Here is a 57,671-nt window from a genome sequence, read left to right on the forward strand (position 1 = left end):
CCAGGCATGGGTGCTTACAGCTTCCTGTCACGCATGGTCGATGGCCGTGTTGCAGAAAAAATGCTTATGAGTGGACGCCTCTACTCAGCTGAAGAACTTCATGAAATGGAAATTGTTCATGAAGTTGTTGAAGAAGGTGAAGCACCGTTTGCGGTTCAGCAGTACATCACCAAGAACGCACGCAAGCACACCGCTCACTCTGCCATTTATCGCGCAGGCCGCACGGTTCAGCCAGTCGCTTATGAAGAACTGATTGACGTCGTCGAGATTTGGGTCGACGCCGCTCTGTCTTTGTCCGACCAGGACTTGAAAAAGATGGAGCGCCTGACAAAAGCTCAGGATCGTCTCGGTGCTCCATCTGTACGTAAACAAGCTTTCTAGAGTTGTACTGGCTCTAAGAAAAATCCAGTGTGCTCAAGCGGTTGATAGGATTACTTCCTTCCTGCTTGAGCTGCTGTAGATATCTGGTCAGGTTTTCATGATCACGCTTTATCTTGCCTGACAGCTTACGCAGCATGTCTTCACCTAAGATCGGCATTTGAGGCGCAGGCAAGTTCTCCATGTCATCACTCAGTTTCGCAACTTCCGTCGCCCCAAGGTTGACTGAAGCAGAACGAAGCGCATGCGCACTTGCCCGAAATAGCTCTGCATCCCGAGCTTCAAATGCAGCTTTAATATCGCGATGTAGCTGTGTGGTGTCTTTCAGATAATCTTCAATCACAGCAATAACGAAATCCAGACCACCAAGTGTTCTCAGTTGTGACAGGCTTGCATAGTCGATCCCAGAGGAAACTTCAGAGGAAAACCGAGGATGCTCGGAAATTGACGTTACCTGACTATTAGCAATTTTCTTGCGGGTGATGTTTTCGTAAACGCCACTTTCTGCGATCACATCATCAACCAATGTCAGAAGCTTTTGCGGCTCGATCGGTTTGGTGGCACATGCATCCGCTCCAGCTTCCTGCGCATTTCGTGCAGCCGCGCGACTTGCATCTGCTGTGAGCGCTATGATCGGAAGGCGATCCTGTCCAAGTTCCGTAATACGATGCAGCTTGATGGTCTCAATACCGTTAAGCACCGGCATATTGATATCCATGATCGCCAGATCGTAAGAGTTATCTTCCAACTCATCCAAGGCCAGTTCGCCGTTGCTGACGAGTTTGCAGGTATGACCACCCTTTTGCAGGATTTTTTCAATAACACGCTGGTTGGTCTTGTTGTCTTCAGCAACAAGAATGTTCAGCCCAATATAGCGACTGAAGTAAGCCTGTAGCTCTTCCTTAAGCTCCATGCCAGATTTCGCATCTTCCGCACCTGCGGCCCTTAGAGCCCACGCAACCGCTTGCGTGGAAACCGGAACTTTGATCGAAGAAACAATACTTGGCTGGAAAACGTCCTCGCACTCTTCTTCCGATGCAGCTGAGTAAACTGGAATCAGATTGACGTTGTGATGGTGACCAGTCGATTTCAGCGCATAGTGCAGGCTATCCGACGTCGCTGCCAGAACATCTTCCCCAACGAAGAGAACAATCTTGCCGCCATCACTGGACGTTTGTTGACGCAAGGCACTGAAGGCACTGCCAACTGTCTCAAAACACTCATGCTCAATGCCACAATCCTGCAAAGAAGCAGCGCAAACATCCCGCAGATCCTTGCGTTTGGAGACAATAGCAACAGCCCCATCTTCCACTTCAAGCCGAATTGTCTCATCACTGACGGCACGGCCTACATTCAGCTCAATGACAAAGGTGCTGCCCTGCCCCGGCTGGCTGGTGACAAACACCTCACCGCCCATCGCCCGGACAACTTCGCGCACAATGGAAAGGCCAAGACCTGTCCCGCCAAACCGATCCACGATACTGTCATCAGCCTGCGTGAAACGGTCAAAAATGCGCGACTGAGCATCTTCAGAAATGCCAATACCGGTATCTTTAACTTCCAGCTGCAATCGAACTTCGCCACCATCAGCTTCCTTGCAAACTGCGCGAATGGAAACGGAGCCTTCTTCGGTAAACTTGACAGCATTGCCAGCAATATTCAGCAAAACTTCGCGGATATGGCGCGCATCGCCCACGAGGAGCGGAGGTAAGTTGCTGTCCACGTAGCGCGAAATGATCAAGCCTTTACCACGCGCTTGCCCTTGCACAATCTGTGTCACTTCACGCAGGATCGAGTTCATGTCAAAGACCGTCCGACTGACGATCATTCGACCACTTTCAATCCGGCTAAAGTCAAGAATGCCGTTGATCATGGAAAGGAGCGAGCTACCGGAATACTTGATGGTCTTCGCCATATCCCGCTGCTCAGCATCCAACTGCGTGTCCTGGATCAGGTCACCCATGCCAATGATCGCATTCAACGGTGTCCGCAACTCATGGCTGACAGCGGTGAGGAACTGGGTCTTCGCTCTATTAGCGGTTTCAGCAGCATGCTGTGCTGCGGTCATCGATCTGATGAGCTTGCTTGCATAGAGCGGCACAACAACAAGACATCCAAGCAAACCCAGACCAAGAATGAACTCACCTTGCCAGTATGGGGTCGTCAGCACCACAGCGAACCCACTCACAGAGGCAATTGTCGCCAATGCCAGATAATCCAACCCAAACCTGAATCCGTTACCGAAGATCACCCACAGATAGATAGGAAACAGGATTGAAAGGTATTCCCCTCCCACATACAGCCCGGCAGAGACTGCCCCGACATCTAGAAAGATCGCCAGAACACGACGAAGTGAACTGATGTTCTGCGAGTAGAGCAGATGAGCAAGCAGTGCCAGGGACCCAACACCAAACGTGGTCATGATGACATTGGTCTGGAAGTTTTCATGAGATCCAAAAGTGATGTTGGAAGCAAGATAAGGCGTGATCAGCAAGGTAAACATAAAACGGTTCAGAGACATCTCGCCTTCACCGCCGCCCAACTGAATAATACGCTTATAAAGATCCTTAAATCCGCTCAACGGGAGCAACTGCAGCTTCGTTTTTCTGTTGTCGTTCATAGTTCAAACTCCGCCCCAGCCAACGCTCGTTGCTGCCCGTTCCCTTGCAAGTTCGCCGCTTGCTCTTCAAGGAGACGTAAAAAGTCCTCAGCAGGTACAGGCTTGCCAAACAAGTAACCCTGCGCCATTTCACAGCCGGCATCTGTGAGATATTCAGCCTGTTCCCGGGTCTCGACACCTTCTGCAATGATGGAGAGATCAAGGCTCTTACCCAACCCAACGATAGCCTTGATGATGACCGTGTTGTTCGGGTCCGTCATCATATCTCGCGTAAAGCACCGGTCAATTTTCAGGCAATCAACGGAGTATCTGCTCAGATATGCGAGGGATGAATACCCGGTCCCAAAATCATCAATCGAAATCGCAATTCCCATCTCACGGATCTCGCGCAAGTCGCGTACAGTTGCTTCTGAGCCATGCAGAACGATGTTCTCTGTAATCTCAATCTCAAGCTTATCAGGCGGCAAACTGCAGGAAACCAAAGCATCTTTCAAAAGCTGTGGCACGTTCTGCTTACGGAATTGTGTTGGCGAAATATTCACGGCAATCCGAGGCGTCGCCACCCCTAAGTCAAGCCACTTTTTTGCCTGCTGACAAGCCGCAAAAATCACCCATTCGCCAATTGGCAGAATAAGCCCAACCTCTTCAGCTGTTCCCAAAAAGACGTTGGGAGCAACCACACCATAGTCTGGTCGGTTCCATCTCAGCAGAGCTTCAGCACCGACAATCTCTTGAGTCCGCAAATCAATCTGAGGCTGATAAAACAGTTCCAGCTGATCATGCTCAATCGCGTTCCGCAGCTCAGCTTCCAACGCGACGGTTTCTTTGACGTGATGATCCATCTTCGTCGAAAACAGATGGAACGTGTTTCCACCATCTGCCTTGGATTGGTACATGGCCATATCTGCGCAACGCAGCAACTCTTCGCTGTTAAGGCCATCCTCCGGGTATTTGGTAATCCCAACACTGGCACTCGTCTGAAGTTCCCGCCCACTGATATGGAACGGTTCTTCAACCACACTCACCAAATGCTGAGCAAAGCGCAGAGCCTCCTCTGAACTCTTCAAATCAGTCTGGAGAATAGCAAACTCGTCACCACCCAATCGCGCAACCAGGTCCGAACCATCTACACAGCGCAATAAACGCTCTGCGAGCACCTCCAGAAGGCGATCGCCGGTACGATGACCCAAAGCATCATTGATTGATTTAAAGCGATCCAGGTCGATAAAATGCAGCGCAAAGCTACGACCGCTGTTTCGGCACTGGAAAATCTCTTCATCAATGCGCTCGCCAAGCATGGTTCTGTTTGGCAAACCCGTCAACGCATCGTGGTGCGCAATATGAAGCAAGTGCGCTTCTGCACGTTTGCGGTCAGAGATATTGGTCGCGGTCGTCACAACATGCGTTGTGTTCCCATCAACGTCCAGCAGAGGGCTTTTTGTAACGATAAAATGGAAGATATCACCAGCATGGTTTCGCTGTTCAATTTCATAGGGCGGCAAGGCTCTGCCCGTAATGAAAACCTTGCGGTCCAAACGACGATTTCTCTCACGGGTAAACTTATCAAACTTGCCGTAAGTATCTTCACCAACAAGATCTGCCGTGGTCGAGTCCAGAAAGCGCGCCCAAGCCGCATTCGAGAACGCGCATAGCCCATCTCGTGTACTGGTCGTGATCATAGCCGGAACACTATCGATCACTTGCGCCAGCTGCTCACGGGAGTCTCGGAGCGCTTCTTTGCTCTGTTGCTCTACGTTGACCAGTTCCTGTTCAAGAAAGCGAGCATGACGTTTGACCGCATTTTGCTCTTCTCGCAGAGCAAGCAGGTTTCTGGCCCGACTGACAAACTCATTGTGGTCAACCGGACTTTGCAGGAAATCAGTTGCGCCCGCCTCCAGCGCACGAATTCTAAACGAGCGATCCGTAAACACGGTGATGACGACAATCGGCACATCGCTGCAATGCTCAAGCGCGCGCACCTTTTGCGTTAGATCAGCACCATCCATTTCCGGCATACTGTAGTCGGTAATAATCAAGTCGGGGACGCTGCTCTCCATATATTCGAGAGCATCAACCGGCGAAGCAAAACAGTGCACTTTGACAGATGCATCTACAGCGAGAGCAAGCTTTTCAAAAATACTTCTATTAATTGCCCTGTCATCGACAATAACGATTGTTGTCATGCAGCTACCACCACGAGCCTAACTGCCGAAGGCAACAAACACCCGCAGCAGTTGAACAAATTCACCCCATGGTTATCTTCGCTTAAGGAGACAGTGTTAAGAAATGCCAAATAGTTATCATTAAATGCCTAGTATCAAACTTGTGGTTCTATTTACCTATCGGCATACATCAGTCGTCCACTGCCAGTGCACAGACGCTTTAGTTTCCTTCATCAACAAAATAAAGCTAACGTAAGCGGCAGTTTGCAGGGATTTCTAGGGTAAATCAAAGGACTGCCCAATTAGTTACTGAAACATTGAGAACACAATAAAAAATTTTCTTCAAATTGCACTAAACAGTTGTGAATATAGATCCACATACACTCACTTAAAGCTAGTGCGCCTGCACAATTAAACAAATAAGAGTGCAGTAACAAAAGTGAGTCTCATAAAAAAAGCAGGTATAGCCCGCCATTCTCCTTTGAATCATTCTTAGTAGAGGTTGCTGAGCATTAGACCTTATACCAAGAAACATCACACTGCAGAAAGCTCATATGGTTGAACCAGCTTAACGCAACAAGCTATTAAGCTCGACCAATATCAAGGCTCTCTGAAGGCTCTCGACATGCTGTCACGAACAGGCTCCATAAGGTAATCGAAGAAGGTGCGGTCTCTCGTTGTGATGTACACCTCCGCTGGCATGCCCGGCGTTGCTTTGAAGTTGAGGTATGTCGGAATTTTCTCACGATCCAGCTTCACACGCGCCTTATAAACATCAGCAGAAACGCTCATAGGATCCTCACTTCGCAACGCATCAGCTGATACGTATACGACCCTTGCGTCCAACATCGGTGTAATCCGCTGGTTCAAAGCCGTCAGGCGAACCATTGCCTTCTGCCCTTCTTTCACGTTGTCAATCTCGGTGGTTTGGATCGACGCTTCAATAATAAGCTCATCCTGCAGAGGTAGGATTTCCATTAGATCCTTACCACTCTCAACCACACCACCTGCAGTGTGATAACGCATCCGAACAACAATCCCGCGAACTGGCGCTACGATCTCAACACGCTGCAGAACATCTTGCGCTGCACGTATTTGCTCACTCACATCATCCAAATCAGCATTAACGACCTGAAGCTCTCCTACAGCAGTTTGCGAGGCCTCATTCTCCGCCCTCACAATTTGCGCCTTTGCTCTGGCGATACGCTCAGTCGCATCTCCAATCTCAGCAAGGATACGACCTTCCTCACCTTTGAGATTGGCCAGTGAGCGTTGAATGCGAAGTACGTCAGATTTCCGAATGAGGCCTTTTCCAAGGATCTTCTGTTTGGAATCCAACTCTTCCTGAAAGAGATCCATCTGCTCCTTCACAGCAACAAGCTGCGATTGGCCACCTTGGATCCTCTCCTTTAGTGCATTAATACCTTGAGTAAAAATATCAATTTCACTCTGAAGTTTTCGGGTTCGAGCTTTGAAGGTCAGCAACTGGTTCAAAATGATACTCTTGATCTTGGCATCCTGCGCGGTGCTTAAGAGTTCCTTCGGCAGCACCAATGACTTCTGGCCTTTGGCCTCTTGCGTCAAACGCGCTTGAATAGCTTGAAGGCGTGCTTGCCGGATCAACAAGCGCTCAAGGTTAGCTTTAGCTGCTGTCTCATCAAGTTTCACCAGCACTGCACCAGCAGCCACCACATCCCCCTCTTTCACAAGGATTTCCTTGATGATTCCACCTTCAAAGTGCTGAACAATCTTGTTTTGCCCAGTGGCAACAAAGGATCCTGAGGCGACGACAGCCCCTGCCATTGGTGCACTGGAAGCCCAGTACCCAAAACCGGCAAATGTGAAAGCAATAATGATAAAACTAGCCAGTATGGGCGCGCGAGTTGTGCGAGGCACATCCTCATACCAGCTTCCATCAAGTATAAGAGCTCTAGTAGACATAAAAATCACCAAATAAGAAAAGCTTAAACTATTCAGCTGGTTGTGCTGCTGGCAGATTATGCCCCGGCGCATTTTGATGTTGTGGAATGCCGGGTCGCTTACCAGTTATCAATGGCATCACTTCATCACGGCTGCCAAAGGCAGCAACCGTCCCATCCTTGAGCATCATGATTTTATCGACACAACGCAGCAAAGCAGGCCGTTGCGTGATGGCAATAACAGTCATGCCATCTTGCTTTGCACGTTCAAGAGCCTGAGCAAGCGCCTGCTCCCCGATTGTATCCAAGTTAGAATTAGGCTCATCAAGAACCAACAAACGCGGATTATTGTAAAACGCGCGCGCCAATCCAATACGTTGACGTTGCCCGCCAGAAAGCGGTGCACCATCCATAGCAACCTGCGTCTCATACCCCTGAGAAAACTGCGAAACCATCTCATGGATGTCCGACATTTGCGCAGCTTTGAAGACATCTTCATCTTTGGCTTCGCGGTTCATGCGAGCGATGTTCTCTTTAATTGTGCCTGGGAAAAGCTGTACATCCTGAGGCAAATACCCAATGTTTTCGCCCAGCTGCCGGCTATCCCAGTTCCGCAGATCCATCATATCAAGGCGCACATTGCCCGCTGTTGGAATAAGGGAACCAACCAACATCTTCCCAAGCGTGCTCTTGCCTGATCCCGAAGCACCAACCACCGCCAACGATTCACCGGGAGAAAGCTGGAACGAAATACCATTTAGGATCACGCGTTTGTTGGGCGGTGGAACAAACAACAAACGCTCAACACTCAACCGCCCCGCAGGATTCGGCAGGCGCAACCGATGTACATTCAGGGGCGAAGTATGGAGCAACTTCTGAATACGGCCATACGCACTCTTCGCTCCCACATAGCTCTTCCAACCATCAATAATACCTTCAACTGGAGCCAACGCACGACCACCAATAATAGAGGCTGCAATAATCATCCCCCCGGTTATTTCATTGGAAAGCGCAAGCCATGCCCCCCATCCCAGCATCGTGATCTGTGTCGACAGGCGGATGAATTTTGAGATCGCAGAAATCAGGACATTTCTGTCTTGTCCCATTATTTGCGCTTTCAAAGACTCTGCAGTCTCTTTACCCCAGATAATCACCCCTTCCGGTATCATCCCCATCGCATTCATGACCTGGGCGTTTCTCGCCATTGCCTCAGCTTGCAGATTGGCACGCGAGGAAAACGCATTGGCCTTTCCAAACGGTACAGCTGTCAGCTTCTGGTTGATCCGTGCAAGCACAAGAAGCAACAGAATGGTCGTTGTCACAATCATCCCCAAATGAGGATGAACCAGATAGACGACGAGCAGGTATATAGGAGCAACCGGTGCATCCATGATGGTTAAAAGAACTGAACCAGTGAGGAAGCTTCTCAATTGCTGAAGGTCGGAAAGAGCCTGAAATTCCTGACTACTGCCGTTGTGAGACGCTCGCGCCGCGGCACTCAAAACAGGCCCACCAAGGCGTGTTTCAACATCCACAGCAACCCGCATGAGCATGAAGCGCCGGAACATATCCAACAGCACATGTGCAAGCACAAGCCCGATAACAATGGCTGTCAGCATCACCAAAGTATCAACACTCCGGCTCGTCAGAACACGGTCGGAAATCTGAAATAAGTAAATTGGAACAGACAGGATCAGAAGACTGGCGCAAAACGAAAAGAAACCAACATAAAGCAGGTTTACCTTGGCACGCGCCAATCCATTCTGCATCAACTTGCGAAAATCAATATCTTCATAGGGTCCTCCATTCTTCCTGGAGGCGAAATTACCCTTTTGGCTGGCAAGCTTTTCTCCATGTGCAGGCTCTTGTTGAACACCATCCACCTGCAATGTTTTGCTCGCTTGCCTCCCACGTTGCCGGCTATTGTTCTTTGTCGCTCGAGCTTTAAACATATATTCTCTCTATAAAAACCTATTAAAATCAAACAAGTATATCGGAGACCATGTCACTCTCACCCGCATAAGGAACAAACGCGGGCGACGTTCCGGTTTCGCTACCACCGTCATTGCCAGTAAATGCAACAACTTCCGAAACCAGATCTGTATTTCCATTCAATGCTGTTTCGAGATCATCTTCTTCAGAGACAACGATATTGACTTTTATAACAATGTCTTCCTCTGAGTATTCGCCATCCAAATATTGAAAACCCGACTGACTATCATAATCAATGATGGTTGCTTTGTTGCTCGTCTTGTTACTTGAAGTGTCCAGATATCCTTCTTGGTCATCTTCAACGCCCTCACCATTAATAACCTGCGTGAGAACACCGTCATCCTCTTGTTCTTTATGGATCTTCACATAGTCCGCATCCGAGAGAACATTGATCTGCTCAATCGCATTGATTTGGTAATAATCACCAGTGATGTAGAGGACTTTCAGATCAGTGCTCGGCAGGATCGGCAAACCACCTGTGGCAGAAGAGGCGGTATACTCGTAGTCCCCTGCTCGACCATCAATAGCGTCCACCAAACCGTTCACCTCAGAGGTCATCGGCTTCATCAGCGATCCGCCACCAATATTCTTAATCGTACCTTCATTGGTCAGCACATTGTGCCGTCCGGTCCCACTGATAGCTGCACCAGTCGCATCAATATAATCGGCATCCAGGAGGATATTTTTCTGACTGATGTAGTTGACGTCATAGTAGTTTCCAAGAACAATAATCACATCGTAATTCTGAATGTTATCAATCAACTGCGCCGCGTTGACCTGGGTGTTATCACCGGTCTGAACATAATAACCACTGTTGTTCAACTGGTATGAAACGCAGTCGTCGTCGGAAAGAAAGTTCTTCTGACTGACAATATTCAGGTCATAAAAATTACCGCTAACAACATCAACACTCATGGAGTAATCGGGGTTGTTGTAGGTAACTGCGGAGGAAATAATGTACTCACCTTCGGAAGTCACATTGGCATCATTGAAGACAATCGTTTCATCAAGTCCCTGACCGACGACAGTGTCCGCTGGCAGATCTGTAGGACCATAATATAAGTTGCTTTGAATGATCGAGTTTGTGGCGTAGTAATCCCCCATCACGACAGTCGAACATTTCAACTCACTCAGGTCTACAATCGAGGCAACATTGACCGCTTCATTGTCACCGGTCGTTACATAGCTGCTATCGCTCTGTTCATCTTCAGAGGTGTCGTCTTCTGCTTGCTCGTCCTCGGGCAGTTCACCAATGTTCTCACCACTTGTAAAAGAAGGATTTGGTGCATCATTCTCCGCTCTATGAACCAGCATCTCGCCGATGGCATCAGCCGCACTTTGCGCATCACCACCATCAAAAATCTGGTCAAGCGTATCCAGCTCAATGTCACTCGCAACATCAAGCAGTTGATCCAGCACTTCATCTGAGTTCCACTCAGGAATATCATCCCCGAACTCACTTTTGGACAAAAGCAAATCATCATCCGTCAGGGCGTTTTCCTGAGCGAGGTTTATTTCAATGTCCGGCGCATAAATATCGCGATAAGTGAAGGTGATAGTATACGTGTAGTCCAGTGATTGACCGCTATCTCCACCTTGCAGCAGCTCTGGGCCCGTACCGTCTTCAAACAGTACAACTTCAGAAGGTGGAACAAACTCAGAAGCATTTACGAGCGTCTCAACCGAATATGGGAGACGGGCTTGTGACAGCGCGCTAATTTCTGGCAAAAGCGACGGAAGATTGTAGAACTTTTCATAGGGAAGGTCTGCGGTACCTCCGCGAGAATAAACCACTTCCACCGGAGTAATCACAATAGTGTCTTGGGCAAACCGTGCTTCGTCAAAGCTCTGTTCAGCTGTAGCGATACTATCAAAAATCTTCATGTAGCCGATAAAGTGCCAGCTCAATTCATTTATAGCCTGCGACAGCATAAAATATCCTAACAATTTCATATGGATATATAAATCAATCTGCGCGGATCACTCCGCGCAGATCTTGTTTAGTTTGGATTATGCAAGGTCGTCTTCGCCAACCACGTTCACGGTTGAGGAACCGCCCACGACGTTGACATCAACAGCATTGGCCTGAACGTTCGCACCCATGACAATTGTCTGATTAAAGGCATTAGCCACACCCAGAGCATCAGCAGTCGCAGCCGTAGAAGCCGTCACGCTGTAATCGTCACCGGTATTGAAGTCGAAGAGACTTTCTGCATCGTGAATGCCATCCGCAGACATGGCCTGACCACCATCAGCAACGATAGTCTGATCAAGCGTTCCATGGTTATGAACTTCAACATTGGTGATCGTGTCTTGATCATACAATGCATTTGCTTGCTCAGCACCGAAGATGGTGTCAGTGCCATTCGCATCCAGATTGCCAAAAAAGCCGCCACCAACATCTGGGCTACCAGAAGGTGTGATGTCCAATGCACCCAGACCATCATCTTCTCCTGTGAAGAGAAGCGTATCGTTCTGACCTGTAACATCCAGCTCAGTCGAGTTGACCTGCTTGTTACCACCTGAGTACAGGCTCTGGTTGAAGGCAGATGTCTTCGCCGTAGCATCCGCAGAAGCAACAGCTTCCGCAGTTACAGTGTAGTCATCACCAACAGAACCATTAGCAACGAACGAACTCACTGGATCGGTAATACCGTCACCAGAGTCAGCATCACCACCAGTTGCCGTAACAGTCTGAGTTAGCTCATCGAAGTTTTCGACATCGGCTTCATCAATCTGGTCGTTGTCACCAGCAGTGTTGTTTTGTGAGAACAAGGCAAGGCTGTCAGCATTGCCAGCAACGGTACCAGATCGAATTGAGTTCGAAGCCCCACCCTCACTGTCATCACCAACGGAGATGACATTCTTGTTGTCTCCAACAATCTCAACATCTGCAGAGTTTACCTGCGCATTGCCACCGGTAGATATTACCTGGTTGAATGCTGAGGCTTCCGCAACAGCATCAGCAGACGACAAGGCTTTACCTGTGAGAGATGCATTGTCACCAACGTTCAACGCACCCTTCACATCTGTGCCATCAATACCACCGGAACCAACACCAGCACTCGCAGTACCACCTGTTGCGGTAACATCCTGCTCAACATTAGAGTAGTTAACAACATCCGCATCAGAAATACTGTCACCATCATAAATGGTATTGCTCTGATACCCGCCGAGGAGGGAGTCGGTTGAATCTACACCGCCGTTGTTAGCTGGACCAGTACCAGTTACAGATGCAAATGCTACGTTGGAGTCTTCGCCGGCAGACTGAACATTACTGCTTCCACCAGTTACGCTCAGATCAAGATCATTACTCTGAGCATTACCACCAGAAAACAGCTTCTGGTTCATGGAAGACGCAGAAGCAGACGCATCCGCAGTTGCTTGCGTAACACCAGTGATGGAAGAGTCATCTCCAACACTCGCAGCTCCAACATCTCCATCCCAGTCGGCAACACTGATGCCAGCACCACTTGTGGCTGTTCCGCCTGAAGCAGAGACATCCTGATCAACCATGTCGCGATTTACGACATCAGCATCAGAAATGGTATCCTTGTCACCAAGCGTGTTTTCCTGCCACGCACCAGCTGCTGTGTCGGTATCAGACTGACCGGCAGCTGCTGCCTGACCAAACTGGCCAAGTGTTGCATTGTCTTCGCCAGATGCAGCAACGCCAGAGTTCGCACCTACAATGCTTGCATCGTAAGAATTGCTCTGTCCATTGCTACCTGAACTAAGAACCTGCTCAAACGATGCTGCAGAAGCCGTAGCATCAGCACCAGCGTTGGAAAGGCCACTTATGCTGCTGTCTTCCGCAACACCAGGAGCACCTTGAGCACCAATTTGACCATCCCCACTGGATGCAATGCCATCACCAGCAGTTGCAGTTCCACCAGTAGCAGTCACATCTTGAGTGGAATCATGGAAGTTACGAACATCACTATCCCAGATGGTATCGCCATCGTAAGCAGTGTTACCTTGTAGGCCACCTGAAAAACTATCGGTGTTCGTAGTTCCAACCCAAGTACCGTTTACTTCCGCGTCGTCCTGACCAGCAGAAGCAACATTCACATCAGCACCAGTAACAGAAACGGATGCAGAGTTGCTTTGAGCATTACCACCTGTCAACTGAGTCTGAGTGAAGGACTGAGCAACACCTGTCGCGTCAGCAGATGCTGAACTGGAGCCTGAGATGCTCTCATTTCCATCAATGTTGGTTGAGCTACCACCAGTCTGAACAATACCAGTTCCAGAAGATGCGGTTCCGCCGTCTACATCAACACTCTGAGTGCTATGGCCCCAGTTAGTGACGTCCGCATGCTCGATTTCATCAACATCACCAAGCTGATTGCTCTGATCACTCCACGAGGTTGTTGTGGTGTCATGATCGACAGGTGCAATCGGCTCAGACCCAGCAGTAGCTCCGCTCTCACCAGCTGCTGCAACAGCTTTGTTACCACCAGTAATATCGACATCGACGGAGTTTGATTGAGCATTGCCACCAGTTTTGAGTGTTTGCCCAAAGTTGATCGCAGCGCCTACACCATTCGCACTTGCAGAAGCACTGCCGGAGATGGAGCTATCATCACCAACGGTATCAGGACCGAGATTACCACCAAGAGCTTCAATACCGTTACCTGCGGTCGCACTGCCAGCATCAACTGTGACGGTTTGCACCGCATCTGCCCCACCAGTGTTGATGACATCAGGGCTGAACAAAGTGTCGCCTTCGTACATCTCATTTTCTTGAGACTGAAAGGATCGGGTATTTGTGTTGGTGTCACCTCTGCCAGCCAAAAGCGAAACAGGGCCTGCAGCAGCACCAGCATTGTCTTCACCAGCAATCGAGGCCGTCATTTCTGCGCCAGTCACAGAGACTTCAGCAGAGTTACCTTGGGCGTTTCCGCCTGTGGTCAATGATTGCGTAAAGGACTGTGCGACACCTTGAGCATTTGCAGAAGCCGCAGCAGATCCACTCATGTCAAAGTTACTATGCACTGCAGCAGAAGTACCAGAATCAAACGAGATACCATTACCAGCATTCGAGATGCCGCCAGTTACATCTGCACTTTGTGAGCTATCGTGCTCATTCCAAACATTCGCATCATCAATCTCATCTTTATCGCCAAGCGCATTAGACTGATTACTTTCAGTGCGTGTCCCAGTTCTGTGATCGCCGTAAACTGATGGGTTGTCAGCATTTAGAGACGCAGTGGCACCGTCCTCACCAGCAGAAGCAGTAACCTGATTTGCTCCAGTTACACCTAACTCAGAGGCATTACTTTGTGAGTTGCCACCAGTGCTGACTTTCTGTTCAAAGCTTGCAGCAACACCCAAAGCGTCAGACTTGGCAAGCGTCGAACCAGTGATGGAACCATCATCGACTACGTGTTCCGCACCTAGACGGCCACCGTTCATGTCAATACCGTCACCAGCGGTCGCATCGTCACCGTAGGCTTCAATCTTCTGAGTAGAATGCCCGTCATTATGAAGGCTTGGCTCTAGAACTGCATCGGCATCGTAAGCTTCGTTAGACTGGTTAAACCGAGCATTTGTGCCTGTTTCAGATTCATTAATAGATGAATTCCAATCGGCACTGACCTGAATACCAGCAGTCGCGTCATCTTCACCAGAGGTTGCCTGGCCAACACCAGTACCTGTAATGTCAAGACTTGCAGAGTTGCCCTGGGCATTGCTACCTGCAGAAATGTCTTGTTGGAAACCAACGCCAACAGCACTTGCTGAAGCAGATGCGACAGCACTACCGCTTACGCTTCCGTCACCACCAACAGATGCAGAAGATCCGATATGGTCAATTGAATTGATGCCATCATCACTAGATGCATTACCTGCTTTGGCTTTAACAACCTGCAAAGAGTCATCAAGATTGGCAACTTCAGGATTTGCAATAGCACCGTCAATGTTGCCACCACCAAAACTACCACCAACGCCATCATTCAGTTCATTTGACTGATTGACACGCCCACGAGTGTTGGTATCTGAGTTACCAGAAGTGTAGTCAGTCCCACCGACAACAGCTTGAGCACCAGATCCACCAGCACCAGAAACATCTACATCTGAACCTGTGATCGATAGATCAACATTGTTGCCCTGCTCGTTGCTACCAGTTTGTAGTGTCTGGTTGAAGCCACGTGCAAGACCAGATGCATCTGCTTGTGCAGCAGTAGAACCAGTGATGCTTTCATCATCACCAACGCCAACATTTGAGCCAGCAATATCAGTTGGTCCAGCACCAATGATGCCATTACCAGAATCAGCATCACCACCTTTAACTTTTACACGTTGCTCAGCATCACCATCATTCGTGACGGTAACATTATTGAGTGTATCAAGGTCATTCGCGTAGTTGGATTGGTTTGCACGAACCAGTGTATCCGTGTCGTTATCTGCTGCTGCCGCCCCTGCTTGATGCGCATTGACACCAGAGCCGTCACCACCAACGGTCGACGCATCAAAGTTTCCACCAGTTACACTGCCGGAGACATCGTTGCTCTGCAGGTTCGCACCGGTCGCGATACCCTGATCAAAGGCAAGCGCAACACCCTGGCCATTCGCTGAAGCGGAAGAACTCGCATCAATGGTCAGGTCGTCGCCAATCTGTAGTGCAGCGTTAATATCCTGAATGCCATCGCCAGCCTGTGCGATTGTATCAATCAGATCATGACGGTTCACTAAGACCTCTTGGTCTAACGAACCGTCATTAAGCACTTCAGCGCTACTATCACCATTGTGCTCAACGACATCCTTATCACCGAGCGTGTTATCCTGCTCTGCGCGGATACGCGTATCAGTGCCATCAGTAAATGGATTGTAACCAGACATATCGTCTCCAAATATTCGGAGAACTGCCCTGCAAGAAGCCGATCATTTGCGTCAGCTGGTTGCCACAGGTTCTCCTGAGGATTGAAAAAGTGTTTCATTCCATGATTTGAAGGCTGTCATTTCGATTTAGCTTTTTTGACCAAAGGTCAGAACAAGCAAATGGCTTGTAAACTCGGATAACCCCGAATTTGGACGCAAGATTCCAGATCGCACAAATGTAAAATCTGTACGCTAAACAACACGTCGGCTTCAGAAAACGAAGTAACCGATAAAATATGCGCTGGTTCTGGAATTCTGGCTAAATTACTAACTAAATGCTCTTGCTAAAACGAATAGACTCCATTCCTCCAAACAAAACCTCCAGTAAAGAAGAAAGAATATTCCTCTTGGAAGCGGCGGAAGCTATACCACGGCCTAAAAAACAGACAAACCAAGAGTAATATCTGGTAATAATCAACAATACATTCAATTGAACTAGACAATAATTACTATGACAATCTAGGATATTAATAGTGAGTTAACGTTAGTATTCGCAAATTAGTGTTTTAAATATTACTAAAAAATAACTAAGAACTTCTAACAGGGAAGTGTTTATTGGTCTCAATAATGACAGTGTCATCTAAATCACATAGCAACCTGATCAAGAAATAGGTTTTCGGTGACCTATGTAATATGCAGTGAATTCTCAAGGTAGCTAAAACACTGTTTGAGTGTAAAAGTTATAGGTTTATAACCAAACTTTGCCGACTAATAAAAGAACGCCATACTCTAATTTAAAGGCACAATCCGCCCAGTAACCCACATTCCTGATCGCATAAATTTCTTCACAGGTAATTCAGGAATATCTTCAGTCACTGTGGCTTATGCTCCTTTAAATCTCAGGAATCATCGAAACTAAGCCTCATTTACTTCACCAACACTCCCCAGACATTCAATCAAAGAGTCGCCAAGCAAAACCTGTCCGTCACGCTCTATAAATAACGCCTTAGCTTTGCTACCCTTGCGTTAGAAACGTAATTATAGGCTGCAAAACGAGTATTCTCAGACAGGCGCGCTTTATGCACGATCAAACCTCTCATTCACCTGACTTTGACGAACTAGACAGAATTGCCCCCAACAAGGCTGGGCGGCGAAACCTCCTGTTCGCTTTGATTGGAAACATCAATTACAGCTGGTCCAACAATGAGAGCACGTTCATCTACATCCTGCAGCATCTCATGCAGACCGACGAACTCACCGCAACTCTTGTCTTCGGCACTCTCAACACAACGAGGGCAAGGCTGGAACTGATAGAACGCCTGGCAGACGCAAAGCTAAAAAATGTTGCTCTCAAAAAGAAGCTGCGCCGCATTCTTCGCATCTTCAACGAAAGTACCCGGCTAAGAAATGAATTTAGCCACGCAACCTTCAAGCAGAACCAACAAGGCGAGATCACTCACACCCATTCCATGCGCATTCAACGCAAGAATGGACAGATCCAGCTTGGTGAAATCAAGGCAGTCGACGACGCGCGCATCACCCAAATGGGAAATGCAATCGAGAAGCTTGTGAAACTCAACCGGGAGATCTGGGCATTTCTACCCGAGCTACAGCAAGCAATGACACATACAACAGAAACCGAAGAAGGTCAGAGATCACCCCATCTCCAACCTTCCTAATCTTATCTCTATGAAGAACTGCGCTTCCCGGCTGTAAGGCCAACCAGTCGGAAATATGCCCAATAAGGGACAAACCGTAGCAGTTTCAAAGCCGTAACGAGCGGGAAAGGAAACGCAATCTCAAAGCTCTTACGGTCAAGGCCTTTCTTGATCCGTTTGGCAGCCCCTTCTGCACTCACGATAAAGGGCATAGGCAACTTGCTATTTTCAGTCATCGCGGTCTTCACAAACCCGGGATTGATGACTGAAAGAGAGAGGCTCGCCCGATCAAAACTCGGTTTCAACGCCTCACAAAGATTGATGAGCGCAGCTTTTGTAGGGCCATAACTTGCAGCGTAAGGCAGCCCTCCATACCCACTAAGCGAAGAAATGATGGCAACGTGCCCGGAGCCGCGTTCTTTCAGCAGTGGGAACAAGTTATGTATGGTCCGCACAGCACCAAAATAGTTTGTATCCATCGCACTGACGCAGACTTCCTCGGTCAATGTCGAAAGTCCACCAATGTGAAAAACACCTGCGCAATAAAGCGTCAAATCGGGCAGGCTGGCATTTTCATCAAAATCGTGGGCGGCTTGAGCTATCTGCTCATTATCCGTTACATCAAGCGGTAAACTCGTCACTGATGTGTATGTTTCTTTCAGTGCTTCAAGTCGATCAACCCGGCGGCCACTCGCAACAACCTGCCAGCCATCATCTGCATAAAGCTTGCAGAGCTCCTCACCAATCCCTGAAGTTGCCCCAATAATCCAGACAGTCTTTTTTCGAGATGTCATTCGCACTCCCCCCAAAGCAACATTAGAATTCCCGTGGGAGGAGCAAAGCATAGGAATGGCTATTGCCGCAACAACTTCTGCATGCTCAAAGCACACCAGCTCTCGCTTTTGTTTATACTCGCCTCACAACTGGCAAGGCTACCAGCCTTAGAAACAAGCAACTGACCTTTCTCAATCCTGTTGAGATAAACGAAAAGCTCCGGCTTATCGCCTTCATCATCAGCACCCGGATGTTCAAACTCAGAGATCGGAGCCGAGCTTTGATGGCAACCAGCATAATGGATCTTAAAGCGCGGCTCCGCCAAAATTTCCTTCAACGCAACAATGCCTTGCTGACATTCCTCAACACTATCTTTTTCAACGTAGGAAGCACCCACCTCACCATTCGGCCCCGCTGAACTCAGCAAAAACATGAGAAGCACGGTTTTCATGTGATGATACCCTTTTAAATACAGTCCCACCGCTATTACGGTAGGGCTTTAAAAACTAGAAGATGACACTCGCAGATAGTTTAAACGCCCGGCCCGGTGCAGTGAGTTCTTCGACTGACGGTTTATAGTCTTGGTCAAAGATGTTCTCGACAGCTGCATGCACTTTTAACCTGCGCTTTTCATCGAAATCGTAGGAAAAGCCACCTGCCAAGTTAAGCGTGGCAAAACCGTCCGCTTCATCGATACCACTGCCATCCTTCTGCCGATGCTCGCTGGAGAAGCGACTGTAAAGATCCGCATAGGCTTCAACTCCGTTATCAAAGGCCCAGGACTTCATCACGCCTAGACGGCCAGATACCAACGGCGTGTCGGTATCAAAGGTGTTGGTTGCTCCGGAACTAAATTGGCGCCGCATCAAAGTGATATTGGCATATGGTGTGACCGCCAACTCAGCAAACTGATAGGAAGCAGCAAGTTCGAGCCCCCAAGTCTTGGCCGCATCAATATTCACGTAAATATCTGAGTTTGCAGTGCACTTTGAACCATGAACTGCTGCATCACAATCAACCGATGTGATGTAGTCCTTCGCATCGGTATAAAACGCGCTCGCATCAACAATCAAATTCCCGCTGTCGAAACGCGCACCAATCTCTGCGGTCACTGACGTTTCAGGATCAAGGTCAGCGTTACCATAGATTTTTCCAGCAGGAGAAAATACTGAGCCCAACGTGCTTTGGAGGAGTGTCGGATATACATATCCCTGAGACACATGCGCTCTTAGCGCAAAATTCTCAAAGCCCGTATAGTTTAGACCCAAAGCACCCACAAATGCCTGATCGCTCTCATCCCGATCACCTGCAGTGCCTTTATTCTCACTCGCAACGAAGTAATAACGGCCACCAGCAGTTAGCGTAAGATCATCATTCAGATCCCACTCATTCTGAAGGAACGCAGACAAAGTCGTAAGTTTGGCCTCATCTCGCTCTGTAATATTGACCGGGAAGACAGGTCCAGGAACGCTGATAGTGGTCGTGCCAGTGCTGAAACTATCCTTATCCAACTGATCCTGGACAGCCTGAAAGCCGATTGAGGTCAATACGTTATCAAACAGGGTTAGATCAACCTGCCCATTCAAGCCGAATGTAAGCAGTTTGCTCTGAGTCTCATTCTCGCGCTTCATAACTGGCGCTCCAAGACGGGGAGGAGCCAGCTCATAGTCTACAAGAGCCACACGATCAATCTGCTGGACGTATCCATCCAAATGGATTTTAGCAATGCTCTCATTTACATCGGTAAAGTCATAGAATAAGCCAATTTTGGAACGGTCGCGCTTTGGCAAGTCCATATCAAACTGACGCATCACGAGCCCGATATCGGCGGGATCAGTGTAAACCTCACTTTCCTGCTCAAATCGTTCAGCCTTGATACTAAGTTTGTGTTGGTCGCCAGTGTAGCCAACATAGGCCGTTACACTCTGGTTTTCAAAAGCACTACCTTCCAGCGTGCCATTTGCTGTTTCGCGATCACCATGTTTGGATTTGCTAGCAGAAAACCGATAGTCCCACTGATCAATAGTCCCAGCAGCTGAGCTGAACCCCGTAATACCATCAGTAGAGGAATCGAAGGCCGTTCCGACCTCTACCTGCACGGCACGATCGGCACCCTTCTTAGTGATAATATTTACAACACCGCCAATAGCTTTCGAGCCATGCAGGACCGAGCCCGGGCCCTTCACCACCTCTATGCGTTCGATATCAGACGGAGAAATCAGAAATACAGCACCATAAGAAGTATGATCAGAGATCTCTTGCCCATCTACGAGCACAACATTTCGCGAAGATTCTTCACCACGAATGCTGATCCGCTTCATACCTGCAACGTTGCTATCGATAATCTTGATACCAGGAACATCACGCAGAACTTCAGTTACGCTATCCGCAACAGACCGCTCAATCTGCTCGCTCTCCACCACAGCAACGGAGCGGGTTACCTCATCCAGGCTTTGCTCACTACGCGAAGCTGTGACGACAATTGGCCCGAGCTCTTGTGGATCTGTTTGCTCCTGAGAATATGCACCTGACTGCAGTGCGAAATAGCAGATTCCGGTCATCAAGCCGGAGACAAAACCCTTGGACATCCCTACAACCTTTAATATGAGTTAATTACTCATATTATTGGATTGAGATATCTATCAATGTAAAAAGCGCCACCCAGGTAAAATACATGAATATAATACTCATATTTGTGTCATTTTAAACACATCTCAGGTTGCTTCTCCTTGCTTCATTTGATTTGGATCAAGCAACCACACAGACAAGAGTTTCTGGCAGATGACAATCAGCAGCTTCGTCAACGGCTGATTCGACTCACTTACTTTGGTAGGAGCAAAGAAAAACCCACCTTTGAGAACTCTCAAAGGTGGGTTACTACTCTAGCGCCCTATGCAACTAGCCTAAGCGATGCCTAGTCATAAACAGCAGAGACTTTCTCTTTGTAAGCTTCCAGCGCATTGGCTGGCAGGCTGTGGGCGATGCCCTGGTGGCAATCAATACAGGTCTTGCCTTCCTTGAATGCATCAGAGTGAGCGGCAGAGGCACGACCTTCCTGAAGAACGAAGTCCATAGAGTTGAACTCATGACAGTTACGGCACTCGCGACTATCGGTCTTCTTCATTGCAGTCCAAACATTAGTCGCCAGTTGAAGACGTTTCTCCTCAAACTTCTCCGGACTATCAATGGTGCCCAGAGCCTTGTGATATAGCTCTCTGGAAGCTTGTACTTTGCGAACCACCTTATGCACCCACTCTTTCGGCACATGGCAATCCGGGCATGTTGCCCGCACGCCAGATGCATTCGCATAGTGGGCCGTCTCGGTATACTCCGCATAAACATTTGCTTCCATCTCATGGCAGCCGATGCAGAATTCTTCGGTATTCGTCATCTCCATGGACCAGTTGAAACTACCCCAAAAAACCACACCGACAACAACGCCAATCAGCAACAGAGCGCCTGCAGAAATTGTCGTTGCAGGATGTCTCAAAAACCGCCAGATCCGTTTGAACAAGCCAGGTCCCTGATCTTTACTGGGAATTGCGCCTTGATTGCTCATATTAATTTCCTCCAGTCAGAAGTGCCATCTAGCGTTCGCTTGACGGAGTAAATTCATTCTCCACCAACGGATCAGCATCGACTTGAGGAACATGGCATTGCGTACAGAACCAGCGTGTACCTGCAACCCGGTCCAGCTGACGTCCTTCACGGTCTGCATAATGTGTCATGGATAAGGTTGGCGCTTTTTTCTCCCCTGCATTAGCCCAGTCATGGCAAGTCAGACACTGGTTGACTTTCAGGTCGACCTGATAAGCCTCAGTCTTGTGTGGCACCAATGGTGGTTGCTGACGGAACTCACGGTTCACCCGAGTGTTTTGCGGGCGAGCAATCGGCTCGACGAAGACAGGTTCATCAACCTGTACACCCCGCAATGACTTTACCCCCTCTGCATGTGCGCTCAAGGCAGCAAAGCCGGTAAGGTGCAAAACCGCCATAATGGTGATAGCCTTCCAAGGCACTCCCGTTTTCATTTGTGACCTCCCATAGCTTTGGTCGTGACCGGATCGCGGGGGCCCGGTTCGATTGAAGTAGGTTGAATAAGTTGAGTATCGAAACGATGGGTGAAACTGAAAACATCCAGATCGCATACGTCGATACAGCGACCACAAGACGTACAGTCTCGATTTACAATCAGCGGGGTATCATCCCCTTTGCCTCGCAAAGCCGGAGAGATTACGTGGATCTCGGGGCAAACCTCGAAGCAGTCCATACAGTCATCACAGGCATCCCGGTTTTTCGCAGAAACCCGCAGCAAACTCTTGGTGTTGAGCAGCCCATAGACAGCCCCCATAGGACAAAGATGCCCACACCAACCATGCCGGGAGACAAAGGTGTCGAATAAAAACACCATCAACACCGCAGCCCAGGCAAACCCCATGCCGAACACCAATCCGCGGTGCAGCAAGGTCACGGGATTGACCAGCTCATAAGCAAGAGAGCCAGATCCGGCAGCAACCAGCAGTGTCATGGCCAGCACCCAATATCGGGTGTGCTTTTTCGGTTGCCATCCTTTTTTCAGATCAAGCTTGCGGTGCAACCAGTTGGCGCTATCAGTCACCACGTTCATGGGACAAACCCATGAGCAATACAGCCGGCCGCCAAATACGGCGTAAAAGCCAACCACAATGGCAACACCAATCAAACCTGTCAGTTCAGGCCAATGTCCTGTCACCATCGTCTGCAGCAGCAGGAACGGATCTGTCAGCGGAAGGATATCCAGCGTCATGCTGGAGGTCAGTGTTCCTTTGACAATCCAAAGGCCTGCCCACGGCCCTGCGAGGAACAGAGCCAGAATGAGCAATTGCGAACTCCGTCTGAGCAACAGAAATCTGTTGCGCAGCACCCAGCTTCTCTTCTTCTCTTTTGGTACATGAGCGTCTAATGCATGAGTGGTCATGGCCGCCCCTTCCCTGGCTGGAACACGGGCTCAAACCCACCAGCATCCGGCACACGATCAGGCAGATCAATCACACCGGGAACCAACGCATTTCCTGCTTTGGCTTTTTCCTCCCAACCAAGCCGGTAGTGCTCAGCACTCTTAGCTCTGGCAATGCGGCGAGGAAGAACCTTGATTGCAGCTTCCGGCAACACACACGACTGCTCGCATTTGCCGCAACCCGTGCAGGCGTCTGCATAGACTGTTGGCGAAAAGACTGCATGACTACCGGTCCGCGTGTTTGGTGTCATTTCGAGTGTGATCGCTTCATCAATCAGCGGGCAAACCCGATAACAAACCTCACAACGCAAACCGAGGAAGTTAAGGCAGTTCTCCTGGTCAATCAGAACAGCCACACCCATATCAGCATCGTCGATATCGGTGAGAGAATGATCTAGTGCTCCTGTCGGACAGGCAGCAACACAAGGAATATCCTCACACATTTCACAAGGCACATCGCGGGCTGTAAAGTATGGCGTTCCTGTTGCCGGGCCAGTTTCACCAAGCTCGGCGAGTTTCAACGTGTCATATGGGCAATCGCGAACACACAGTCCGCATCGCACACACGCACTCAAAAACTCTTCTTCAGAGAGAGCTCCGGGCGGTCTGATGGCGTCGGCAGGAAAAGCCTTAGCCTGCGCCTGATAGACCGTCAGAAACGTCGCAGCAACAGCACAGCCACACGCTGTGCGGGCCGCGTCGCCAAGAAACTGGCGACGCTTTGCACTGCTGAGGCCTGTCTTTTTGAGATCAGACATGGTTCTTATCCATTGCTGCTCAGAGGGTTGCTCTAAGCGCTTTCCACCTTACAAGCGCACTTTTTGTAGTCGGTTTCTTTCGAAATCGGACAAGTGGCATCGAGTGTAAGCTTGTTGGTCAACTGGTTTGCATCGAAGAAAGGCATGTAAACCAAACCTTTTGGAACCTTGTTCCGGCCCCTGGTTTCCAGGCGTGTCAGCACTTCACCACGACGAGTGGAGATAGTGACTTCCTGCCCTCTACGAAGACCACGCTCCCGTGCATCTTGCGGATGCATGAACAGAACAGCAGACGGGAATGCCCGATGAAGCTCTGGGACGCGCTGCGTCATGGAACCTGTATGCCAGTGCTCCAGCACACGACCGGTGCAGAGCCAGAGGTCATACTCGTTGTCTGGCACTTCTGCTGGCGGCTCATAAGGTGCAAAAATAATGTTCGCCTTGCCATCAGGCTTACCGTAGAATTTAACGCCCTCACCTTTTTTAACGTAAGGATCATAACCTTCACGGAAGCGATAGAGTGTTTCCTTACCATCAACCACTGGCCAGCGGAGACCGCGCGCTTTGTGGTAGACGTCAAAGTCAGCCAAGTCGTGCGCATGGCCACGCCCAAATTCGGCATATTCTTCAAACAACCCTTTTTGAACGTAGAAGCCGAAGTCTTCAGACTCATGGTTATTGAAACCTTCTTTGACTTCAGAGACCGGGAACTTGTCGACGACCCCATTGGCATACAGCACTTCAAAGAGTGTCTTGCCGCGCAACTCAGGCATTTTGGCAAGCAGTTCTTCAGGCCAGACTTCTTCTGTCTTGAAGTACTTAGAGAACTCCATAACCTGCCAGACGTCTGACATGGCTTCACCCGGAGCTTTCACCTGCTGACGCCAGAACTGGGTCCGACGCTCTGCGTTACCATAGGCCCCTTCTTTTTCCACCCACATGGCTGTTGGCAGAATAAGGTCCGCAGCCATTGCTGTAACGGTTGGATATGGATCAGAGACAACAATAAAGTTCTCAGGATTACGATATCCCGGCCAGCCTTCCTCATTCATATTAGGAGCTGCTTGCAGGTTATTCGTGCACTGAACCCAATAGGCATTCAGCTTGCCATCTTTAAGCATGCGATGATGCAGAACTGCATGGTACCCAGGCTTGGCAGGAATTGTTCCTTCAGGAATTTTCCAGGCAGTCTCACAGATTTCACGGTGCTTAGGATTTTTGACCACCATATCTGCAGGCAGACGGTGTGCAAACGTTCCGACCTCACGGGCAGTACCACACGCAGATGGCTGACCTGTCAGTGAAAATGGACCATTACCAGGCTCAGAGATCTTACCGGTCAGGAGATGAATGTTGTAGCAAAGGCTGTTCACCCAGCTGCCGCGTGAGTGCTGGTTAAAGCCCATTGTCCAGAGAGACATCACCTTCCGGTTAGGATCAGCATAGATCTTCGCCAGCTTCAGAAGCTTTTCAGCCGGAACGCCAGACATTTCTTCTGTATACTCAAGCGTATACTTGGAAACGAGCTGCTTATACTCCTCAAAGTCAATTTTGGAGATCTTACCAGAACCAGCATTTTCGGCAGCCTGCTCGCGCGGATCATTAGGGCGCAAACCATAACCAATATCTGTCGCGGTTTTGGTGATGTTGACGTGCTTATTGACGAAGTCCCAGTTCACTGCATCATTTTCGATGATGTAGTTGGCGATGAAGTTGAGGATCACCAGATCGCTCTGTGGCGTAAACACCATTCCGTTGTCAGCAAGTTCAAAACAACGGTGCTCAAAAGTGGAGAGCACATGAACTTCACAACCCGGTTTGGTCAGACGGGTATCTGTAATACGGGACCAAAGGATTGGGTGCATCTCAGCCATGTTCGAGCCCCAAAGCACGAATGCATCGGCAAGCTCCATGTCATCATAACAACCCATTGGCTCATCAATACCAAAGGTACGAATGAAAGCAGCCACAGCTGACGCCATGCAATGACGGGCATTCGGGTCAATGTTGTTGGAGCGCAGACCTGCCTTCATAAACTTGGAAGCAGCGTAACCTTCCCAGATGGTCCACTGACCAGAACCAAACATGCCGACTGCAGTCGGGCCTTTTTCCTTCAATGCGTCCTTAAATTTTTCGGACATGACAGTGAAAGCTTCATCCCAGGAGACAGGCTCAAACTCGCCATGCTTGTCGTAAACACCAGCGGTCTTGCGGAGCAACGGTGTTGTCAGGCGATCCTTGCCGTACATGATCTTGGAAAGGAAATAGCCTTTGATACAGTTCAAGCCGCGGTTCACTGGTGCATCTGGATCACCTTGAGTGGCGACAACACGGTCGTCTTTAACACCCACAAGGAGAGAGCAGCCTGTTCCGCAAAAGCGGCAAACAGCCTTGTCCCAGCGTATATCGGAGGCTTTTCCCTGAGCCTCGGCAGACTTTGGTAAAGCGATGCCAGCCGCAGAAGCAGTTGCTGCAACCGCTGCTGACTTTATAATATCTCTGCGAGATGCCGTGATTGACATGTTTTGCCTCCCGTTAGGCCGCCTTCAAGTCAGGGTCGGTGTTTGGTTCGAATTGATGATAGGTAAGACCAGCGGATACAACGCCCGGCGTCCGGTGAATTTCCAGCACCTGCTGATCAGCGAAGGACTCTTCCGTATCCTCTGCAGTCACAACAAGCTGGCTCGTATCCTCTTTGGTGATATGAACTTCCACGCCCGGCAGGGCGGACAATGCTTCAGAAACCTCTTGGGTTTTTCCCGCTAAGCAACTAACGAGAACGCCGCAAATGTTCATAGAACCTCCTCTTGGAGTTTAATTTCGCGCATTTCGATGGATCCATTGGGACAGGCAACAAGGCAGGCACCGCACCCGGTACAGGCTTCACCGTCCAAATCAGGAATTTGCTGGCCGCCTAGGCCAAGATGAAATCGGATTGCCCTCATCTCACAAAAGTCAGCGCAGGCCCGGCACGCGATCTTTTGATAAGAAAGGCAGTTAGAGCCGATCGTTGCTTTCATCGCCCAGGGAGCGTCTTCGGTCTTAACGAGCGCTCCTTCTTTGCAAACGTCGACGCACGCTTCACAGAAGGTGCAGGGTCCCACCCCAAAATCGACAACAGCCAATCGACTCCGCTCAGAAATTCGAAGGATCTTTTCAGGACACGCCGAAACACAATCACCGCAACCGGTGCATACATCGGAAAATTCAACTTTACCAATACTGTAAGGCGGACACGGCTTATCCTTCGCATACTTGGACATACCAAGAAAATGCCGCCTTCCCATCTGCGTTTGCATGATAGAATCAACTTCTCAACTGAACTGAGAAAAATATATCAACGAGATTACTTTTGTATTTTGATTGCAATCAAATTGAATGCTTCAGAAATACTAGTACGAATAACTCAAGATTTAAATTTAACTTGAGTTTACATCTCACGTTTCCGTGATAATTTAGCTTTCGTCCACATTTCAAATTACTTCAAACTAAACTAATTTAGTGATTTCTGAAGTAACATCAGTGCGTTCATCAAAGCCCCTCGAAATCCGGACCTGAAACCGACTATTTTAAAGCTGAAATTTTGTACTGCTTTTGTGGAGGCTGATGCACTTTGTAAAACTATTACGCGCACTCAAAAACACAAAGATTACAGTGGATTTCCACGTACTTTTTCTTGGTCGTGTGCTGATGTTTTTTGCAAGTGATTTGCACTCTCGAAAACGAGCTACTTTTCTGAAAAAACAACGTCTTTAGGCTTAAAAATCAACGGACATTTCGAAGCCAACAACCCATGCATCAGAGATATTTGTCTGGCCATTTGGGTTCACCACATACTGCCCATCGACCGTCGTATAGAACCATTCCGCAAACTGAAAACGATGGTTCACCTCAAACACAAGTTCATAGGTCTGGCCTGGCAGGTCATCACTGAAGAAACCAAGATAAAATGCACCCGCTGTGATGTCGTTATCCCGGCTATCAAGCAGTCCTTTGTAGTAGGCACCACCACTCACTCCATAAGGCAAACTGTTGATGCTTTGTTGTGGTGCAAGCGTAAAAAGCCCCCAGAGATTAAGGCCTTGATCCGGTTGCTCTTCATAGATCATCTGGTTCGCTATGAAGTAGAGCCCCCAGTTGCCCTCTTCCGTCGCGTTTGCATCGGTGAAAGGCGTGTAATCACTGGTGTCATAATAACCGCCAAGCATATACCGGCCTGGCAAGTAAGCACTGGTCTTCTCCTGCCCAACCAGAACCCCTCCTTCTGCAATTACCAACACGCCGTCTTCGGGATTGAACTTGAAGTTAAATCCTTGATCTTCGTTGTCCTGCGCATTCAGGTCTGCGTTGTATGCACCCACAGAAAGATAGAGAAAGTCCTCCGGTTTCACCGTTCCCCGAACACCCCACTGGCTGAAAGGGGGAGTAGTAAATGAAGGCAAGTTTTCAAGGAGTTGGGCCGGGTTTCCATTAACAGCACTGTTGACATAAAGCGGGAAAGCCTCACTGAACGCAAAGTCCGCCCCCGCAGAAAGTCGACCTATCGCAATCTCCACCCGATCATTCGCCAGCGTCTGCAAAATGTTCATCTGCGAGATACCGAAAACATCGCCGATAAAGATCTGCGCCACATCAAAAACGTTATTGATATCTTCACCAGACAAATCTCGCCCAAGCCCCTGATACAAACCAAGACTGAAACTGGTTCCGCTCAAGCCCATCAGTTTTTCAAAGTCAAAGTTGATATTGGCCCCGAGCGCTCCGGCATAAGCAGCACTTTGCCGTTCTCCTCCAACCGGATTTGCCATGATATCGTGGGTGTAATTCAACTCAGGATCGATACCCACATCGTTGAGCTTCGTCCGATACCCGCCCCAGTCTCCGGTCGCCGTCTCCCAATCGCCCCAGTTCAACGGCCAACGAGAGTCTTGCGCCTGCGCCACACCGTTGAAAAGCACATAAAAACAAAGGCATGCGAGCAGCAGGCAACGCCACTTCATCAAACTTGCCAGTGATGTTAGGGCAACAGACGCTCGCAACTGTTGTTTCTCCTGTCAGGAAACATCAAATCAGATGGAACGCAGCACAACTCCAGTGGAATAACGCTATGCTGGCACATTAATTTTTGCTTCTGAATTGATAAAACTATCAATCAGAACAATCAGATGGCCACAGCGCACAAAAAAAGCACGATCTTTGTAGATCGCGCTCGACTTCCGATGCTTGCAAAACAGATGGTTAGTCCAGCAAACCATCCGATTTATCCATCAGGTAACGGATATGTTTTGCAAAGGGATACGCAAACGGATAGCCCAATACAACACCGCCAGCCATCGCAAGATAAGGTGACATCACCGGCCATCCGACCCATGAGAAAATCAGCGACAAAAAGAAGAGGTTGATACCGACCGCTCCAATACCCAGTGGGTAAAGGTAGAGTGCCAGCCTTCTTACACTGATGCGATTGCTGAGGTCTTCTTCACTCATCTGCCTTTTACAACCCGGTGCACGACATAAAGTGAGACAACAAGCATAACAGTAGCAAGACCAAACCACAGCTCAGCAGTCGCACTTTGCGGCTGAGGCACAGGACGTTGGTATCCGGAATCTGCAGCCATTGCGGACAAAGGCAGCAGACCTGCCATAAAGCCCATAACCATATAGAAAAGCTTCATAATCTAATACTCCCTTGTCAGGCTTCTATAGATATCCGGTAGCGCACGTGTCAGACGTTCCGGATTTGGAAAGAGCGTATAACCACCTTTGCCAAAGATACGGGCAAACCAATCCTGCCCATCCTCATCAACAATCACACCATGAACGGCCATACCCAGTTTGCGGGCTTCACGAACAGCCATATGACTGTCTTCAATTCCGTGAATTCCTTCATAGTGATCAAGATCGTTCGGCTTTCCATCTGTTAGTACAATCAAAAGCTTCCGCTGTGTTTGCTGCAAGGCAAGCTGCGCAGTGGTATGCCGGATCGCCGCTCCCAAACGGGTGTAGTAACACGGCTTGAGCCCACCAATTTTTGCAATCACCTCATCCGTCATCGGCTCGTTGAAGTCTTTGGCTTTGTTCATGAAAACCCGGTCGCGTTTCAATGAAGAAAAGCCCCAGACCCCCAGATGATCGCCACTCGCATCAACTCCGCCAGACAAAGCAGCAAGCGCGGCCCCCGCAATCTCGATAACACTGGAATCGCCAACCGCACTCTCAGTAGAACGGGATGTATCAAGTAACATTGCGACGGATAGGTCGCGCTCAACCGCACGTGAATCCTGGAAGATCCGATCGGATGCGTAACCTGAAGCCTTTAGATCAACCTGAGCCGTCACCAAAGCATCCAGATCCAGCTCGCTGCCTTCAGCCTGACGCATCTGCATGATCCGCTTTGGACGCAACGCTTCAAACTGGCGCTTCACCTGACGAATGCGGCGCTTATGGTAAGGATCCGTCAGCAGCACGCTCTCATAATCAGGCTCGGCATCCTTCTCCAGAACACGGCAATGATCTTCTAAAAACTTACGTTGGCGGTGATCCCACTCAGGATATGTGAATTTGTCGGAAAGGCGTTCGTGGTCTGCATCTTCTGGAGACAAATCCAGATGCAGCCGCAACCGTGTCGCTGCTTTCCGCTGATTTTTCGAAAGGCTGATATAATCCTGATCATCAGCAGCTTTCTGCGCATTTTCCTCTTCGTCGTCATCGGTACTGCGATTGAGGTTCATGCTTTCTACCCAGGAGAGGATCGCCTCAAACCGGTGTAGAATAAAACTGTCTTTACGATCCGCCTGCTCTCGCTTTTCGCGTTTAGCTTTGCGTTTCGTTGTTGCACTTGATCCTTGCGGAGTTGGCGGAGCCTGCTCATCTGAGCGCTCTTCACCACGTTCACCATTCACCAACTCGCTGGAAACCCAGATCGGTACAGGCGCAAAGGTGCAATATCCGCGCGGAGCTGTCAGCTTCCAGCGCTCATCAACACATTCCATCGCCTTGCGAATTGTTGCACTTGTGCTGGTGACAGCCCGTGGCCCGCCGAGCAATTCCAGAACAATAGCTTCAACTGCAGCTTCCCACTCAGGAAGGCTTGGACGCTTACGGGTTTGCAGAAGAAACTCGCAGGACTGACGGAAGAAATCATGGAGGCCAACGCACTTGCCCCAAACACGTTCAATCGCCTGTTTGGCTAAAGCCAATGCCTGAACATCCGCCTGCAACGGATCCTCTGGCTTTGCCTGCACATCGCAGTTCGCTGCAAATGCAGCAAGCCAGATGTAATGGGCCCGGTTCATTTCGGCCTCTGGAAAAACGCCAAGAACCGGAGGAAGTCTCAAACGTTCGCCGTCAAACTCTGGCAAAAAGATTGTTTCTGCAGCGTTGCCGAGCTTACGTTTTACGGGCATGCGGTAGGTTGAAGCTGTCGCCGGAGCTTGACTGATCTCGACTTTAGCTTCACCACCCAACCCGCGAAACACCACTTGCACGGAGGTGCGAAGCTTAGCCAGCTCGACCTCCATATCCTCATGGTGCACTGGAGCACCCAGGCTTGAAGCATAATCATGCCACAGATTACCTACGGCTTCTTCAGGCTCTAAAAACTCCAGTATTTGCTCTTTCATCAGGCTCACCCGTAAACAACTGCGATCAAATCACGAAGCGCAACCTGAACATCAGGCTCATCACTCAGTGGCTCAACAACAGAGTATTGCAGTGCTTTCTCGACTGGCATACCACCAGCAATCAGGGATGCAGCATAAATCAGCAAGCGGGTGGAAACACCCTCTTCCAGATCCAGGCTGGAAAGACCACGGATATGGCCGGCAAGACGAACCAGAGATTTGGAACGCTCAACATCCAGTCCGCTTTCTTTAGCAACGACCTGTATCTCGGTTTCCGCATCAGGAAAATCAAAGGTCGTGGAGAGAAAGCGCTGCCGTGTGGAAGGCTTCATCTGCTTCAGAACGTTCTGATAGCCGGGGTTGTAACTGGCAACGAGCATGAAGTTCGGAGGAGCTTGCAGTTCTTCGCCAGTTCTCTCAATGATGAGACGACGACGGTTATCGGTCAGCGGGTGCAAAACAACCGCAACGTCTTTCCGTGCTTCGATCACTTCATCAAGATAGCAGATCGCACCTTCGCGAACAGCGCGGGTCAGCGGGCCATCAACCCACTCAGTCACGCCGCCTTTAAGCAGGTAACGACCAATAAGGTCTGCTGCGGAAAGATCATCGTGGCAAGCCACGGTGTAGATCGGACGACCCAGCTTTGCGGCCATGTGTTCCACAAAGCGGGTTTTGCCGCAGCCCGTCGGCCCCTTCAAAAGAAGGGGCAGACCTTTGTTAAAAGCCGTTTCAAATAATGCACATTCATCGGCGATAGGCTGATAATAGGGCACATCAAAAACGTGGTTCTGTACAGTCATTAACGACCACCTTCCAGAACTGCTTGGGCTTCAGGAGTACTACCGGTCGTTGGTTTGGAACCAGAGTTCGCTGTGAACAATTCCTTGCGCGGTACGAGCAGGGAGTAGATGAACAGCAGAGCACCAATCACAACAGCCGCACCAGCACCGAAGCGCATGATGTAGAACACTGTCAGCTGGTCCTGTACGGACATGAAGTCTTCACCAACAACACGCTGCATGTGTGTCTGGATGGTTCCGGCAAATGTCAGCACGAAGGTCATGAAGGACATACCACCAGTCATGAGCCAGAAGCTGCCCATATTGAGAACCTGGTTGTATGGGTTACGACCCTTAAGCAATGGCATTGCGTAAGTGAAGATCGCAAGGTTCAGAGCAACGTATGCGCCGAAGAAAGCAAGGTGACCGTGCGCTGCAGTGATCTGTGTACCATGTGAGTAGAAGTTCACACCGTGCAGAGTATGCAGGAAGCCCCATACGCCAGCGCCGAAGAACGCGACAGTTGCAGAACCGAGAGACCACAGCAGAGCTGCTTTGTTTGGATGGTTCTTACGACCTTTCCAGACCATGACGAAGGAGAAGGTCATCATCAGGAAGAATGGTATGACTTCCAGAGTAGAGAAGACGGAACCAATCCACTGCCAGTAGCCGGGCAAGCCGATCCAATAATAGTGGTGTCCTGTACCAAGAATACCGGAGAACAGAGCAGTCGCTACGATGATGTAGAGCCACTTCTCGATCACTTCGCGGTCAACACCGGTGAGTTTCAGCATCAGGAAGCCAAGGATGGAAGCCATCACAAGTTCCCAGGTACCTTCTACCCAAAGGTGAACAACGTACCACCAGTACATTTTATCAAGGCTCAGGTTGTCTGGGTTGTAGAATGCAAACAGCCACAGCAGGGAAAGAGCCCAAAGGCCAATCACCAGAATGTTTGTGATCGCAGTCTTACGACCTTTCAACACAGTCATTGAGATGTTGAAGAGGAAGATCAACGCAGCAACAAGAATGCCGACTTTAACCCAGAGCGGCTGCTCGAGGAATTCACGGCCTTCATGGATGCCCATGATGTAACTGACAACAGCACCCAGTGTACCAACCACAAGAATGATCAGCTGAATGTAAGCGAGCTTAACGGAGTGGATCTCACGTTCGCTCTCTTCCGGGATGATGAAGTAAGCCGCACCAAAGAAGCCCAGCAGAAGCCAGACGATCAGTGCGTTGGTGTGCAACATGCGAACGATGTTGAACGGCAGCAACTCCGAAAGGAAGTTAGGTGCAACATAAATCCAGCCAGCGAGCAAACCGCCCAGAACCTGGATTGCGAATAGGCCAAGCGCAGCTACGAAGTAGGCATACGCGACTTTTTGAGAACTGTATTTCATAATACCACCCCTTAACCAGCGTCGTTCGGTGGCCAGTCTTGCGTGTTGGTCTTGTCAGCCCAACGCAAGAATTCAGAGAGGCCGCGGACTTCTTCTTTGGTCAGATCGAAGAAAGGCATCTGGCGACGACCTTCGATGCGGCTCGGCTGAGCTTCCATCCAGGAGCCAAGGGTCTCAGCTGCATCATCAGGATCATCCAGCACGCCCCAACGTGTCATCACATTGCCGACTTCAGGAGCAAAGTAAGCGCCTTCCCCGTGCAACGTATGGCAGTTGATGCAAGCATGCTTTTCCCAAACGTGCTTTCCGAGGACAACCTCGTCAGTGAGATCAGCTTTTGAAGTCGATTCATTGACGACGTAAAGGTGGCTGTCGATTGAGAGCACGGCAAATATGCCTATGAAGAATAAGGATCCCCCATAAAAAATATTTCGTGCCCGCGATTTTGTAAGGAATTCTGACATCTACGGAATCCTATCGTGGTTACGGTCCCGAAGATGATAAAATTGACGCCACTGGGGAAGTTTGTGCTAGAACAACCTATTCGGTAATTACCGGATATAGGAGAAAAACACATTTAAAAACAATAGGATATAAAATCGAGAATACTGGTATTTATGCCTAGTAACACTCAGGCAATCGCTCAACGGTACTCAAGAGTCAGCCATTGGGTCCAAATCAGCCAGAGTCTTCAGCTTATTCATCTCCGTCACGATGACCTTTTTGCGCCCGCTATTCACAATTCCTTGTTTTTCCCAAGCGCTTAGCAAACGGCTCACAGTGTACAAAGTTGTACCTGTCATCTCAGATATATTCTGGCGTGTGAGAGGAAAATCAATTTCCATTCCCTCATCGGTGATGCGGCTGCTTTGGATTGCAAGTCTCAGCAAAGCACGTGCAACACGCTGCTCGACCTGCTGTGTTGCCAGTTCCAGAATGTGGTTGTTCGCTTCAGAGATACGCTCTCCGACGGTCTTATAGGTTTCCGTCGCAAATCCATCATACTTTTCGACAAACGTCTTCCAGAGGCTTGTCGGCCAGAACAGCACAAGGCAGTCATCAATCGCCACAGCACTGGCTGGATAAGTCGTCCTGCCAATTGCGGAGGCAATGCCCATAAGCTCGCCACTGACGATGTGACGCGCAATCACCTGATCTCCGGAAGCCGTGGTGCGAATAACGCGCACATGACCGTCCAACAGCAGGAAAAACCGCTCCGCTGGCTCATGCTCTTCGAAAATAGCCTGACCCGCGCTGAAACGCTTTGGCGTCGCTGCGTCCAAAATCTCTCTGATATCAACGCGTTCCAGCTTTCGGAACGGAGGAATATGGGAAATAAGATTTTCGTCAAGACTTCTCAAAGAAGACACCGTAGATCAATTAGAAAACACCCAAGCCAATCTGCGAGTGTTTTAGCGTATGTACTCGTAGGATTAAGCCGGTTGTTTATAGCAGAAAACATTAAGAAATTCACAGTGAACTCATTGGTGTAGGCCATTTTCTGCACATGAGTTCCAACTATCATATGTGCGCTACGTTTTTTCCGCTGTGAGCCCCTGGTTTTGATGGTTTTTCAACGTGTAATTCTCTCAAGAGCAAGAACAATGGCAAGCCTAACGACACACCAACGGTGAACACAGCAAGAATCGGAAGCCAAAGACGATTCATTCCAAGTCGTTGCCCTTCGGCAAAGATAAAGCCTATCAAAACCACCGCTGAAACCACGACATCAAGCCAGGCAAAAGCCGATATCTCGCCAGCAAATGCTTCTGCAAGAAGTTGCGGCAGGTTCAACCCGTTCTCAAGCAACCATGGCATAAACGCCCCGTACGGCAGCAGAAATCCCAAAATACAAAGAAGGCCATAAAAATACTTCATCTCTGGCTCCGCAACCAACAATCATCAAATCAACAAAGCGATCCTATTGAAGTTCTCCCTCCAGAACAACAAAAGCCCCACCACAAGGGCGGGGCTTTCAGTAGTCATCAAATGCTTCACAGATCAGCTGTCGCCGAAGAACTCCGCATCATACCCCATAGAGGCTTTGAGCAGTTCCTGCGTGTAAGCTGTCTCCGGTGTAGAGCTTCGCATCGCTTCCACATCCATCACCTCAACAACCTCACCATGCTGCATCACGGCAATCTCATCACACATATGCGCAACCACTGCCAGATCGTGCGTCACCATCACATAGGTAAGGTTATGCTCCTGCCGCAGATCAGCAAACAGGTTCAGAATTTCCGCCTGCACAGATACATCCAACGCTGAAGTTGGCTCATCCAATAACAGGATCTCCGGCTCCAGCATCAAAGCACGTGCAACAGCCACACGCTGTCGCTGACCACCGGAAAGCTGATGCGGATACCTGAAGCGAAAATCAGCTCCGAGTCCAACGTCATCCAAAGCCCGAAGCACACGACCATCAATATCATCAAACCCATGTAATTTAAGAGGTTCTGATAAAACTCGGTCAACGGTATGGCGTGGATGCAAGGACGCGTAAGGGTCCTGAAAAACCATCTGAATCTTGCGGGCAAAAACCTTGTCACGCTTATGCGAAACAGGGGCGCCGTCAATATCGATCTCACCATCCCAGCTCTCAACCAGTCCACACACAGCGCGCAGCACAGTTGACTTACCTGAGCCAGATTCACCGACAATACCAAAACTGCCGCCTTGCTGAACCTTGACGCTCACGTTTTTGACAGCCTGAAAGCGATCCGGTCCCTCACCGAAATAGACGTTGAGGTCTTTGATCTCGAGGCGAGCGTCTTTTGTTGCTTCCGCAACCCATGGCTTACGTTCCATCACAGCACTATCAGACCCGGGCATCGACACTGACCTCCTGTTTCCAGCTGTCCTGACGTTGCAGTGCTTCAAGGCGTCCCTTGGGCTCCTCAATGCGAGGCAGCGCATTCAGCAACCCACGTGTGTAAGGATGTGTCGCATTGTGCAGCTCGCTGGCCTTACAGGTCTCTACAATACGTCCTGCGTACATAATGATAATTCGGTCACAGAAGGACGAGACAAGATTCAGATCGTGACTGATGAAGATCAGCCCCATTCCGCGCTCCTGCACCAACTTGTCCATGATCGCCAGCACCTTCATCTGCACAGTCACATCCAATGCAGAGGTCGGCTCATCAGCAATCAGCAGCTTTGGATCAGTGATCAACATCATCGCGATCATCACACGCTGCCCCATACCGCCTGAAAGCTCATGCGGATAAGAATTGAACACACGCTCAGGGTTGCGGATCTGAACAGCCTCCAACATCTCCAGAGCGCCCTGACGAGCCTCACGGCGAGAAGATTTGGTGTGCAGGCGCAGAGCCTCACAGATCTGTTTGCCAACCGTGTGAACAGGGTTCAGCGAAAACTTCGGATCCTGCATCACCATAGAGATCTGGTGACCACGGATTTTCCGCATCTGCCGTTCCGAATAGTCCAGCAGATTCTCACCATTGAACTTAATCGACTTGGCTTCCATCTGACCCGGAGATCGGATCAGACGCAAAATACTCCGTCCAGTCATAGATTTACCGGAGCCACTTTCGCCCACAATGCCAACGCGCTCACGCCCGACAGAGAACGAAATACCACGAACCGCATCAACGGTACCGCTGCGTGTTGGGAAACGAACCCAAAGGTCCTCAACGCTTAAAAGCGTATCACTCATGGTTCTCTCCCCTAGCTCTGGCTCTTTTTCGGATCAAGAATATCGCGCAGACCATCACCCAGCAGGTTGAAGCCCAAAGACACGATAAAGATCGCCATACCCGGCATGGCAGCAACCCACCAATGGTCCAGAATGAACTTGCGACCAGCAGAGATCATTGCGCCCCACTCAGGCTCTGGAGGCTGAGCACCAAGACCAAGGAAACCAAGGCCGGCAGCTGTCAGAATAATCCCCGCCATATCAAGCGTCACACGCACAATGATGGAAGACAGACACAGCGGCCATACATGCCCGATGATGATATGCATGACACCAGCCCCCTGCAAACGCACAGCGCTGATGTAATCCGCATTGCGAATGGTCAGAGTTTCAGCGCGAGCAATACGCGCATACGGAGGCCATGCCGTCAGACTGATCGCGATAATCGCACTCTCGATACCCGCCCCAAGCGCAGCAACGAAGGCAAGCGCCAGAATAAGCTTGGGAAACGCCAGGAAGATATCAACCAGACGCATAAGTGCCTGATCGACCCAGCCGCCCAGATACCCGGCAACAGTTCCAATCAGCAATCCGAACACTGGTGCTGTGAACGCTACAATGCCTACAATCAGAAGCGTAATGCGGGAACCATAAACGAGGCGGCTCCAGATATCGCGGCCAAGCTCATCCGTTCCAAGCAGGTGACCATCCACCCCCGGCGCGGTCAAACGTTTAGCAAGGTCTTGTGCATTTGGCTCTGTTGTTGCCAGCAGTGGCGCAAAAATCGCCATCAGAACCAGGCTCAGAATAATCAGGAACCCAAGAAACGCGAGCTTGTTTTCATAGAGTTTCATCCACCCCATATAAAACTGCACAGCGCGCGCGTGTCCGCGGGATGTAGGTGCATCAGAGGAGAGCCATGCTTTCAAGCCAGCTCTGTCAGGCACGTTAGATTTTACAGGTGCTGTTGTCATCGTGCCCTCGGATCAACCACTTTGTACATGAAGTCAGAGAAGAGATTGAGGCCCACAAAGATAGCACCAACCACAACTGTTCCACCCAGCACCGCATTCATATCGGCAGAAAGCAGAGCATTGGTGATGTAGTTGCCCAGACCCGGCCATGAGAAGATGATCTCAGTCAGCACAGACCCTTCCAGCAGGTTTGCATAGGAAAGCGCGATCACCGTAATAAGCGGGATCATCACATTGGGCAGCGCATGACGCCAGATCACAGCAGTCTCAGAAACACCCTTCACGCGCGCGGTGGTGATGTACTCCTGAGAGAACTGTTCCAGCATGAACGAGCGGGTCATACGGGAAATGTAAGCAATAGAATAATAGCCAAGAATACTTGCAGGCAGAATGATGTGGCTCACCGCATTCCAGAAGATCTCGATCTCTCCTGCAATCAAGCTATCGATGAGGATCATGCCTGAGACAACAGGAACAATGTCTTCATAATAGATATCGATACGACCTGGGCCACTAACCCAGCCAAGAATACCGTAGAAAATCAAAAGGCCCATCAAGCCAAACCAGAAGATCGGCATGGAGTAGCCAAACAGGCCAACAAGGCGGATCAGCTGGTCCGGCCAACGGCCTTCATTCACTGCAGCCAAAACCCCCATCGGCACGCCAATGCCAACGCCAGCGATCGTCGCAAGGGTTGCAAGCTCTAGTGTAGCCGGGAAAACGCGGGCAATGTCCTCAACAACGGGCCGCGCTGTCAGCGTCGACATCCCGAAGTCGCCCATCGCCACCTGCTTCAAGAACAGCATAAACTGCACGTAAAGCGGCTGATCAAGACCCATGGCCTTGTACGCAGCTTCGTAAATTTCCTGAGAGGCACGCTCACCGACAACCGCGAGGACCGGGTCGACTGGCATAACGCGCGCAATAATGAAGGTGACGAAAAGAAGCCCCACCATAGTGATGGCAATGGAGAAAAGGCCAGCGATTAAACCTTTTAAAATCTTGTAGAGCGGCGAGGTAAACCCTCGCCGCGCCACAGTCGCTGTAGAGTCAGCGATGCTCATTTGTAATTAGCCAATCTTATTTTTTTACAGGCCAGAAGAATACGCCAGTAATAGCGCCACCCGGATTGAAGCCGGTTACGTTTGCAGCCATGGAGTTCTGTTCAATCTGCTGGAACATAACTGAGAATGGAGCTTCTTTCTGGAAGGTCTTCTGAGCTTGCACGTACATGCGGGCACGCTTTTCGCGGTCACTTTCCTGTACAGCCAGATCGGTCAGTTTGGTCAGCTCTGTTGCTGGGTAAGCGTTACGCCATGCCAGTTTACCAACGTGCTTACCTTCATCGGAGTTATCCGGGTTGTTTGCGAAGGTATCAGCATTTGTGTGTGGATCTGGATAATCCGGACCCCATGCACCTACGTAGATCTGGAAGTCACGAGCGCGATAACGACCAAGGATCTGCTTACCAGTTCCCTGTGTGATAGAGGCGCGAATGCCAGCCTGACCAAAGGTATTCTGCAAGCTCTGAGCAATTTCAACGCGCTCAGTCGCATTACGAACGATGAACTCAACATCGAAACCATCGGCATAACCAGCTTGGTCGAGCAGCTCTTTAGCTTTTTCAACGTTCAGTGAGAATGGAGTGTCCTTCAGTTCGCCCATATAGGTCTGCGGAAGGAACGCCTGCTGGATGGTGTACTGGCCCTTCAGGAAAGAACCGGTCATGCCTTTGTAGTCAACGAGATACTTCAGAGCTTCCGCAACCTTTGGATGGGACAGCGCCTTATCCTTCTGGTTGAAGGAGATGTACATCAGACGACCACGGAGCGTGTCTTCAACCTTCAGATCTTCGTTGGTGGAGATCGCAGCAATATCTTCTGGAGACAGATGACGGGCAACATCAACATCGCCTTTTTCCAGCATTAGACGCTGAGAAGCAGATTCCATCACGTGACGCACGATTACGCGCTTCATCGCAACTTCACCACGCCAGTAGCCTGGAACAGCAGTCAGAGAATAAGATTCATTTGGCTTCCAGCTCTGCAGCTTAAACGCGCCAGAACCAGCAGAATTGGTTTTCAGCCAGCCGTTACCCCAGTCGCCATCAACTTCATTAGACTTAACCAGCTCACTATCAACGATAGAAGCAATTGCAGAAGTGAAGCAGTTCAGCACGAAAGAAGGAGCGTACTTCTTATCTGTCGTAATCTGGAAAGTGTTCTCATCAACGGCTTTGATTGTCTCACTCATGTTTTCAGGAGTGAAGCCAAACTGCGTAAGAATGAAAGACGGTGTTTTCTTCATCGCAACTGCACGGCGAAGGCTGTATTCAGCATCCTTTGCAGTAACAGGGTTGCCGGTGTGGAACTTGACGCCCTCACGCATTTTAAAGGTAAAGGTCTTGCCGTCCTCTGAGATTTCCCAGCTCGTTGCCAGACCTGGCTCATAACCTTTGGACAGGTCAGCTGGGTTCAGCTGTACCAGACGGTCATACATGTTGTTCGCCATGTCCGTACCGGAAAACTCAAACATTTCCTGCGGATCAAGGGAAATGATATCGTCAATACGGCCAGCAACAATGAGCATGTTAGGTGGTGTTGCAGCACCAGCCTCAGAGATGATAGCGCCGGAAATTGGCATCGCCACGCTTGCAGCAAGCGCCAGCGAGAGAAGACTACGCTTAAATTGCATTATAAAATGCTCCCCTATTTATAAAATGCCTTCACATCGTTAGTCGCGCGAAGGCGAAAGAATTGTAACCGCATCTAAGTGCAATCACTGATTAAATTCTTTCACTTTTTAAGAATGGGAACAAGTACCCTTGGTTGAGCTCAGCCAAAGAATACCAGGTGCCAGCTCAATCCTTGCTTGATTCTGGAAGGCTAACCTTGCGGTTTCTGCCAGTAATCAAACCTCCCCTAACGGACTAGTCAATTGGTATGATCAAGCCTGATTCAGTCTAAAAAAATCAGCTATTTAATCACCTTAAGAAATGAAGAGGCGTCTCAGAAAAAGTAAACGCTGCACACAAGGTGCAGCGTTGGAACTCTATGCCAAATTGGAGTGAGCCTGTGAGCAATTTTATTTATCACGCACCCTCAAGAGTTGCAGTATTTTCATGTTGACCTAACGTCCCCAATTTAGAAAACGCGAATCCGTCACCGCCAAACACATGCGCATGGCTGCAATCCAGCTTCACTTTGCAGCTCTCGCCAGCCTTCGCAGTAGCATCACCCCTGCCCTGAACAGTGATCAAAGAGCCATCAGTCAAGCGCACATGCAGGAAGTGGCTCTCACCAAGTTCCTCAATAACCTCGACCTTCCCGGAAAGCTCGCCTTCCGTTCCGCTGCCCATGTGCTCAGGACGAATACCAAACTCAACCTTATCGCCAACAGCAAGGCCGGTCGGATCAACGACAACCTTCACAGGATCAGAGCCGATAACCGACAGCTCAACACCGTCTTCAGCAACACTTGTCACCTGCGCTTCAATGAAGTTCATCTTCGGCGACCCGATGAAGCCAGCCACGAACTTGTTGCGTGGACGATGGTACAGCTCAAGCGGGCTACCAACCTGCTCAATCCGGCCAGCATTCAGCACCACAATCCGGTCTGCAAGTGTCATTGCCTCCACCTGATCGTGGGTCACGTACACCATGGTGGCGTCCATGTCCTGATGCAGCTTGGCAATCTCAATACGCATCTGCACACGCAGCGCCGCATCAAGGTTGGAAAGCGGCTCATCGAATAGGAAGACCTTAGGATTACGAACAATCGCACGGCCAATCGCCACGCGCTGACGCTGACCACCAGAAAGCTGCTTCGGCTTGCGTTCCAGCAACGGAGTCAGCTCAAGGATACGAGCCGCCTCCATCACCTTCTCTTTGATATCCTCTTTTGAATGCTTGGAGAGCTCAAGGCCAAACGCCATATTCTCATAAACATTCATATGCGGATAAAGAGCATAGCTCTGGAACACCATGGCTATTTTGCGTTCCTTAGGAGAGCGCTGGTTCACCAGATCTCCATCAATGAACATGTCACCATCAGTGATGTCTTCAAGCCCTGCAATCAGGCGCAATAAAGTCGATTTACCGCAGCCGGATGGCCCGACAAACACGATCAACTCGCGATCTTTGATCTGCAAGTCAACGCCGTGGATGATGCGGGTTGACCCGAAGTCCTTGACGATACCCTTGAGTGTTACATCTGCCATGGTGTTGCCCTCAGCTTAGTTCTTTGAGATTTGCAAGTAAGCCACTTGCCATGCAGGCAGGTTGAGTGCCTCGTCGTCCATTTGCGCACTAAATCCATGCCCCTCCAGCAACGCAGCAGAGCTGTACGCTCCCAGAGCAACACGCATATCATCATTTGTCAGGTTGAAGACGCAAAGCACTTGTTCACCTTCATGCTCACGCACAAACGCCAGAACATCTTCTCCCAGATCAGCAAAGTCCAAAGACCCTTTTTGCAGAACCTTCTGGTCCTTACGCCACTGCAGATATTTCGCTGTCCGGCGAAGTGGAGAAGCCTCATCTCCAGCCTGAGCTTCCGCACTGTGATCCAGATGGTCTTGCGCCATCGGCAACCAAGGCTTGCCAGTGGTGAAGCCACCGTCCTTGGTCCATGCAATCGGCGTACGGCACCCGTCACGGCCTTTATATTCAGGCCAGAACTCAATGCCATAAGGATCTTGAAGGTCTTCCAGAGCCACATCAGCTTCTTTGAAGCCCAGTTCCTCACCCTGATAAATGCATGGGCTACCACGCAGCGATGCGCTCAGCGCCATCAAAGCTGGCGTTGCCACCTGAGGATCAACATCAGCAGGAAGCCGTGATCCCATACGCTTCACATCGTGGTTGGACATCGCCCAGCTCGGCCAGCCCTCAGTCACAATGTTCTGCAGGTTGGTCACCCGCTCACGCACATACTTTGCAGTTGGCGTGTTGGAAAGCAGATCAAAGCTGTACGCCATGTGCAGGCGCCCCTCACCAGAGGTGTACTGCTTCATGATCTCACTGGCTTCATGCCCTGCACCGATTTCACCAACTGTGGTGGTGTTCGGATACTCGTTCATCACAGCCCGCAAACGCTCAAGGAACGGCAGGTTTTCTGGCTGCGATTTGTCAAACTTGTGGTCCTGGAACGCATAAGGGTTCACACCAGTCACATCTGCAAGGCTATCAGGATCCGGATAAGGCGGGTTGTCACGCAGCTGCTTGTCGTGAACATAAAAGTTCACGGTATCCAGACGGAACCCATCAACGCCCAGCTCCAGCCAGAACCGACCTGCATCAAGCACGGCCTGTTGCACTTCCTCGCAATGGAAATTCAGATCCGGCTGAGAACGCAGGAAGTTATGCAGGTAGTACTGACAACGGCGGCTGTCCCACTGCCAGGCAGAACCACCAAAGATGGAGAGCCAGTTGTTTGGCGGAGAACCATCAGCCTTCGGGTCTGCCCAGACATACCAGTCAGACTTGCGGTTGGTCTTATTGCTCCGGCTTTCCTTAAACCACTCATGTTGCTCAGAGGTGTGTGAAATCACCAGATCGATCAGAACACGAATGCCTTTACCATGCGCTTTAGCCACCAGCTCTTTGAAATCATCCAGAGAGCCAAACATTGGATCAACGTCTTCATAATCAGAAACGTCGTATCCAAAGTCATCCATTGGCGATTTCATGAAAGGCGAGATCCAGATCGCATCAGCCCCAAGATCGGAGATGTAGTCCAGCTTCTCTGTAATACCTGGAAGGTCACCAATGCCATCGCCATTGCTATCTGCGAAAGACCGCGGATAGATTTGATAAATGACTGCGCCCCGCCACCAATCCGGATCGTTCGCCAGAACGCGATGGCTTGTATTTTCGTTTATTGGGGTAGAGAGGTTCATTCCAGTTATCCTTTAACCGCACCAGCTGTAAGACCAGCGACGATTTTTCGTTGAAACACCAGGACTAGGACCACGATCGGGACGGTCACTAGTACAGAAGCAGCCATGATATTGCCCCATGGCAGCTCGTATTCAGTTGCACCGGACATCAGGGCAATCGCCACTGGCACGGTGCGAACTTCGTTGGATAGAGTAAAGGTGAGCGCGAACAGGAACTCGTTCCACGCACCGATGAAGGCAAGCAGACCAGTGGTCACCATCGCTGGCCACATCAGCGGCAGGAAGATCCGGCGCACAATGGTCAGCGGAGAAGCTCCGTCAACAACCGCAGCCTCTTCAAGCTCCTTCGGCAGCTCCTTCATAAAGGTGGTTAGCACCCACACAGTAAACGGCAGGGTCAACACCGTGTTCGGGATAATCAAACCCGGCAGAGAGTTGTAAAGTCCCATGGAGCGGATCAACTCATACATGCCGGAGAGGATCGCCACCTGCGGGAACATGGAGACAGACAGGATCGTCATCAACAACAGACCACGGCCCCGGAAGTGGATACGAGCCAGCGCATAAGACGCCGTCACTGCAATAATCAGCGACAGGACCACAACAGATGTCGCAACAATCACTGAGTTCAGAATATTGAGGCCAAACGGCTGCTCTTTGAAGATGGAGAAATAGTTTCCCATCGTGAAGGATGTTGGGAATACGGACGGATTGAACAGCTCCTGCCCACTACGGAAACTCGTGACAATCGCGTAATAGAACGGGAAGACCGAGAAAATCACGACCACAACAACCAGCGAGTAAAACAGAATAGACTTCATCTGTCTGTTCATGACTGTTCTCCTTCACCAGATTTCAATCCGCCAGCCACCACAGTAATGGTCGTCAACAAGGCAATCACAATGAACAGCAGCGTTGCAGCGGCAGAGCCGTAGCCAACTTCCTGGAAATCCACCAGCTGCTGCCTTGCATAGACTGACATGGACATGGTCGACGTAGAGCTGGACGTCAGCACGTAAATCAGATCGAACACACGCAGCGCATCAAGACTGCGGAAAATCACCGCAACAATGATTGCCGGACGGATCAGCGGCAACGTCACCTTGAAGAACACGCGGATCGGGTTGATGCCGTCCACGCGGGCAGCCTCATAGATATCACCCGGAAGCATCTGAAGGGCAGCAAGGGTCAGCAGTGCCATGAACGGTGTTGTCTTCCAGACATCCACCATGATCACAGCCCACATCGCGGTGGAAGGATCAGCCGTCCAGGCAATCGGCTCAGACAGAATGCCGACACTCAGCAGAATTTCGTTGATCACACCAAACTGGTCGTGAAGCATCCAGCCCCACATCTTGGCGGAAACAATGGTCGGGATCGCCCAGGGGATCAGAACCGCAGCACGCACAAGGCCACGGCCTTTGAACTCTGCATTCAGGATCAACGCAATGAGAAGCCCGAACAGAGTTTCAAAACCGACAGAGATGACAGAAAACCAGAGAGTATTCCAAACCGCATTCCACCACTCGGCATCAACGAGAACGCCATAAGCCTCTCCGTCATAATACGAGAGATAGTTCTCAAAGCCGATGAATTGAGATTGGCTGAGATCTGTGAGGTTTGCGTCGGTAAAACCCAACCAGATGGTGCGAAGCAACGGCCAGCCTGCAACAGCGGCCAATGCAATCATCATGGGGGCGAGAAAAAGCCACGCGGCGCGCAATCTGGCAGAGCTCAGATTGGAGCGTTTTGCCTTACGAGTGGCTGTACCATCCTGCTGAAGAGCAAGGGTCATCCTCTGATCCTTGGTTTCTTTATTTCAGGGAAACTCCAAGGAACCACCCAGGAGCTCGGTTCAGTGTTGCGGCCATCGGGAGGCCGCAACACAGATCGCAAGTCTAGGGAGGAGACTTACCAGCCTTTACGCTTGATGCGTTTCAGGTTCTTTTCAAGCTTCGCAAGGGATGCCTCTGCTTCGGTTTTACCGGAAAGCACGTCATGCACTGCATTGTAAAATGCATTGGAAACTTTGTTGTAGTTAGAGCCAGTTGCACGGGATGGACGTGCCACAGCATTGGTGAAGGTGTCTTTCAACTGACCCATGAACGGGCTTGCTGCAAGAACATCCGCATCAGAGTACAGCTCAGCAATGGTTGGGTTGTAAGACCCTTCGATAGCGCGCTGTTTCTGGCTCTTCTTGCTGGTCAGGTGCATTACAAGGCTTGCAGCTGCTTCAGGGTCTTTGGAGTATTTGGAAACAGCAAGCTGCCAGCCACCAAGAGTACCAGTCTGCTTTCCGTCTTCACCACCCTTAGGCAGAGCCATCACACCGATTTTGCCTTTGATCGGGGAATCGTCAGCCTGACCGAGAGACCATGCATAAGGCCAGTTACGCATGAACACTGCATTACCGGACTGGAACACACCGCGTGCATCTTCTTCCTGATAGGAAAGAACACCAGAAGGTGCAATTGTACCGGTCCAGCTTGCTGCAAGGGACAGAGCTTTTACAGCTTTTTCGTTGTTGATGGTGATATCGCCATCAGCGTTCACAACATCGCCGCCGCCAAAGCTGTCGACCCACTCAAGAGCATCACAGGTCAGACCTTCATAAGCCTTCGCCTGATAAACAAAGCCCCACATTTTATTGTTGCCAGCTGCGCGTTCAGCATCCTGGATCTTCTTCGCACTCGCGGTCAGATCGCCCCAGGTTTCAGGAGCCTTTTCACCATGCTTTTCGAGCAGGTCTTTGCGGTAGAACAGCAGGCCAGCATCAGTGTACCAAGGCATAGCAACCAGCTTGCCTTTGTAGGTGTTGTTCGCAACGATTGGCTGGAAGTGCATGTCTTCTGCGCCATTGGAATATGGCTTCAGATCAGCAAGGTGGCTTCCCAGAATACCCGGCCAGATAACGTCAATCTGGAAAACATCAATATCAGAAGAACCAGAGCTCAGGATCTGCTGGTACAGCGCCAGCTGCTCGGTAGATGATGCAGGTGCAGCGAAAAACTTAACGGTGTTGCCAGTTTCTTTAGCCCACTCGGTTGCAGCACCTTTACAGAGCTTAGCGCCCTGACCAACGCTACCGCAAACAACGGTAACTTCAGCAGCCATTGCATAACCCGCAACGCCAGCCATACCAGCAACAGCAACAGCAACAGCAGAACCTAATAATGTACGACGGATACCCATAATGGGACGCCTCCCTGTTTCGTCCATGGCCCTTGGTTCAACGAATTCCCAATCGTTGTCCGGCCATTAATTACCCCTCCAGAGCGAAGGGCTCCCCAAACACTGGTCATCTTTCAAAAGATTCCCAAAGCGCTTTGAGATAAGCAAAGTTTAGTCACCGGTCTAAGTCAATAGTAAAAATCCATAGGAACTTTTGTGAGGCTGTCCATCTGGCGTCATATTTTGCAACGCAGCACCCACAAAATAGCTGAATTCTCCTAAGTTTAGAGCCCATCCTATGTGGTATTTTACTGCACCTCTGAAAAATATCAGTTTTCCACTGTCTCCGTTACCGTTTCCAAAGCGCTTTGGAAAAGACAAAGGTCCTACTGGATTTTAGGCAGACTTCTGGGTTAGATTTCATCCAAGCATGCGGGAGAAAAAGGGGCTATAAACAAGGCGCACAGCAAGTTTGAGCCATTGAATTATTATGAATCTTAAGAGTTTAGCCAATCATCTCGGTCTTTCACAAACCACAGTCAGCAGAGCACTGAACGGGTATTCTGACGTGTCTCTCGCCACCCGAAACCGGGTTTCGGAGGCAGCAAAGACCTATGGCTATCGTCCCAATGTCAACGCACGCCGTCTGGCAACCGGACGCTCCTGCGTGATCGGCATCGCCTTCCCCACTGACATGAACATGTTTCTCGACCCGCATTTCATCGAGTTTCTGACAGGTCTTTCTGAGAAGGCATCCGAGCTTGACTACGACATCATGATCTCTTCCTCGCAGAGTGAGGAAGTGGACGTCTACCGCCGCTTTGCGGAAAAAGGCACCGTTGATCTGGTGATCCTGTCCAACGTGGATCTGAGTGAAGAACGCATCCGTCTGCTGCAAGACCTCAACATGCCATTCATCGTGCATGGCCGCACTGCCACCTGTGATAGCTACTCGTACATCGACATCGACAACTACGGCGTCTTCCACGAGCCCACAAAGATGCTGCTGGAAATGGGTCACGACAAGATCGCGATCCTCAACGGCCATCCAAACCGTGTCTACGCCATTGACCGGCTCAACGGCTGGCAGGATGCGTTGAAGGAACGAGGCGTCACGCCGAACCCGGATTATATGCGTGCAGGCGCTATGTCAGAGGAAAACGGCTACACCTTCGCCATAGAGATCTTGCAGCTCGAAAACCGCCCGACTGCCCTGCTCTGCTCAAGTGTGGTCATGGCAAAAGGCGCGTACAGAGCCTGTAACGAACTCGGCATCAAGATCGGTTCTGAAGTCTCCATCGTCGCCCACGATGACAACGTGCCCCTCGCACAAGCATCTGACATGAACCCGCCACTGACCGTCACCCGCTCACCACTGCGCGATGCAGGTCGGGAGATCGCGATCATGGCGATGAACTACCTCAAGGGCACAGACATCAAAGAGCTGCAATGCCTGTGGCACCCGGAACTTATTTTCCGCAAATCTGTCGGCGCCCCGCCACGCACTGACATCTAGCCTAGGGAATTTACTCAGTTCCTTGAGTGGGATCATTGCCATACAACTTGAGTCTGAGGCTATAGTGTAACGTAGCTGCACATTCAGGTTGGGGCCCCTATGCCAACGCCAGTATTTATCGCTGAAAACACGACTAAAACCTATGTCACCAACGAGGTTGAGGTGCACGCACTTCGCGGTGTTTCCATGACACTCTTTGAAGGCGAAATGGTTGTGTTGCTTGGACCATCAGGTTCCGGCAAATCCACATTCCTGAACATTCTAGGTGGTCTCGACAACGCCACCTCCGGCACGGTCTCGTTCATGGGCAGGAACCTGACTGATTTCAGCGAAAGCGAGCTGACCCGCTACCGGCGCGATTACGTCGGCTTCGTCTTCCAGTTCTACAACCTCATTCCCAGCCTCAATGCATGGGAAAACGTGGCTCTGACAACAGAGATTGCCAAGGACCCAATGGACCCGCAGGAAGCGTTGGAACTGGTCGGTCTCGGCAAACGTTCCTCTCACTTTCCGGCAGAGATGTCCGGCGGTGAACAGCAGCGCGTCGCCATCGCCCGCGCCATCGCCAAAAAGCCGGAAGTCCTGCTTTGCGATGAACCCACTGGCGCGCTCGACACCCAAACCGGCACACTGGTTCTGGAAGCCCTGCAGCGCATCAATCTGGAACTTGGTACGACCACCGCAATCATCACGCACAACACAGCCATTCAGCAAATGGCAAACCGTGTTTATGTCTTCAAAGACGGAGCAATCGAAAGCACCCACGAAAACGAAACACCCAAGCAGCCTTCGGAGGTTGCATGGTAGCTCTGCCCGTCCTTGACCGAAAAGTCATCCGCGATTTGAAACGCCTGTGGGCGCAAGTGCTCGCGATTGCTTTGGTCATGGCCTGCGGAGTGATGACGCTGATCCTCGCACAAGGGGCCTACCGCTCCCTCAGCGAAACCCAGAAAACCTATTATGATCAATACCGCTTCGGCCACATCTTCGCACAGGCCGTTCGCGCACCCGATCACCTGAAGGAACGCATTGCAGCCATTGATGGCGTAGCAGCAGTCGAGATGCGCATCGTTCGCTCTGCCATCCTCGACATCCCGCAGATGGCAGAACCCGCCGCTGGCATTGCGCTTTCCCTGCCCTCAGGCAGAAAGCCCGCCGTCAACCGCCTCTATCTGCGAGCAGGCCGCTTGCCGGAAGGCTCCCGCACCAACGAAGTTGCCCTCGACTCACGTTTCGCCAAAGCACATGGCCTCAACCCCGGAGACACATTCAGCGCAACCTTGAACGGCAAGAAACTCAACCTCGAAATCACCGGCATCATCCTCTCCCCCGAGTTCATCTACGCCCTCGGTCCGGGAGATCTCGTCCCCGACGACCGCCGCTTCGCCGTCTTCTTCATGGCCCAATCCGCCATGGAAGGCCTGTTCAACATGAAGAACGCGGCCAACGACATCTCCTTGAGACTACTCAGAGGCGCCTGCACGCCATGTGTTCTGGAAAAACTCGACCGCCTGCTGAAACCATACGGTGGCACCGGCGCGTATAAGCGCAAAGACCAGCAATCGCATGCGTTTCTGGATGCGGAACTCACCCAGCTCTCCGCCATGGCAAAAGTACTACCACCTATATTCCTGCTGGTCTCCGCCTTCCTGGTCAACATGATCCTATCCCGCCTGATCGCTTTGGAACGCGAGCAAATCGGCCTCCTGAAAGCCTGCGGATACTCTTCTTGGTCCGTTGCAGGCCACTATGCCAAACTGGTCTCAATCATCGCTTTCCTTGGCGTCGGCATTGGATCAATTGCAGGCAATTACATGGGCCGCTTGATGACGCAGATGTATGCCCAATACTTCTCGTTCCCATTCCTCGTGTTCGATGACAGCCCGGACCTCTACCTCATTGCCGCCGCCATCTCGTTGTTCGCTGCTCTGGGCGGTGCGCTCTCTTCCATCATGAAGGCCGCCCGCCTGCCACCCGCAGTCGCCATGCGTCCACCTGCACCGCCACGCTTCCGCAGTTTTCTTTCGCTTAAGTCAAAGCGCGTGCGCATCCTGTCCCAGCTCAGCACCATGGGCCTGCGCCATCTCATGCACAATCCAGTCCGCAGCCTGCTCACCAGCCTTGGTGTCTCTTTCGCGCTGGCCCTGCTCGTCTCAGCCCTGTTCCTGACCAACTCCATGGACCACATGATCAATGTGGCCTTCAACAAAGCAGAAACCGCAGATGCCCGCCTGACACTGGCAGATGACAGAGCCCCCAGCGTGCTCGGTGACATCATGCGCCTGCCCGGCGTTCTCACCGCTGAGGCTTTCCGGCGCGAACCCGTCATTCTACGCTTTGGCCCAAAGGAAAAGCGCGTCGCCATCACAGGTCGCCCCACCAACGCCAATCTCTCTCGCATTTTGGACCTCAACGAGCGCGCCATCCAGATGCCTCACACCGGCCTCATGCTGCCAACCCACCTTGCAAACCAGTTGGGTGTAAAGCCGGGTGAGATGGTCACCGTAGAGCTTACCAAGCACAACTCGATCCTGCGGCAAGTGAGGGTCTCCGGCACAGTCACCAGCTACATGGGCATCTCCGCTTCCATGCACATAGACGCACTGAACGCCCTTGTGCCCACCGGCCCGCGCATCTCTGATCTGGCGATCAACATCGACCGCACACGGCTTGATGATCTCTACGATGCTGTCAAACAAACACCGGGCCTCGGCGGCATCGCCATGCAGATGCTTTCTCGCGAAAAGTTCCGCGAACTCATGGACCAGAGCGTCAACTCCATGCTGGTCGCATACATCACCATCGCGGTCATTGTAGCCTTTGGCGTGGTCTACAACGCCGCCCGCATTCAGCTTTCAGAACGGGGCCGCGAGCTCGCCAGCCTGCGCGTCATCGGCTTTTCCAAGCAGGAAGTCTTCCACGTCATTCTGGTGGAAATGGCCATGATCGTTCTGTTGGCACAGCCCATGGGCTGGCTCATCGGCTACGGCATGGCAGCGGGCATGATACAGGGCTTCGCCAGCGATCTCTTCCGCGTGCCGCTTGTTGTTTTGCCCAGCACCTACGCCATCGCCAGCTTTGTCATTCTCAGCGCCGCACTGGCCTGTGCGTTTATCGTGCGCCGCCGTGTGGGCAAACTTGATCTCATCAAAACCTTAAAAACGAGGGAATAGGAATGAACGGTAAATACGTCAAACGAGGCGCTTATATTGCTGTCGCCCTGCTCGTTCTCCTCCTCATTGGTTGGGCCATGCAGGAAAAGCCAATCTCCGTTGAAATAGCTAAGGTCACCCGTGGCGACCTGATTGTCACCGTGGAAGAAGACGGCAAAACCCGCGTCAAAGAGATCTACAAAATCTCCGCGCCCATCGCCGGACGGGTGGACCGTTCTCTGCTGGAAGTCGGCGACAAAGTATCTCGCGGCGAAACAACCGTTGCCACCATCAACCCGCTCACGACCCCGTTCATGAACGCCCGCACCAAAGCAGAGGCACTGGCAGGCGTTGAAACCGCCAAAGCCGCCATAACGCTGGCAGAAGCTGAGCTCGCCTCCGCCAAGGCAGAGCACAAACTGGCCAAGTCAGAGCTTATCCGCGCCCAGCGCCTCAACCGCTCCAAAACCATCTCTGATGCCCAACTGGAGCGCGTGGAAATCGACGTCACCCTGAAAGCCGCCAAGGTGCAAAGCGCTGAAGCACAGATCGCCCAGCGCAACAGCGACCTTGCAAGCGCTAAAGCTCGCCTGATCGAACCGCACATCGCTCAAGATCCTGAACGTTCAGAGGAACTAGCCGTCCGCATGATCTCCCCGATCAACGGCGTCGTCCTCAATCTGGCAGTCGAAAGCGAGCAGACCATCCAGTCTGGCGCATTATTGATGGAACTGGGCGATCCTGCAGATATCGAAGTGGTCGTGGACCTGCTCTCCACCGAAGCCGTGAAAATCGCTGAAGGCGCAAAAGCAACACTGGTCGACTGGGGTGGCAACACCTTGAAAGCAACGGTTCGCCGCATTGACCCTGCTGGCTTCACCAAGGTCTCAGCCCTCGGCATCGAAGAACAACGCGTCAACGCTATTCTGGATCTGGACACCCCGGCTCTGGAACTCGGCCACGGCTTCCACCTGCGCGCCGCCATTGAGACATGGCACGGCCAAAACGTCCTGCGCATTCCCATGACCGCCCTCTTCCGCGAAGGCAACGACTGGGCCACCTTCAAAGTCGTCAACGGCAAAGCCCACCTCCAACTCCTGACAATCGGCGCCTTCAACCAGGACATGGCCGAAGTCCGCTCCGGCCTGACCCAGAACGACACCGTGATCCAGTTCCCCGGAGACACAGTTTCTCACGGCACTGCAGTGGTGGCGGAGTAGAGATGACCGAACAAACGGATTGCTCTTTTTGCAAAATAGCCCAGAAGCACTATCGCGTTTTCGAGGTCTATCGCGATGACAAGATCATGGCCTTTCTCGACAATGGCCCAATCCGCCCCGGTCATACTCAGATCATCCCACTGGAGCATTACGACTACTTTGATGATCTACCCCTCGAACTTGCGACCAGAATTATGCAACTCGGCCAACACCTTGCCAAAGTACTCAAGCAAATCACTGGAGTAGAAAGAGTAGCATTCCTCTTCACCGGTGGAGATATCCCCCACGCCCACGCTCATCTGATCCCGATGTATGAGAAAACCGACATCACCTCCCGCCGCTACATCCTCAATGAGGACCTCACCTTTCAGGATAGACCCTGTCCGCCCCACAACGAGCAGCTGGCGATACTCAGAAAAATCAAGGAAGCAATGAGTGCTGAACACCTCTGATAAGTCGCTGCTTAGTTGAAGATATCTTCGACAAACTTATAGATCAGATAGAGCGCCAGATACGAGAGAAACGAGCTGGAAACACCTGCAACAAGTGCCATGTATCCATTCGCTCTGTACATAACTGTGTCAGCAAAACCATAGCTGAGTAGCACCCAAAGCGTCGTTGCTATCGATACAGCCATAGCCCCTATAAACAGCAGCACCCGCGCGAGTTTGTTCGAGCGGAAATACCCTTCAGCATTGCGCCCAATAACAAGAAACTCAGCCAACACCGTACAGATATAGGCGGCAGCGAGTACCAGAAAGCTGTCCCAAATTACAAAATGCAAAGCGAGTCTCGCACGCGTTCAAAAAAGCATTTTCAAAACGCAATCATTCTCACTTATAAGACAGCCAAACACAAGCTGAAGGTGCATATCTCAGCACGTACTCACGCTCCTCTCACATACCAGAGGAACTCGTAGAACAGGTTGCAAACGGCATACGCCAAAATGCCGGTAGGTAGACTGACGATGTACCCTAGGTATTGGAAAGCTCGTGGCTCATCAGCAGCAGCCTGATGGTAATCCCATAACGCATAATACATCGCAACAAATCCAGCTAGCATTGCAACTAGAAAATGAAAGATGTGTGCGGATTGCCCTATTTTCAAAGTAGTCATCAGCTTTGAACCGAAGAAAAATTCCCTCTGAAATTCCGGCTGAAATCAAGGATACGACGAGTAGAGTGAGAATGAAAAATACATATAGTATTGATAGGGCTCACACTAACTCGTTGCAACAGGCAAGCCGCCGTTCGCAGCCTTCTCCGCCGCAACTCTCTCCCGCCGTGCCAGTTCCATTTTCCACCAGCGATCGCGCAGGGCGACGCGGTTTTCGCGGTAGCGTTCTTCCAGTACATCCATGTGCTCCACGCGATCGGTCCGGAACGCGCGGAAGTCCTTGCGCAGCTCACACCACGCCACGATCATCCGTGATTGCGCAAAGAACGTCAGGCTCAGCGGCCATATGAGACGCTCACTCATCTCTCCCTGCGCGTCCTCGTAGATAAGTCGCAGTTTGTTTTGCCCGCGAATCGCCTTGCGCACGTCACTCAGCTCAATGCGCGCGGAGGGAATAGGTTCCACCCCCACATCCGGCGCATACAGTGGCGCTTCAATAAACTCATCCCGCGCTTCTGGAGAAAGCACCGCTGCTATCTTGGCAATCACATCACTGGCCGTGCGAATAAGCTGTTCATCCCCACGCACCTGCACATGGCGCAGCCCCATCATCACCGCCTCCAGCTCATCACTGTTGAACATCAGCGGCGGCAGATCATACCCTTCATCCAGCACATAACCAACGCCAGCCTCACCGCGGATCGGCACACCAGTCGACTGCAGGCTGACAATGTCGCGGTAAAGCGTGCGAACAGAAACCTCCAGCTCCTCCGCCATGGCATCTCCTGTCACCGGCCCGCGATGACGCCGCAACAGTTGAACGATCTGTAGCAACCGATCTGCCCTGCGCATGAACTCCTCCAAATAAGTTTGGAATGTAAAACACTCCTGACACAATGCTGTCAGGAGCACTTTGCTACCAATCCCCCACCAAACACAAGCGGAGAAAGCAAATGCTCACAAACCACAAATTCAGCGCAAAACTCGATGGTGTCAGCGCAAGCCCGTTTTGCCTGAAAGTAGACATCCTGCTCGCCATGGCAGGCCTCTCCCACGATATTCTGGAAGGCCCGGCAGCCCTGCAAACCGCCCCAAAGGGCAAGCTCCCTGTCATGAAGGACAACGAAGAGCTCATTGCCGATTCCGAGTTCATCAGACGGCATTTGGTGGTCAATTATAACGCTGATTTTTCAGGTGGTTATTCTGAAGCTGAGCTGGCTGTTGGGCACGCCTTCATGCGCATGGCAGAGCATTCTTTGTACTTCGTAACCGTCTGCACCCGCTGGCTGCCAGATGAGAACTTCGCAGTGATTGAAGACCAGTTCTTCGGTATCTTGCCACCAGAAATGCGCAGTTCTCTTGCAAACGAGTCTCGCAAAAGCGTCATCGCCAAAGTCAACAACCATGGCTACGGTCAGCACACATGGAAAGAACGCCTCGCATTGGGCCGTGCAGACCTGCAAGCCATCTCCACCCAGCTCGGTGACAAACCATACCTGCTCGGCGACCGCCCCTGCTTTGCTGATGCCGCCATCGGCGCCCAAATCCTCTGCACCCTCTCCAACCTGCCCTTCTCCGGCTGGAAGGAAACCACCGAGCAGTTCCCCAACCTCGTCGCCTACGCCAGCCGCATCAAAGAAACCTACCCGGAGGAAGTAACCGAAGCAGCCTAATCAACACCCCCGCCGGATTGGTGCATCCGGCGGGGGCTTGTCACATTCACTGCGACTGCTTCAAATACGCAATCACATCCTCAGCATTCTGCGCCGGATCATTCACCGGATACATAACGTGTTCCACCACACCATCCTTGATGATCATGGTGAGCCTTTTCAGCAGAACCATGCCACCAGCCTCAAAAGTCGGCAGCTCCATCGCCTTCGTCAGTTCCAGTTTCTCATCAGAAAGCAAAGCAAACGGCAAATGCAGACGCTCAGCGGCTTCAGCCTGAAACGCTGTCGACTGAGTAGAAAGCCCAAACACCGCTTTTGCCCCGGCAGCTTTTAACTCACCAAAGTGATCCCGGAATGCACAGGATTGAGGCGTACATCCACGAGCTCCGGGAATGAGATCCCACCCTTCAATTGGCCCTTCATTCGGAGGGCTCGTTCTGGGATAGGCATAGACAACAGTGCGGCCCTGTAACGCTGACAAATCAATCATCTCAGCATTCGTTGTCCGCAGTTTCAGCGCCGGAAGCTTCATGCCAAGCAAACTCTTAGTGTCAGTCACGATCAATCAAACCTTCTCCAATAAAAAACCCGCCGAACATTCTCATCCGGCGGGGCTATCTCACTCATAAAGCATCGCTGCTAAGCGTCTTGCGTCATCAGCTGCTGGTTCTTGCGTGCCATCACCTGCCGCACCACAACAGGCAGCATCAACACTCCACCGATTGCCATGGTTTGCAAGCCCGGCGCGACGAAGAACATCGCCGCAAAGGCTGTCCAATACCGCTCCAGCTTATTCAGACCAGCCAGCATGTAGCCAGAGAACGCCACACCCAGCAGACCAATGCCACACATGGCGCCTGCAAGCGTTACGGTCAGGTCATACCAGGTGAACTCAGGCGTCACCAACAACAAGGCCGGAGAGTAGACAAATACAAACGGAACCAAAGCCTTCGCAATGCCAAGCCGGAACGCGGTGTTGCCGGTCTTGAACGGGTTCGCCCCCGCGATCCCAGCCCCGGCATAAGCAGCCAACGCCACAGGCGGTGTAATGTCTGCCAGCACACCGTAGTAGAACACGAAGAAGTGCGCCACCAGCGGCTGAACACCAAGCAAAGCAAGCGCAGGTGCAGCAATGGAAACCAGAATGATGTAGGTCGCCGTTGTCGGAATACCCGCGCCCATGATGATACAGGCAACCGCTGTAAACAGCAGGGTGAAGAACAGCGTCAGCCCATTCTGCGTCACATACTCAGCAAGCATACCGGACGCAATAAACCCGCCCAGATCAGACGCCGCCTGTGTCACCACAAACGAAAGCCGGAAGCCCGTTCCCGTCAGCGTCACCACGCCAACAATGATGCCAACGGCCGCAGCAGCAGCCCCAACAGCCAGCGAGTACTTGG

At 50.8% G+C, this 57,671-nt stretch carries 46 protein-coding genes (2 of these 46 only partly in view); 8 read left to right on the forward strand and 38 right to left on the reverse strand.

Features of this window, described 5'->3' with window-relative positions:
* Window positions 1-381 carry the end of a crotonase/enoyl-CoA hydratase family protein gene (locus PsAD46_RS24900; RefSeq protein WP_063308096.1) on the forward strand. The gene continues 600 nt to the left of window position 1, outside the view, so only the last 381 of its 981 coding nucleotides appear in the window; its start codon lies off the left edge, out of view; the stop codon is at window positions 379-381.
* A gap of 13 nt (window positions 382-394) precedes the next feature.
* On the opposite strand, the gene PsAD46_RS24905 is transcribed toward PsAD46_RS24900, so the two are convergent.
* The 6 genes from PsAD46_RS24905 to PsAD46_RS24930 all read right to left on the reverse strand — a co-directional run bounded on the left by PsAD46_RS24905 (window position 395) and on the right by PsAD46_RS24930 (window position 15,914).
* Complete coding sequence (locus tag PsAD46_RS24905) at window positions 395-2,998, reverse strand: hybrid sensor histidine kinase/response regulator (protein ID WP_063308097.1); 2,604 nt, start codon at window positions 2,996-2,998, stop codon at window positions 395-397.
* Window positions 2,995-5,181: an EAL domain-containing protein gene (locus PsAD46_RS24910; RefSeq protein WP_063294041.1), complete on the reverse strand. Its 2,187-nt coding sequence runs from the start codon at window positions 5,179-5,181 to the stop codon at window positions 2,995-2,997. Before PsAD46_RS24910 ends, PsAD46_RS24905 begins: the two co-directional genes overlap by 4 nt.
* Before the next feature lie 579 nt (window positions 5,182-5,760).
* On the reverse strand, window positions 5,761-7,101 hold the full coding sequence (locus tag PsAD46_RS24915; protein WP_208982020.1) for an HlyD family type I secretion periplasmic adaptor subunit: 1,341 nt from the start codon (window positions 7,099-7,101) through the stop codon (window positions 5,761-5,763).
* Between the two features lie 28 nt (window positions 7,102-7,129).
* Window positions 7,130-8,968 (reverse strand): type I secretion system permease/ATPase, encoded by a 1,839-nt coding sequence (locus tag PsAD46_RS24920; RefSeq protein WP_063294112.1) that lies wholly within the window; start codon window positions 8,966-8,968, stop codon window positions 7,130-7,132.
* Window positions 8,969-9,059: 91 nt separating this feature from the next.
* Window positions 9,060-11,003, reverse strand: coding sequence for a hypothetical protein (locus tag PsAD46_RS24925; protein ID WP_063308098.1), 1,944 nt, complete (start codon window positions 11,001-11,003; stop codon window positions 9,060-9,062).
* A 78-nt stretch (window positions 11,004-11,081) separates the two neighbouring features.
* Window positions 11,082-15,914 carry a hypothetical protein gene (locus PsAD46_RS24930; RefSeq protein WP_063308099.1) on the reverse strand — a complete coding sequence of 1,611 codons (4,833 nt, stop codon included), beginning with the start codon at window positions 15,912-15,914 and terminating at the stop codon, window positions 11,082-11,084.
* Window positions 15,915-16,972: 1,058 nt separating this feature from the next.
* Between PsAD46_RS24930 and PsAD46_RS24935 the strand changes: the two genes are divergently transcribed.
* Complete coding sequence (locus PsAD46_RS24935) at window positions 16,973-17,572, forward strand: hypothetical protein (RefSeq protein WP_063308100.1); 600 nt, start codon at window positions 16,973-16,975, stop codon at window positions 17,570-17,572.
* An 8-nt stretch (window positions 17,573-17,580) separates the two neighbouring features.
* Here the strand turns inward: PsAD46_RS24935 and PsAD46_RS24940 are convergent, their stop codons facing one another.
* The 28 genes from PsAD46_RS24940 to PsAD46_RS25080 all read right to left on the reverse strand — a co-directional run bounded on the left by PsAD46_RS24940 (window position 17,581) and on the right by PsAD46_RS25080 (window position 47,612).
* Entirely contained in the window at window positions 17,581-18,345 is a 765-nt protein-coding gene (locus PsAD46_RS24940; RefSeq protein WP_063308101.1) for an SDR family NAD(P)-dependent oxidoreductase, read from the reverse strand.
* A gap of 59 nt (window positions 18,346-18,404) precedes the next feature.
* The gene (locus PsAD46_RS24945; protein WP_063308102.1) at window positions 18,405-18,776 is read right to left on the reverse strand and encodes a hypothetical protein; all 372 of its coding nucleotides are present in this window, start codon (window positions 18,774-18,776) and stop codon (window positions 18,405-18,407) included.
* Window positions 18,777-18,831: 55 nt separating this feature from the next.
* Window positions 18,832-20,913: a TonB-dependent receptor gene (locus tag PsAD46_RS24950; protein WP_063308103.1), complete on the reverse strand. Its 2,082-nt coding sequence runs from the start codon at window positions 20,911-20,913 to the stop codon at window positions 18,832-18,834.
* A gap of 326 nt (window positions 20,914-21,239) precedes the next feature.
* Window positions 21,240-21,884 (reverse strand): NapC/NirT family cytochrome c, encoded by a 645-nt coding sequence (locus tag PsAD46_RS24955; protein WP_057461273.1) that lies wholly within the window; start codon window positions 21,882-21,884, stop codon window positions 21,240-21,242.
* Between the two features lie 28 nt (window positions 21,885-21,912).
* The gene (locus PsAD46_RS24960; RefSeq protein WP_208980620.1) at window positions 21,913-22,356 is read right to left on the reverse strand and encodes a nitrate reductase cytochrome c-type subunit; all 444 of its coding nucleotides are present in this window, start codon (window positions 22,354-22,356) and stop codon (window positions 21,913-21,915) included.
* Entirely contained in the window at window positions 22,353-23,282 is a 930-nt protein-coding gene (napH, locus tag PsAD46_RS24965; RefSeq protein WP_057461272.1) for a quinol dehydrogenase ferredoxin subunit NapH, read from the reverse strand. Before napH ends, PsAD46_RS24960 begins: the two co-directional genes overlap by 4 nt.
* Window positions 23,279-24,079, reverse strand: coding sequence for a ferredoxin-type protein NapG (gene napG / locus PsAD46_RS24970; RefSeq protein WP_063308104.1), 801 nt, complete (start codon window positions 24,077-24,079; stop codon window positions 23,279-23,281). The genes napH and napG overlap by 4 nt, the downstream gene beginning before the upstream one ends.
* A gap of 32 nt (window positions 24,080-24,111) precedes the next feature.
* Window positions 24,112-26,601: a nitrate reductase catalytic subunit NapA gene (gene napA, locus PsAD46_RS24975; RefSeq protein ID WP_063290101.1), complete on the reverse strand. Its 2,490-nt coding sequence runs from the start codon at window positions 26,599-26,601 to the stop codon at window positions 24,112-24,114.
* 13 nt (window positions 26,602-26,614) lie between these two features.
* Window positions 26,615-26,875, reverse strand: coding sequence for a chaperone NapD (locus PsAD46_RS24980; RefSeq protein WP_063290102.1), 261 nt, complete (start codon window positions 26,873-26,875; stop codon window positions 26,615-26,617).
* Between the two features lie 962 nt (window positions 26,876-27,837).
* The gene (locus tag PsAD46_RS24990; RefSeq protein WP_208982022.1) at window positions 27,838-29,118 is read right to left on the reverse strand and encodes a carbohydrate porin; all 1,281 of its coding nucleotides are present in this window, start codon (window positions 29,116-29,118) and stop codon (window positions 27,838-27,840) included.
* Window positions 29,119-29,317: 199 nt separating this feature from the next.
* On the reverse strand, window positions 29,318-29,566 hold the full coding sequence (locus tag PsAD46_RS24995) for a hypothetical protein (RefSeq protein ID WP_057461267.1): 249 nt from the start codon (window positions 29,564-29,566) through the stop codon (window positions 29,318-29,320).
* Window positions 29,563-29,754, reverse strand: coding sequence for a hypothetical protein (locus tag PsAD46_RS25000; RefSeq protein ID WP_063308105.1), 192 nt, complete (start codon window positions 29,752-29,754; stop codon window positions 29,563-29,565). The genes PsAD46_RS24995 and PsAD46_RS25000 overlap by 4 nt, the downstream gene beginning before the upstream one ends.
* A 3-nt stretch (window positions 29,755-29,757) precedes the next feature.
* The gene (locus tag PsAD46_RS25005; RefSeq protein ID WP_193776994.1) at window positions 29,758-31,701 is read right to left on the reverse strand and encodes a VWA domain-containing protein; all 1,944 of its coding nucleotides are present in this window, start codon (window positions 31,699-31,701) and stop codon (window positions 29,758-29,760) included.
* A gap of 5 nt (window positions 31,702-31,706) precedes the next feature.
* Entirely contained in the window at window positions 31,707-32,504 is a 798-nt protein-coding gene (locus PsAD46_RS25010; RefSeq protein ID WP_063294051.1) for a CbbQ/NirQ/NorQ/GpvN family protein, read from the reverse strand.
* Window positions 32,504-33,889, reverse strand: a complete 1,386-nt coding sequence (locus PsAD46_RS25015) for a cbb3-type cytochrome c oxidase subunit I (RefSeq protein WP_057461264.1) — start codon at window positions 33,887-33,889, stop codon at window positions 32,504-32,506. Before PsAD46_RS25015 ends, PsAD46_RS25010 begins: the two co-directional genes overlap by 1 nt.
* Window positions 33,890-33,900: 11 nt before the next feature.
* A complete protein-coding gene (locus PsAD46_RS25020) occupies window positions 33,901-34,353 on the reverse strand; it encodes a cytochrome c (protein ID WP_057461263.1) in 453 nt (150 codons plus the stop codon).
* A gap of 189 nt (window positions 34,354-34,542) precedes the next feature.
* Window positions 34,543-35,259, reverse strand: a complete 717-nt coding sequence (locus tag PsAD46_RS25025) for a Crp/Fnr family transcriptional regulator (protein WP_057461262.1) — start codon at window positions 35,257-35,259, stop codon at window positions 34,543-34,545.
* A gap of 151 nt (window positions 35,260-35,410) precedes the next feature.
* Window positions 35,411-35,767 carry a DUF2834 domain-containing protein gene (locus PsAD46_RS25030; RefSeq protein ID WP_063308146.1) on the reverse strand — a complete coding sequence of 119 codons (357 nt, stop codon included), beginning with the start codon at window positions 35,765-35,767 and terminating at the stop codon, window positions 35,411-35,413.
* Window positions 35,768-35,890: 123 nt separating this feature from the next.
* A complete protein-coding gene (locus PsAD46_RS25035; protein ID WP_063308107.1) occupies window positions 35,891-36,721 on the reverse strand; it encodes an ABC transporter ATP-binding protein in 831 nt (276 codons plus the stop codon).
* The gene (locus PsAD46_RS25040) at window positions 36,708-37,568 is read right to left on the reverse strand and encodes an ABC transporter ATP-binding protein (RefSeq protein ID WP_063290107.1); all 861 of its coding nucleotides are present in this window, start codon (window positions 37,566-37,568) and stop codon (window positions 36,708-36,710) included. The genes PsAD46_RS25035 and PsAD46_RS25040 overlap by 14 nt, the downstream gene beginning before the upstream one ends.
* A gap of 11 nt (window positions 37,569-37,579) precedes the next feature.
* On the reverse strand, window positions 37,580-38,521 hold the full coding sequence (locus PsAD46_RS25045) for an ABC transporter permease (protein ID WP_057461258.1): 942 nt from the start codon (window positions 38,519-38,521) through the stop codon (window positions 37,580-37,582).
* Window positions 38,518-39,585 carry an ABC transporter permease gene (locus PsAD46_RS25050; protein ID WP_063290108.1) on the reverse strand — a complete coding sequence of 356 codons (1,068 nt, stop codon included), beginning with the start codon at window positions 39,583-39,585 and terminating at the stop codon, window positions 38,518-38,520. The genes PsAD46_RS25045 and PsAD46_RS25050 overlap by 4 nt, the downstream gene beginning before the upstream one ends.
* Before the next feature lie 16 nt (window positions 39,586-39,601).
* Entirely contained in the window at window positions 39,602-41,215 is a 1,614-nt protein-coding gene (locus PsAD46_RS25055) for an ABC transporter substrate-binding protein (protein ID WP_057461256.1), read from the reverse strand.
* 397 nt (window positions 41,216-41,612) lie between these two features.
* The gene (ugpC, locus tag PsAD46_RS25060) at window positions 41,613-42,740 is read right to left on the reverse strand and encodes a sn-glycerol-3-phosphate ABC transporter ATP-binding protein UgpC (protein ID WP_063308108.1); all 1,128 of its coding nucleotides are present in this window, start codon (window positions 42,738-42,740) and stop codon (window positions 41,613-41,615) included.
* 15 nt (window positions 42,741-42,755) lie between these two features.
* A complete protein-coding gene (locus tag PsAD46_RS25065) occupies window positions 42,756-44,420 on the reverse strand; it encodes an alpha-glucosidase family protein (RefSeq protein ID WP_063308109.1) in 1,665 nt (554 codons plus the stop codon).
* 5 nt (window positions 44,421-44,425) lie between these two features.
* Window positions 44,426-45,253 carry a carbohydrate ABC transporter permease gene (locus PsAD46_RS25070; protein WP_063294058.1) on the reverse strand — a complete coding sequence of 276 codons (828 nt, stop codon included), beginning with the start codon at window positions 45,251-45,253 and terminating at the stop codon, window positions 44,426-44,428.
* The gene (locus PsAD46_RS25075; RefSeq protein ID WP_063294059.1) at window positions 45,250-46,215 is read right to left on the reverse strand and encodes a sugar ABC transporter permease; all 966 of its coding nucleotides are present in this window, start codon (window positions 46,213-46,215) and stop codon (window positions 45,250-45,252) included. Before PsAD46_RS25075 ends, PsAD46_RS25070 begins: the two co-directional genes overlap by 4 nt.
* Before the next feature lie 116 nt (window positions 46,216-46,331).
* Entirely contained in the window at window positions 46,332-47,612 is a 1,281-nt protein-coding gene (locus PsAD46_RS25080) for an ABC transporter substrate-binding protein (protein WP_063308110.1), read from the reverse strand.
* 469 nt (window positions 47,613-48,081) lie between these two features.
* Here PsAD46_RS25080 and PsAD46_RS25085 point away from each other — a divergent pair, with 469 nt between their 5' ends.
* From PsAD46_RS25085 to PsAD46_RS25105, 5 genes are all read left to right on the forward strand, one after another.
* Window positions 48,082-49,107 (forward strand): substrate-binding domain-containing protein, encoded by a 1,026-nt coding sequence (locus tag PsAD46_RS25085; RefSeq protein WP_063308111.1) that lies wholly within the window; start codon window positions 48,082-48,084, stop codon window positions 49,105-49,107.
* A 99-nt stretch (window positions 49,108-49,206) separates the two neighbouring features.
* On the forward strand, window positions 49,207-49,914 hold the full coding sequence (locus PsAD46_RS25090; protein WP_063308112.1) for an ABC transporter ATP-binding protein: 708 nt from the start codon (window positions 49,207-49,209) through the stop codon (window positions 49,912-49,914).
* On the forward strand, window positions 49,908-52,280 hold the full coding sequence (locus tag PsAD46_RS25095) for an FtsX-like permease family protein (protein ID WP_063308113.1): 2,373 nt from the start codon (window positions 49,908-49,910) through the stop codon (window positions 52,278-52,280). Before PsAD46_RS25090 ends, PsAD46_RS25095 begins: the two co-directional genes overlap by 7 nt.
* A gap of 2 nt (window positions 52,281-52,282) precedes the next feature.
* Window positions 52,283-53,479 carry an HlyD family efflux transporter periplasmic adaptor subunit gene (locus PsAD46_RS25100; protein WP_063308114.1) on the forward strand — a complete coding sequence of 399 codons (1,197 nt, stop codon included), beginning with the start codon at window positions 52,283-52,285 and terminating at the stop codon, window positions 53,477-53,479.
* Between the two features lie 2 nt (window positions 53,480-53,481).
* Window positions 53,482-53,931, forward strand: coding sequence for an HIT family protein (locus PsAD46_RS25105; protein WP_057461246.1), 450 nt, complete (start codon window positions 53,482-53,484; stop codon window positions 53,929-53,931).
* Window positions 53,932-53,942: 11 nt separating this feature from the next.
* Here PsAD46_RS25105 and PsAD46_RS25110 read toward each other — a convergent pair whose 3' ends face one another.
* A complete protein-coding gene (locus PsAD46_RS25110; RefSeq protein ID WP_057461245.1) occupies window positions 53,943-54,263 on the reverse strand; it encodes a hypothetical protein in 321 nt (106 codons plus the stop codon).
* Between the two features lie 437 nt (window positions 54,264-54,700).
* Window positions 54,701-55,447, reverse strand: a complete 747-nt coding sequence (locus PsAD46_RS25120) for a YafY family protein (RefSeq protein ID WP_193776995.1) — start codon at window positions 55,445-55,447, stop codon at window positions 54,701-54,703.
* A 101-nt stretch (window positions 55,448-55,548) separates the two neighbouring features.
* On the opposite strand from PsAD46_RS25120, the gene PsAD46_RS25125 reads away from it, so the two are divergent.
* The gene (locus PsAD46_RS25125; RefSeq protein ID WP_063308117.1) at window positions 55,549-56,268 is read left to right on the forward strand and encodes a glutathione S-transferase family protein; all 720 of its coding nucleotides are present in this window, start codon (window positions 55,549-55,551) and stop codon (window positions 56,266-56,268) included.
* Between the two features lie 46 nt (window positions 56,269-56,314).
* Here PsAD46_RS25125 and PsAD46_RS25130 read toward each other — a convergent pair whose 3' ends face one another.
* A complete protein-coding gene (locus tag PsAD46_RS25130) occupies window positions 56,315-56,800 on the reverse strand; it encodes a peroxiredoxin (RefSeq protein ID WP_084404538.1) in 486 nt (161 codons plus the stop codon).
* 107 nt (window positions 56,801-56,907) lie between these two features.
* On the reverse strand, window positions 56,908-57,671 hold the end of the coding sequence (locus PsAD46_RS25135) for a TRAP transporter permease (protein ID WP_063308119.1). It continues 1,273 nt past the right edge of the window; 764 of the gene's 2,037 nt are visible here — the last part of the coding sequence; the start codon falls outside the window, past its right edge — the gene reads right to left on this strand; its stop codon occupies window positions 56,908-56,910.

Origin of the sequence: Pseudovibrio sp. Ad46, from assembly GCF_001623065.1 — a bacterium.
Classification (GTDB): domain Bacteria; phylum Pseudomonadota; class Alphaproteobacteria; order Rhizobiales; family Stappiaceae; genus Pseudovibrio.

What these genes read in the sequence shown, in the direction of transcription:
- PsAD46_RS24905 (WP_063308097.1), bottom strand. Translation starts at nt 2,998, where the DNA reads ATGAACGACAACAGAAAAACGAAGCTGCAGTTGCTCCCGTTGAGCGGA.
- PsAD46_RS24910 (WP_063294041.1), bottom strand. Translation starts at nt 5,181, where the DNA reads ATGACAACAATCGTTATTGTCGATGACAGGGCAATTAATAGAAGTATT.
- PsAD46_RS24915 (WP_208982020.1), bottom strand. Translation starts at nt 7,101, where the DNA reads ATGTCTACTAGAGCTCTTATACTTGATGGAAGCTGGTATGAGGATGTG.
- PsAD46_RS24925 (WP_063308098.1), bottom strand. Translation starts at nt 11,003, where the DNA reads ATGCTGTCGCAGGCTATAAATGAATTGAGCTGGCACTTTATCGGCTAC.
- PsAD46_RS24930 (WP_063308099.1), bottom strand. Translation starts at nt 15,914, where the DNA reads ATGTCTGGTTACAATCCATTTACTGATGGCACTGATACGCGTATCCGC.
- PsAD46_RS24935 (WP_063308100.1), top strand. Translation starts at nt 16,973, where the DNA reads ATGCACGATCAAACCTCTCATTCACCTGACTTTGACGAACTAGACAGA.
- PsAD46_RS24940 (WP_063308101.1), bottom strand. Translation starts at nt 18,345, where the DNA reads ATGACATCTCGAAAAAAGACTGTCTGGATTATTGGGGCAACTTCAGGG.
- PsAD46_RS24945 (WP_063308102.1), bottom strand. Translation starts at nt 18,776, where the DNA reads ATGAAAACCGTGCTTCTCATGTTTTTGCTGAGTTCAGCGGGGCCGAAT.
- PsAD46_RS24950 (WP_063308103.1), bottom strand. Translation starts at nt 20,913, where the DNA reads ATGTCCAAGGGTTTTGTCTCCGGCTTGATGACCGGAATCTGCTATTTC.
- PsAD46_RS24955 (WP_057461273.1), bottom strand. Translation starts at nt 21,884, where the DNA reads ATGAGCAATCAAGGCGCAATTCCCAGTAAAGATCAGGGACCTGGCTTG.
- PsAD46_RS24960 (WP_208980620.1), bottom strand. Translation starts at nt 22,356, where the DNA reads ATGAAAACGGGAGTGCCTTGGAAGGCTATCACCATTATGGCGGTTTTG.
- napH (WP_057461272.1), bottom strand. Translation starts at nt 23,282, where the DNA reads ATGACCACTCATGCATTAGACGCTCATGTACCAAAAGAGAAGAAGAGA.
- napG (WP_063308104.1), bottom strand. Translation starts at nt 24,079, where the DNA reads ATGTCTGATCTCAAAAAGACAGGCCTCAGCAGTGCAAAGCGTCGCCAG.
- napA (WP_063290101.1), bottom strand. Translation starts at nt 26,601, where the DNA reads ATGTCAATCACGGCATCTCGCAGAGATATTATAAAGTCAGCAGCGGTT.
- PsAD46_RS24980 (WP_063290102.1), bottom strand. Translation starts at nt 26,875, where the DNA reads ATGAACATTTGCGGCGTTCTCGTTAGTTGCTTAGCGGGAAAAACCCAA.
- PsAD46_RS24995 (WP_057461267.1), bottom strand. Translation starts at nt 29,566, where the DNA reads ATGAGTGAAGAAGACCTCAGCAATCGCATCAGTGTAAGAAGGCTGGCA.
- PsAD46_RS25000 (WP_063308105.1), bottom strand. Translation starts at nt 29,754, where the DNA reads ATGAAGCTTTTCTATATGGTTATGGGCTTTATGGCAGGTCTGCTGCCT.
- PsAD46_RS25005 (WP_193776994.1), bottom strand. Translation starts at nt 31,701, where the DNA reads ATGAAAGAGCAAATACTGGAGTTTTTAGAGCCTGAAGAAGCCGTAGGT.
- PsAD46_RS25010 (WP_063294051.1), bottom strand. Translation starts at nt 32,504, where the DNA reads ATGACTGTACAGAACCACGTTTTTGATGTGCCCTATTATCAGCCTATC.
- PsAD46_RS25015 (WP_057461264.1), bottom strand. Translation starts at nt 33,889, where the DNA reads ATGAAATACAGTTCTCAAAAAGTCGCGTATGCCTACTTCGTAGCTGCG.
- PsAD46_RS25020 (WP_057461263.1), bottom strand. Translation starts at nt 34,353, where the DNA reads ATGTCAGAATTCCTTACAAAATCGCGGGCACGAAATATTTTTTATGGG.
- PsAD46_RS25030 (WP_063308146.1), bottom strand. Translation starts at nt 35,767, where the DNA reads ATGAAGTATTTTTATGGCCTTCTTTGTATTTTGGGATTTCTGCTGCCG.
- PsAD46_RS25035 (WP_063308107.1), bottom strand. Translation starts at nt 36,721, where the DNA reads ATGCCCGGGTCTGATAGTGCTGTGATGGAACGTAAGCCATGGGTTGCG.
- PsAD46_RS25040 (WP_063290107.1), bottom strand. Translation starts at nt 37,568, where the DNA reads ATGAGTGATACGCTTTTAAGCGTTGAGGACCTTTGGGTTCGTTTCCCA.
- PsAD46_RS25045 (WP_057461258.1), bottom strand. Translation starts at nt 38,521, where the DNA reads ATGACAACAGCACCTGTAAAATCTAACGTGCCTGACAGAGCTGGCTTG.
- PsAD46_RS25050 (WP_063290108.1), bottom strand. Translation starts at nt 39,585, where the DNA reads ATGAGCATCGCTGACTCTACAGCGACTGTGGCGCGGCGAGGGTTTACC.
- PsAD46_RS25055 (WP_057461256.1), bottom strand. Translation starts at nt 41,215, where the DNA reads ATGCAATTTAAGCGTAGTCTTCTCTCGCTGGCGCTTGCTGCAAGCGTG.
- ugpC (WP_063308108.1), bottom strand. Translation starts at nt 42,740, where the DNA reads ATGGCAGATGTAACACTCAAGGGTATCGTCAAGGACTTCGGGTCAACC.
- PsAD46_RS25065 (WP_063308109.1), bottom strand. Translation starts at nt 44,420, where the DNA reads ATGAACCTCTCTACCCCAATAAACGAAAATACAAGCCATCGCGTTCTG.
- PsAD46_RS25070 (WP_063294058.1), bottom strand. Translation starts at nt 45,253, where the DNA reads ATGAACAGACAGATGAAGTCTATTCTGTTTTACTCGCTGGTTGTTGTG.
- PsAD46_RS25075 (WP_063294059.1), bottom strand. Translation starts at nt 46,215, where the DNA reads ATGACCCTTGCTCTTCAGCAGGATGGTACAGCCACTCGTAAGGCAAAA.
- PsAD46_RS25080 (WP_063308110.1), bottom strand. Translation starts at nt 47,612, where the DNA reads ATGGGTATCCGTCGTACATTATTAGGTTCTGCTGTTGCTGTTGCTGTT.
- PsAD46_RS25085 (WP_063308111.1), top strand. Translation starts at nt 48,082, where the DNA reads ATGAATCTTAAGAGTTTAGCCAATCATCTCGGTCTTTCACAAACCACA.
- PsAD46_RS25090 (WP_063308112.1), top strand. Translation starts at nt 49,207, where the DNA reads ATGCCAACGCCAGTATTTATCGCTGAAAACACGACTAAAACCTATGTC.
- PsAD46_RS25095 (WP_063308113.1), top strand. Translation starts at nt 49,908, where the DNA reads ATGGTAGCTCTGCCCGTCCTTGACCGAAAAGTCATCCGCGATTTGAAA.
- PsAD46_RS25100 (WP_063308114.1), top strand. Translation starts at nt 52,283, where the DNA reads ATGAACGGTAAATACGTCAAACGAGGCGCTTATATTGCTGTCGCCCTG.
- PsAD46_RS25105 (WP_057461246.1), top strand. Translation starts at nt 53,482, where the DNA reads ATGACCGAACAAACGGATTGCTCTTTTTGCAAAATAGCCCAGAAGCAC.
- PsAD46_RS25120 (WP_193776995.1), bottom strand. Translation starts at nt 55,447, where the DNA reads ATGCGCAGGGCAGATCGGTTGCTACAGATCGTTCAACTGTTGCGGCGT.
- PsAD46_RS25125 (WP_063308117.1), top strand. Translation starts at nt 55,549, where the DNA reads ATGCTCACAAACCACAAATTCAGCGCAAAACTCGATGGTGTCAGCGCA.
- PsAD46_RS25130 (WP_084404538.1), bottom strand. Translation starts at nt 56,800, where the DNA reads ATGAAGCTTCCGGCGCTGAAACTGCGGACAACGAATGCTGAGATGATT.